The organism is Nocardia sp. NPDC046763 (genome assembly GCF_040645495.1).
Lineage (GTDB): Bacteria > Actinomycetota > Actinomycetes > Mycobacteriales > Mycobacteriaceae > Nocardia.
The window spans coordinates 340,610-396,189 of sequence record NZ_JBEYYI010000001.1 but is presented as its reverse complement, the minus strand read 5'-3'; the positions used below and the strand labels follow the sequence as shown (position 1 = coordinate 396,189).

The following is a 55,580-nucleotide window of genomic DNA, read 5'->3' as shown; positions in this document are numbered from 1 at the left end:
CCGGAACGCCACCCGAACCGGAACCAGCGGATGCCCGGTCGCCTCGCGGGCCCGCTGCAGCATCACCGCGAGCGTGAACTCCTCGACCAGCCCCAGGATCGGACCGGGTTCGACGGTCGCGGTATCCCGGACGATGAGCAACCCGCCGCTCTCCAGCACCTCGCCGCCACCGAGCGGATCCGCGACGACGGCGCGCAATTCGACCACGCTGCGCAGGCTTTCGGCCAGCGTCGGCCCGCTCGAGAAGAGGTAATCCCACACCGAAAGGCTCCCCCGCGTGGCCGTGGCCGCCGCACACAGACCTCCAGTCGGCCCCGCGGCCGCGTAGATCAGCTCCCAGACCCGCCACGCCGAGCCGGTCGGAACCCGCACCAGATCGTCGCCGAGCTGATCGGCCCCCAATTCCAGCGCGCTGAAGAGTTGCGGCGCCGCCGCTCCCGCCCGCAGCGCCGCCTCCAGGACCAGGGCCGCCAGCCGAGAGGAAATGGTATTGCCGATCATCGCCGCAGCCTAGCGACCACCGAATACTTCTGAACGGGACCTTCGGAACCAACCGATCTCCACTCGAGACGACCGTAGCTACCCGGCCGCTGACCGGCCCGGCCGCCACCGCATCCGGCGAATTGTCCCGTCCGGTTCCAGAATTGGCACCGGTGGCCCCCGCCGGGCCTGGCGGCTGAAGTCACCTACGTTGTCCGTCCTGTTTCAAAGACCGCACCGCACAGTCTATTTTGGATCCGCGTGTGTTGCACCGCGAGTGCAACACGATGCAACCCTTGCACTCCGACGTCACCCACGGTTGGCTCGAGAGGCCCGGCCCATGGGGACTCCGGGCCGCGGGCCGTCGATGACGCCTCACCCCCGGGATCCTCAATGACCATCCACCCCACCGGTATCCACGCCTCCACCGGTCTTCATCGCCTCTGCTATTTCGGCACGCGCTCGCTGCGGCACGCCCAGTACAGATGGCGGACCCGATGAACGGCGGGGCCGGGCTCGACCCCGACGCACAGGTGATGGACACCGTGCTGCTACCGGGGTATGTGCTGAGCACGATCGGAGTGTGCGAGAACACGCGGCATCGCCTGGCCCTCGCCGCGGACCTACCGGGCTGGCTGTTGACCTCGCCCGAATCCATGGTGCCCAGCGAGCGGTATCTGCGGCTGTGGGAACTCGTCGAACACGAAACCCGTGATCCCGCCATTGCCGTCCGCACCGCACTCGAGTACACGCCGGGACAGCTCGGCATCATCGACTACCTGCTGCTGACCGCGCCCACCCTGGGTGCGGGACTCGCGCTCACCGATCGGTTCATGGACGCGTGCTCGACCAACCGGGAGTTCCGGGCGGTCGCCGACGAGGATCCGGACGGTGTGACAACGGTGTACACCGGCCTGGCCCGGGGTGAGGGCCGCGGCAGCGAGCTGGCCATGCACACCGGTCTGTGCGGGATGATCGTGAAAATGCGCACGGCCACCGGGCGGCACGTGGTGCCGGTAGACGTGCGACTGCGGCAGCGGGCGCCTGCGTGCCAGGCGGAGCTGACGGCGCTCACCGAGCTGTTCGGCACGCCCCGAATCGATTTCGGGGCGGCCACCAACCGGGTCACCTTCCGGAACACCGATCTGGCCCTGCCGCTGCTCCGCGCCGACCCGGTCCTGAACCGAATCCTGGTGCAGCAGGCCGAGATGACGGCGCCGCCGCGCATCACCACCTGGTCCGACCGGCTGCAGCAGGAGCTGGTGTCGATGCTGATCGACGGACCGGTGACCATCGACGCGGTAGCCCGCCGGCTACTGACCGGCCGTCGCACGCTGCAGCGCCGCCTCGCCGAGGAGGGCACCTCGTGGCGGTGCGAACTCGAAAAGGCCCGCAGGCAGCAGGTTCTCGACCAGCCGCTCGGCCTCACCCAGGCCGAGCGCGCCCGCCGCCTCGGCTACTCCGATCCGAGGTCGCTGCGCCGAGCCCAGCAGCGCTGGACGGACGCGAGCTGAAACGGCTGCGGTGCGCCTCCGCGCCGGCGGTCACTCCGGCTGATCACGGCGGAAGCTCGCGGGTGACTGCCCGGTCCAGCGGCGGAAGGCTCGGGCCGGCTCCCGATGTCCTTCGCGCCAGGAGGGTGCCATTCCGCGTCTGCGGGGTGGTGAAGTGGCATCCTTCAGGGGTTCATGCCCCGCTCGCCGCACCCCGATCAGGAGGCACCATGGCCGGATTGGCCCGCATCCGCCACGTCAAACTGCCGGTCAGCGACCTTGCGCGCAGTGTCGCCTGGTACTGCGACCTGCTGGATCTGCGCCTGGCGGGCGAATTCCGGGAGGAGGGTGAGCTGCGCGGGGCACAGCTCATGCACCCGTCAGGCTTCGGCATCACGCTGTGGGAGCGCGAATACTGTGCGGGCACACCGGATTTCCGTGGCTTCGACGTCTTCGCACTGGAGGTGGAGTCGGTCGACGACCTGCACGCCTTCGCCGCCCGTGCCGACGAACTGGAGTACACCCGCGGCGAGGTGATCGATCGCGGCCCGTACGGCGCGGTCCTGGATCTCGCCGACCCCGACGACACCGTGGTGCGGCTGCTGGCCAACAACCCCTTCCGCGCGGATCGATTCCTCGGGGTGGACACCGACGGCAAGGGCGGGTTCAGCGTCTACGACACCCCGACCCTCGGCTGAGCACCGAACCCTCTCGAAGGCACATATTCCCAGGTAGATATCGCTAAGACATTTGTACTAGACAAGCGTGCCAGTCATTTAGTACATTTGTCTCAGACGTTAGAGCCAACCGGGAGGCCCGACACCATGAACACCACCGCCAACTCGCTGCACATCCTCGTTTCCGGCGGCGGCATCGCCGGCAATGCCGTTGCGCTGCAACTGCTCCGGGCCGGAGCCCGGGTCACCGTCGTGGAGCGCGCCACCGCGCCCCGCCCCGGCGGCCAGGCCGTCGACCTGCGCGCCGCCAGCAAGGAGGTCGCCGAGCGCATGGGCCTGATGCCGGGCATCCGCAAATACCAGCTCGAAGAGCTGGGCATGGCCTGGGTCGACCGCAAGGGCACCGAATTCGCCGCCCTGCCGGTGGAGGCCTTCGACGGCAAGGGCCCGGTCGCCGAAATCGAGATTACCCGCGGCGACCTCAACCAGGTGCTGCTGGACCTGCTGGCCGAAACTCCGGGCAAGCTCGACTACCGCTACGGCGAGTGGATCGAGGCCCTCGACCAGGACGACACCGGTGTGACCGTCGGCTTCGGCTCCGGCGCGACCGAGCGCTTCGACCTGGTGGTCGGCGCGGACGGCGTGCACTCGGCGGTCCGCCGCCTCGCCTTCGGGCCGGAGGAACAGTTCTCCACATACCTGGGCGGCTACACCGCCTTCTTCACCATGCCCACCCCCGCCGACACCAAGCCGGGCTGGTTCGCCATGCACTCGGTGCCCAGCGCCGCCGTCGGCATCCGCCCCGACCGCGACCCGCGCACCGCCAAGGCCATCCTGACCCTCCGCACCCCGGAGAACCCCGCGCTGCGCCGCGATGTCGCCGCCCAGCAGCGCCTCATCACCGACATGCTGGCCGAGGCCGGCTGGCATGCACCCACCGCGCTCGCGGCGATGGCCGGCGCACCCGACTTCTACTTCGACGTGCTGGCCCGCATCGACATGCCGACCCTGGCCGCCGGGCGGGTCACCCTGGCCGGCGACGCCGGCTACTGCGGCTCCCCCCTGACCGGCATGGGCACGGCGATGGCATTGGTGGGCGCGTACATCCTGACCGGCGAAATCGCCGCCACCCCGGACGATCTGCCCGGCGCGCTGGCCCGCTACGAGGTGCGGGTGACCCCGTTCCTGGACGCGGCCAAGGAACTTCCCGGCGGCGGCATCCAGATGATGCTCCCGAAGTCGAAGGTCCTGACCGCCCTGGGCCGGCTCAATATGCGGATCATGACCTCGGGCCCGCTGCTTCCGCTGACCCGGAAGCTGTTCGAACCCAAGGCCGAGGACTACCGGCTGCCCGCATACGAGACCGAGACGCTGGTCTGAATTCCCGGCCTCAGCCGAGATGCTTGCGCAGGAAGGCCGCGATCTCGTCGGTGGCGGCCGCCGCCTCCGGGGTGTTCCGCATGCCCGGGTAGACGTGCGGGAGACCCTCACCGAGCGACAGCGTCACATCGACGCCCGCGGCCCGCGCGGCGGCCGCGAAGCCCTCGGAGTCACTGAGCTGCAGTTCGGCCGTGCCGACCTGGATCAGCAGCGGCGGCAGGCCGGCCGGGTCACCGAAAAGCGGTGAGGCCGAAGGAATTCGGTGATCAGCGCCATTCAACAGCTCGATATGCTCCCGCATCTCCCGGCTCGGCATGGCGATTCCCCTTCCGCTCCAGTCGTTTCGATCTCGCAGCCGGCAACCCTGCCCGCCCGCGGTTTGTTCCGGCCGCTCCCGGATATGCCACGACCCCGGTCACCGGACCGGGGTCGTGGGATATGCGCGGAGATTCAGGCGGTGCCGTTGGTGGCTTCCGGCTTGGTCTCGCTGTGCGGCTCGGACTCGGTGTCCTCCGCCTGCGTGGCCTCATGATCCTCACGCGCCGCGATGCCGTGCTCGGTGCCCTCGTCGGCCTCCTGGTCGGCCTCCGGGTGTTCCGGGGAGAACTCGGCGGGCAGGTTCTTGATGTGCCTGTTCATGTTCCGGATGAGCAGGATGGTGCCGGCCAGCAGCACCAGCACGATGACCAGACCCAGCGGGGACGCCTTGCCGAACTCGGGTCCGGTGGGCGAATTGGTGCCCTGGGCGAGCAGCGTGAGCATCATCGGGCGGCGTCCTCGGTGTCGGCGGTGTCGAAGCCGGAATCGGCCTCGTCGATTCCCGCGAACAGGTCGGTCTCCGGGATCGCGGTCTTGACCCGGGTCTTGGCCAGTTCGAACTCCTCGGTGGGCCACAGCCGCTGCTGCATCTCCAGCGGAATCGCGAAGAAGGCGCCGTTCGGGTCGATCTGGGTGGCGTGGGCGCGCAGGGCGTCGTCACGCTGCGGGAAGTACTTGGCGCACTCGACCTGGGTGGTGACCCGCGCCATGATGTCGCCGCGCTCGGCGGCGTACTTGCGCATGCGGTCCATCCAGTCCTGCATGGGGAACGGCTCGCCGCGGCGCGCGTACTCGTCGGCGAAGACCTCCAGCCGGGTGAGGCTGAAACCGTGGTTGTAGTACAGCTTGAGCGGCTGCCAGGGCTCGCCCGCGTCGGGGAACCGCTCCGGATCGCCCGCCGCCTCGAAGGCCTCGACCGACACCTTGTGGCACATGATGTGATCCGGGTGCGGGTAGCCGCCCATCTCGTCATAGGTGGTCATGACGTGCGGCTTGAACTGGCGGACCACGCGGACCAGCGCCTCGGTGGCCTCCTCCAAGGGCACCAGCGCGAAGCTGCCCTCGGGCAGGGGCGGCAGCGGATCGCCTTCCGGCAGACCGGAATCCACGAAGCCGAGCCAGGTCTGGCGGACGCCGAGCGCCTCGGCGGCGGCGGCCATCTCCTCCCGGCGGACCTCGGTGATGCGGTCCTTGATGCCGGGGGTGTCCATGGCGGGATTCAGGATGTCGCCACGTTCCCCACCGGTGAGGGAGACGACCAGCACGTCATTGCCTTCGGCGGCGTAGCGCGCGGTGGCCGCCGCACCCTTGCTGGATTCGTCGTCGGGATGCGCGTGCACCGCCATGAGGCGAAGACCACTCACTTCTCGTTCACCTCACCGATCACGTTTTCCACCTCGTAGCGTCGAGCTGTATCAATTGGCACGTGCAGGGGTCCTACGTGGTTACGCAAGCTGCCTCCTCCGAACCCTGACCGCACGTGCCGAGTCCAGGCACAGGCATCAGATATGCATTCCCTATAGTTCCATCCGATCGTTGTTTGTTCCGACCTACCCCCCGGGAGCGTCCCCGATATGAGTGAAAGACCGGCTGACCGGTACGGGATTGCGCCTCGGAAGACCCGCCGCTGGCTCCCCTACGCCCTCGGAGCGGTCGTCATCCTCGCCGGGCTCGGCGTCTCCTATCTGGGCTACCGCACCTACGGACCGCAGGCCGTCGAACCGGATCGGATCGGTTACACGATCGTCGACGACTCCACGGTCAGCGTGGATTTCAAAGTGACACGCAAGGATCCGGGCCAGGCGGTCGTCTGCTTCGTGCGCGCCATGGACGGCGACACCGACGAGGTCGGCCGCCGCGAGATCCTGGTGCCCGGCTCCGACGCCGGCACCGTCCGGGTGGTTACCACGATCAAGACCACCCGACGGGCCGGCGCCGGCAATGTCTACGGGTGCAGCGACCATGTGCCGGCCTACCTGCGCGCCGGGTGAATCGTCCGTTAGGCGACCCGCTTTGACGCTTCTACCAGCGCCTTTCCGAATCGTGCTAAAATGACGCGATACACGGTTCCGACGTTCGGAGCCGTGTTTGCTGCATTGACGGCCGGCGCTGTCGGGACTCTCCCCAGGGATCGCTCTGGCTGTCCACTGCTGCTGTGCCCATCTCCGGATGGCCACGGTAGCGGGCATCAGGGAATCCCGGCTTGCCGGGGACAACTACTAGGGAGTGATCGAGATGACTGAGACCGTGACTTGGCTGACCCCGGAGTCGCACGAAAGGCTCACGAGCGAACTCGGCGCGCTCATCGCCAACCGTCCCGTCATCGCGGCCGAAATCAACGAGCGCCGTGAAGAAGGCGATCTCAAGGAGAACGGCGGGTACCACGCGGCCCGTGAAGAGCAGGGCCAGCAGGAGGCGCGCATTCGCCAGCTGCAGGAACTGCTGAACAACGCCAAGGTCGGCATCGCACCCACGAAGTCCGGCGTCGCCCTGCCCGGCTCGGTCGTCAAGGTCTACTACGACGGTGACGAGTCCGACACCGAAACCTTCCTCATCGCCACCCGCGAAGAGGGCCTCGGCAGCGCCGACCTCGAGACCTACTCCCCCAACTCCCCGTTGGGCGGCGCCCTCATCAACGCCAAGGTCGGCGAAACCCGCGAATACACCCTGCCCAATGGCAACACCATGAAGGTGACGCTGGTCTCCGCGGAGCCCTACCACAGCTAGGCCCCCGCCTCCCCGGGACTTCAGCGGGCGGCAGAGAGCCGTTGACCGTCCCGCACCCGTGCCGGAGGTTTGGAGGCGAACCGATTTCGGTCGTACCGGTGAGTTACCCGGAACCTTGCGAAATCAGTTGTCGCGTTCCGAGCAACGACGAAGCGCCGCACCAAATGTTGGTGCGGCGCTTCGCTTTTGTCATGGTCAGGCGAGCGCCTGCTCGATGTCGGAGAGCAGGTCGCTGATGTCCTCGATGCCGACGGAGAGGCGGACCAGGTCGGCGGGAACCTCGAGGGCCGAGCCGGCGGTGGAGGCGTGAGTCATGGCGCCGGGGTGCTCGATCAGGGATTCGACGCCGCCGAGGGATTCGGCGAGGGTGAAGACCTTGGTCTTGGCGCAGAAGGCGAGGGCCGCGTCCTTGCCGCCGTGGACGCGGACCGAGATCATGCCGCCGAAGCGGCGCATCTGCTTCTGGGCCACGGTGTGGCCGGGGTGCTCGGGCAGGCCGGGGTAGATGACCTGGGCGATCTTGGGGTGGTTGGAGAGGAATTCGGCGATGGTCTCGGCATTGTCGCAGTGCCGGTCCATGCGCAGGGCCAGCGTCTTGATGCCGCGCATGGTGAGGAAGGCGTCCATCGGGCCGGGGACCGCGCCCGCACCGTTCTGCAGGAACGCGAACTTGGCGTCCATCTCCTGATCGTCGGTGATCAGCGCGCCGCCCACCACGTCCGAGTGCCCGCCCAGGTACTTGGTGGTCGAATGCAGCACGATGTCGGCGCCCAGCAGCAGCGGCTGCTGCAGGTAGGGCGAGGCGAAGGTGTTGTCCACCACCAGCTTCGCGCCGCCCGTGTGCGCCACCTCGGCCAGGGCCGCGATATCGCCGACGTTCAGCAGCGGGTTGGTCGGTGTCTCGACCCACACCAGCTTGGTGTTGGGTCGCATGGCCGCTGCGACCGCGTCCACATCCGACACCGGCGCGACCGAGTACTCGATCCCCCACTGGGTGAACACCTTGTCGATGAGCCGGAAGGTCCCGCCGTACGCGTCGTTCGGGATCACCATGTGGTCACCGGGCCGCAGATTCGCGCGGATCGCGCAGTCGGTGGCCGCCATACCCGAGGCGAAAGCGCGCCCGTAGCTACCGGATTCGAGCGCCGCCAGGTTCGCCTCCAGCGCCGTGCGGGTCGGGTTCCCGGTGCGCGCGTACTCGTACCCGCCACGCATGCCGCCGACCCCGTCCTGGGCGAACGTCGAACTCGCATAGATCGGCACGTTCACCGCACCGGTCTGAGGGTCCGGATCGAACCCGGCGTGCACCGCTCGTGTGGAGAAACCCAGCTGATCGCTCATGCGGACAGCCTAAGGGCTCCCCCGCCTCGCTCCCCCGCCGCTCCCCCGCCGCTCTCCCGCCTCGCTCCTCCGCCTCCCCGAGTATTCAGCGGACGGCTGAGAGCCGTCTGCTGGTGGCAACCCGTGCCGGCGGTTGGGTGCCGAACCGATTTTGGTCGTACCCGGCGAGTTACCCTCGCCTCGCGAAATCAGTTGTTGCGTTCGCATGGCACCTGTGTAGTGCGGCTGCGGCCGAGTTCAGGTGGGGCGCGGCGTTGTCGGCAGGGTGGAGGCGGTCTTATCGTGGGGCGCATGGTCTCCGTGGACGAGCTGTTCGCTATAGATTCCCTGCTCGGTGACGAGGAGCGGGCGATCCGGGATACGGTGCGCGCGTTCGCGGCGGAGCGATTGCGGCCGCGGGTGGCGGAGTGGTTCGAGGCGGGGACGTTTCCGGTGCGGGAACTGGCGCCGGAGCTGGGGAAGCTCGGGCTGCTGGGGATGCATCTGGACGGGTACGGGTGCGCGGGGACGTCGGCCACGGCGTACGGGCTGGCCTGCCTGGAGCTGGAGGCCGTGGATTCGGGTGTGCGCAGCATGGTTTCGGTGCAGGGGTCGCTGGCCATGACGGCGATCCACAAGTACGGGTCCGAGGAGCAGAAGCTGCGGTGGCTGCCGGAGATGGCGGCGGGCCGGGTGATCGGATGCTTCGGGCTGACCGAGCCGGACTTCGGCTCGAATCCGGGCGGCATGCGGACGCGGGCGCGGCGAGACGGAGACGACTGGATCCTCGACGGGTCGAAGATGTGGATCACCAACGGGTCGGTCGCGGATGTGGCCATCGTGTGGGCGCAGTCGCGCGAGGGTGAGCGGGATGTGATCCGCGGATTCGTAGTACCCACGGACACAACGGGTTTCAGCGCTCGCGAGATGAAGCACAAGCTGTCGCTGCGCGCGTCGATCACCGCGGAACTCTCCCTCGACGGCGTCCGGCTGCCCGCCGACGCCCTGCTGCCCGAGGCCCGCGGACTCCGCGCACCGCTGGGCTGCCTGTCCGAGGCGCGGTTCGGCATCGTCTTCGGCGCGCTCGGCGCGGCCCGCGACTGCCTTTCCGCCACAATCGAATACGCGCAGACGCGCGAGGTGTTCGACAAGCCGCTTGCGGCCTACCAGCTCACCCAGGCCAAGCTCGCCGACATGGCGCTGGAACTCGGCAAGGGCGAACTGCTGGCGCTGCACCTCGGCCGGTTGAAGGACCGGCACGAGATCTCCAACGAGCAGATCAGCGCCGGCAAGCTGAACAGCACCCGCGAGGCCATCAAGATCGCGCGCGAGTGCCGGACCATCCTGGGCGCGAATGGCATCACCCTCGAGTACCCGGTGCTGCGGCACGCCAACAACCTGGAGTCCGTCCTCACCTACGAGGGCACCGCGGAAGTGCACCAGCTCGTCCTCGGCGAGGCCCTGACAGGCGCGAAAGCGTTCCGCTGAGCGGAAGTTCCGACCAATTGCGCGATATGTCACAGCCGGTCCCCGAGGTGCCGGTCGATTGCTAGCATCACCGGGTGTTTGTGCCCGGCTCCGCGTTGCTCGTCGTTTCGGCGCGTAAAACCCTGAACCGCCTGCAGCGCACCCACGGAGCCCCCGCCGCAGAGGCCGCGGCCGTATTCCCCGGTGTGTCCGCAGCGATCGATCAGCATGCCGCGGCCGTCCGCGACATCCTCGACCTCGGCGTCGAGAACTCCAACCTCGTCCCGGCAAGTGTCCTGCTGGCCGGCTACGCCCGCGGCATCCTCGAGGACCTGCGCGAAGCCGAGGCCATCCTCCCCCACTCCCTGCTCGACTGGCAGGATGCCGACTGGCTCCACCTGCGCCTGGCGGGCGTCTGCTCCCTGGCCCGCGCCTCCTGACATCACCATGAAGCAGCCCCGGGGTGGAATCCCCGGGGCTGCTCGGTTTCCGACGGCGTGGGATCAGCCCATATCGTCGCGATCGCCCTGGTCCTGGCTGCCGGGCCACGGCATCTGCCCGCTGGAATGCGGGGGCTGCTGTCCGGGCGGCATCGGCTGTCCGGGCGGCGGCATCTGGCCGGGTTGGGGCGGCATCTGCCCGGGTTGGGGCGGCGGCATCTGCCCGGGTTGTCCAGGCATCTGGCCGGATTGAGGCGGCATCTGCCCAGGCTGCTGCGGCGGCATCTGCCCGGGTTGTCCAGGCATCTGCCCGGACTGCTGCGGCATCTGCCCAGGCTGCGGCGGCGGCATCTGGCCACCGCCGCCCGGTCCGTGGCCGCCCTGTGGGCCGTATCCCGTTTGCCCGTAACCCGTCTGGCCGCCCTGCGGCTCTGCCCACTTGCCCGGAGGCATCTGGCCCATGCCCTGCCCCGCCATCATGGGCCGGGTGGCCGCGCGCTGCGCCCACATGGCCTCCTCGCGCGCCTGCCGCTGGCGGGCCGCATCCTCACGGCCCCGCTGATAGGCCTGCGCATGCCCCTTCACCTCGGGCATTTCGCCCTCGATGGCGTCGAGCCAGCCCGCCCACCGCTCCTGCATGGGCCGGATCAGGCCACCACCGAGACCGACGATTAGGACACCGGCGATCGTCGCCAGCACCGTGATGAGGATCGGCATGGTGACCGAGGTCCCCACCCCGATCTGATTGAGGGCCGCGATAATGCCGATACCCCAGATGAACACCGCCGCAATGCGTCCCAGCATGCGGCCATAGTCCAGACCGCTCAGCATGTTCGACACCATGTCCTGCACGACGCGCGCGATCGCGCCCGCGATACAGACGATGACGATGCCGACCGCCAGCCGCGGCAGCCAGGCCACGATGCCATTGAGCATGGTGCTCACCGGGTTCGGGCCGAAGATGCCGAAGCCGAGCTGCAGCGTGATCAACAGAATCGCGTAGTACGCCAGCTTGGCGATGATGCCGGTGGCGTCGTAACGACCGCGGGCCAGCATGTCCTTGATGCCGCCGCGTTCCACCAGCCGATCGAACCCGACTCGGTTCAGGATCCGGGTCACCAGCTTGGCCACGAGTTTGGCCACGAACCAGCCGATGAGCAGAATGACCAGGAACCCGACGAATTTGGGCACCCACGTGGCAATGGAACTCCACGCATTCGAGAGACCCTGTCCGAACTGGATATCGATAGCCGAACTCGAGGTGTGCATGACCCCGTCCCTTCGCTATCTGTTCCGGCCGTGTGCCGGAACTGCTCTTCGGGGTCGTTATACGCCTGGTCGGTCGTCGAGTTAGCTCGTTTGCGAAATAGTTGCCAAATCAGATGCCTGCAATTTGCCAAATGGCGCTACGACCGCCACTGAGACTCCAGCGACAGGCACCGCGGGCCGAGAAGACAGCGATGGCCCGCCCCTCATCGGGCAGGCCATCGCGGTGTCGTCCGGTACGTCGTCGGACCGGATCGGATCAGTAGGCGCTGAAGACGTTGTCCATCGAGCCGTAGCGGTGCGCCGCGTAGTTGCAGGCAGCCACGATGTTGGCGACCGGGTCCCAGACGTCGAAGGCGGTGCCGTCCACGTGGTACGCGTTGAATGTCGGGTCGATCACCTGGAGCAGACCCTTGGACGGGATGCCCATGGCCGCGTTGGAGTCGTACAGGTTGATCGCCTGCGGGTTGCCGCTGGATTCGCGAATGATGTTGCGGTAAATGCCGTCGTAGCTACCCGGGATGCCGTGCTGAGCCATGATGTCCAGCGCGTGGTGGATCCAGCCGTCCAGGTTGTCCTCGTAGACGGGGGCGGGCGGCGCGGGGGCCGGAGCCGGCTCGGGAGCGGGCAGCGGGGCCGGCATAGGCGCCGGGGCCGGAGCCGCGACGGCGGCCGCGGGTGCGGGTGCGGGGGCAGGGGCGGGCTGCTCCTTGGCCGGAGCGGCGGCGGGCGCTGCGACGGACAGGGAGGCCTTCAGCGCGGCCGGCTGGACATCTCCGCTGGCGGCGGCGCCGGCGGCGGTGATGATGGAGCCGAAGACACCCAGGGCGAGGGCGGCGGCGCCGGCAGTACGAGCAGCAGCAACTACCTTGCTACGTCTAGCAGGGTCACTCAGAGCAGTCATAACATTCGTGGGCATGGCGAATTTGGATTCCTGTTCGGTTTCGGGCTCGCGGGCCTGAAGAAGGCAGCGCAGGAACATATGGGCGTCTCACGACGCCCGTCTGCGTACCTCGGGCTGTTGTGTGCTGTTGTGAAACCCGGTATGGGTCAATGGAATTGGCACACTGCGCGGAGTGCAGTGGAGACCTTGCGACCTTCCGGCCGCGGTGCCTCATCGCACCGATGTTGTGATCACGTTCCGCATGTGTGTTCACATCTCCTTGCGCCATTCAGACTTGCGGTCTGTTTCCGACAAGGTCACAGCTTGATTGCGCATTGTGAACACAGCCTGAATCAAAAGTGAACAGAAGGTGAACTGGCCCATTGGGCAACGCCGGGACCTGCATCAATACATGCGCTGACCTGGTCATTCAATTCGAAACCCAAAGTGTTTCGGATCACAGAAAAATATCGCCCCAAGATCGCGATATACCGATATTTGCCTGATTTCTCGGCGTTCATCGGCGTTTCACATTCCGAAGGTAACAGGACAGCAAATTCACATTGGTTATCACAAATCACATTCGTCACAATCTTCACGCAATATAGCGGCATCACAACGGCGCGTGCCCGGAATCGGGACCCGGCCACCGCATTCAGCCGGGTCACCGAGGCGCTGACGGCCCACCGGACCCACCGTTCCGGTCACCGGAATGCCGTGCCGACGAGCCCCCGCCCGCACCGCGAAGGACACATCTGACCCGCTGTAACCCGTGGCGGTATCTCCAATGCCCCCTTCCGACAACACCATTCACAGAGGCGAGATGTCCTTGCTGACAGACGTTTTCACCGCGTCTCGGCGCAATCTGATCGCGGTGCCGGTGCTGCTGGCCGGCGCCGCGGTCGCGATCGCGCTCGGGATGGCCGGCACCTACTACTGGCCCGGCACCCAGCCCCTGCCCACCTGGGGCTTCTCCGCGCCGCAGGTCTTCAAGGCGTACCTGAGCAGCGTGGTGCTCCTGCTGATCGGCGGCCAATTGCTCACCGCCGTCTGGATCTACCGCTTCCACGCGCCGCGATCGGTGCACATCTACCACCGACTGTCCGGCGTGCTGGCCTTCCTGCTCAGCCTGCCGGTTGCCTTCTACTGCCTCTACAGTTTCGGCTTCCAGTTCGGCCCGGGCGTGACGGGCCGGGTCATGGCGCACTCCGTCGCAGGCGTGCTGTTCTACGGCGCCTTCGCCTCGAAAATGCTGACGCTGCGGCTGAAGCGGACGCCGGGCTGGCTGCTGCCGATCCTCGGCGGCCTGGTCTTCACCAGCTTCGTGCTGGCGTGGACGCTAGCGTCGCTCTGGTGGTTCCGCACCGTCGGATTCGCGAGATGAGGTGACAGCGCAGTTATCTCGCAATCCCGGCGCTGTGATCTCGAATGCGGAAGCGGATTCGCTTGTCCCAGGCCATGAATCGCGGCCGCGAAAAGCAGTCCGCCCGCCGGAACCAGCTGTGGTTCCGGCGGGCGGCAAATTCTCGGCTGCGACCTAGGACAGGGCGCCGGTGCTGAGGAAACCAAGCAGGTCGTGGCGGGTGATGACGCCGACCGGCTTGCCGTCCTCGACGACCATGAGAGCGTCGGTGGACTCCAGCAGCTTGGTGGCCGCCGCGACCGGCTCACCCGCGCCGATGAGCGGGAAGGCCGGACTCATGTGCTTGGCGACCGGGTCGGTGAGCTTGGCGCGGCCCTCGAAGACGGCCGACAGCAGATCGCGCTCGGTGACCGAACCCGCGACCTCGCCCGCCATCACCGGTGGCTCCGCACCGACCACCGGCATCTGCGAGACGCCGTACTCGCGCAGGATCTCGATGGCGTCGCGCAGCGTCTCCTGCGGGTGGGTGTGCACCAGGTCCGGCAGCTCACCGGACTTGCCGCGCAGCACATCCCCCACGTGCACCTCGGTGTCCGAACCGTCGAGGCGGGTGCGCAGGAAGCCGTAGGAGCTCATCCACTGGTCGTTGAAGATCTTGGACAGGTAGCCGCGGCCGCCGTCCGGCAGCAGCACGACCACCACGGCGTCCGGATCGCGCTCGGCGACCTTGAGCGCGGCCACCACGGCCATACCGCAGGAGCCGCCGACCAGCAGGCCCTCCTCGCGGGCCAGGCGACGGGTCATCTCGAAGGAGTCGGCGTCGGAGACCGCGATGATCTCGTCCGGGATGGCCGGGTCGTAGGCGGTGGGCCAGAAGTCCTCGCCGACGCCCTCGACCAGGTAGGGGCGGCCGGTGCCGCCGGAGTAGACCGAGCCCTCCGGGTCCGCGCCGACGATCTTGACCTTGCCGCCGGAGATCTCCTTCAGGTACCGGCCGGTGCCGGTGATGGTGCCGCCGGTGCCGACGCCCGCCACGAAGTGGGTGATCTTGCCCTCGGTGTCGCGCCAGATCTCCGGACCGGTGGTCTCGTAGTGCGATTCCGGGCCGCCCGGGTTGGAGTACTGGTCCGGCTTCCAGGCGCCCGGGATCTCCCGCACCAGGCGGTCGGAGACGTTGTAGTAGCTGTCCGGATCCTCCGGCGCGACCGCGGTCGGGCAGACCACGACCTCGGCGCCGTAGGCGCGCAGCACGTTCCGTTTGTCCTCGCTGACCTTGTCGGGGCAGACGAACACGCACTTGTAGCCGCGCTGCTGCGCGACCAGGGCGAGGCCCACACCGGTATTACCGGAGGTCGGTTCGACGATCGTGCCGCCGGGCTTCAGCAGCCCGGCCTTCTCGGCGGCGTCGATCATCTTGACGGCGATGCGGTCCTTCGAGCTGCCGCCCGGGTTCAGGTATTCCACCTTCGCCGCCACCAGTCCCGAGTTCGGACCCACCACGGAGTTCAACCGAACGAGCGGGGTGTTTCCGATCAGATCGACGACATGGTTAGCGATGCGCATACCCCTTATCGTTGCAGAAAGGAGATACGCGCCCACGCGCACGTCGGAGATATCACGGCGCGGCGAACTACGATCGGCCCCATGAGGATGCCGACGAGCGTTCCCGCCGCCTCCCTGCTCGCCGCCTCCGGCCTCGCGACCATGATCGTCGCGGCCACGCCCGCGGAGGCCGCAACCATCGAATTCCCGCAGGTCCCGAGCGTTTATCACGATGCGTTGATCTGTGGCGGCAATATCCGGTCCTGGGCCGACACCGGCCCGCAGTGGCCCGGCCGGGCGATCATCAACATCCAGGCGCTGCCGGTCGCCGGGTTCGATCCGGGCGAGTACAGCTTCGCCCCGCAGTGCATCACCGTGGCCACCGTCGCATGGCGGAACATGGACACCGGCGCCGCCGGCGAATATCGAGTTCCCGTGCTGGCCGGCTTCTACGGCAGCGAGCACTACGCCCTGTTCCAGAACACCGGGCCGGGGCACATCATCGTCACCGTCTACACCGACATGCCGAACATCCCGGCGCACAGCGCCTTCGACGTCCCCGGGTGACTCGCCTTCATCGCTGTTCCTGCCCACCTTCGAACCTGTCCGTGCCGCGGTGCGGCCGGCAGCGCGGCACGAGAGCTGCGAGAGTGAGCGATATCCCACAGTTCAGTAGTTGGGATACGGGCATACCGGATGTTTGAGCCGGAACACACCCGTCGTAAATTCGAAGAGGATCACCCCAGCAAAAAAGGAGTCCTCATGGCTGAGGCCGTCATCGTTTCGTACGCCCGCTCGCCCATCGGCCGCGCTGGCAAGGGTTCTCTGGTGAGCATGCGACCGGACGACCTCGCCGCGCAGATGGTGCGCGCCGCCCTCGACAAGGTGCCCTCGCTCGCTGTCTCCGACATCGACGACCTGCACCTGGGCTGCGGCCAGCCCGCCGGTGAGGCCGGTTTCAACATGGCGCGCGCCGTGGCCGTGCAGCTGGGCTACGACTCCCTGCCGGGCGTCACCGTCAACCGCTACTGCTCGTCCTCGCTGCAGACCACCCGTATGGCCTTCCACGCCATCAAGGCCGGCGAGGGCGACGTGTTCATCTCCGCCGGCGTCGAGACCGTCTCGCGCTTCCCGAAGGGCACCTCCGACGGCTGGCCGGACTCGCACAACCCGCTGTTCGCCGAGGCCGAGGCCCGCACCAAGGCGACCGCCGAGTCCAACGCCACCTGGACCGACCCGCGCAACGACGACATCCTCCCGGACGTCTACATCGCCATGGGCCAGACCGCGGAGAACGTCGCCTCCTACACCGGCATCTCCCGCGAGGACCAGGACCACTGGGGCGTGCGCTCGCAGAACCGCGCCGAGGAGGCCATCAAGTCCGGCTTCTTCGAGCGGGAGATCACCCCGGTCACCCTGCCCGACGGCACCATCGTCACCACCGACGACGGCCCGCGCGCCGGCACCACCTACGAGAAGATCTCGCAGCTGAAGCCGGTCTTCCGCGCCGACGGCACCATCACCGCCGGCAACGCCTGCCCGCTGAACGACGGCGCGGCCGCCCTGGTCGTCATGTCCGACACCAAGGCTCGCGAGCTGGGCCTGACCCCGCTGGCCCGCATCGTGGCCACCGGCGTCTCGGGCCTGTCCCCGGAGATCATGGGCCTCGGCCCGATCCAGGCGGTCTCCAACACCCTGAAGACCGCGGGCATGACCATCGACGACCTCGACCTGTACGAGATCAACGAGGCCTTCGCCGTGCAGGTTCTCGGCTCCGCCCGTGAGCTGAACATGGACCTGGACAAGCTGAACGTCTCCGGTGGCGCCATCGCCCTCGGCCACCCGTTCGGTATGACCGGTGCCCGCATCACCGCGACCCTCATCAACAACCTGCAGACCCACGACAAGCAGTTCGGTCTGGAGACCATGTGTGTCGGTGGCGGCCAGGGTATGGCGATGATCATCGAGCGCCTGAGCTGAGGCTGGAGACACCCGCAGCCGAGCTACGGAATTAGTTGGGCCGCCCGACCTTATGGTCGGGCGGCCCAAGTCGTTTGAGGGAAGGTGGGGGGCTGTGCCCCCACACCCTTCAGGAGTCGGCTTTACCAGGCGGGTAATCGACTTCGTTCCCGGCGGGCGGAAATATCAAGGGCAGCAAAGCAATCCGACCGAGGAGCCTGAAATGCCCGCCTACGCCATCGCCAACCTGTGGGACGTCGACATCAATGCCGAGATCGTGGAATACCTGGAGCGCATCGACGGCACACTGGCGCCCTACGGCGGGAAGTTCATCGTGCACGGCGGCACGCAGCGGGTGATCGAGGGCCCGGCCAGTGCGAGCGTCATCGTCATCGAGTTCCCCGATTATCAGGCCGTGACCGACTGGTACGAGTCGGCCGCCTACCAGGAGATCCTGCCGCTGCGCCTGCGCAACTGCTCCAGTGTCGGGGTCCTGGCCGCCGACTGCAGCGAGGATCACGTCGCCACCGACGTCCTGAAGGAGGTGGTGACCAACGACTGAACGCTCTCAGGCTGGCTACACAGCAGCGGGCGGGCACCGGATTCCGATGCCCGCCCGCTCATGTATTCAGCTGCGCGTCAGCCCTTCCCGGACTACCTGTCCTGGAAGTAGCTGAGCAGGCGCAGGATTTCGAGGTACAGCCAGATCAGGGTGACGGTCAGGCCGAACGCCACGCCCCAGGCCGCCTTCTCCGGAGCCTGGGCCCGGATGAGCTGGTCGGCGGCGTCGAAGTCGAGCAGGAAGCTGAAGGCCGCGACACCGATGACCACCAGGCTGAACACGATCGAGAGGGTGCCGCCCGAGCGCAGGCCGAAGCCGTCGGCGGTGAAGAAGCTGGCGACCAGGTTGCCGAGCATGAGCACCAGGATGCCGATCATGGCGCCGACGATCATGCGGGTGAAGCGTGGGGTGACGCGGATCGCGCCGGTCTTGTAGACCACGAGCATGCCGAAGAAGACGCCGAAGGTGCCCAGCACCGCCTGCGCGATCAGGCCGGATCCACCGACGCCACCGAACTGCACATTGGTGAACAGGAACGAGAACGCGCCCAGCAGTAGGCCTTCCAGCGCCGCGTAGCTGAGCACCAGGGCCGGGTTGTTCTGCTTGCGGCCGAAGATCATGATCATGGCGAGCGCGAAGCCGCCGAGGCCGCCGACCGCGAGGAACAGCCCGGCCAGGCCGTGGTTGGCCGAGGTGAGCGCGTAGGACAGGATCGCCGTCAGCGTGACCACGCCGAGGGTGATGCCGGTCTTCTGCACGACATCGTCGATGGTCATCGGGCGGGTGGTCGGCACGGCCGGCTGATAGGGCTGCTGGTAGCCCGGGTACTGCGACTGCTGGCCGTACGGGTTGTTCGGGAACTGTCCGGCTCCAGGCGCCGAGCCGAAGCCGGCGTAGCCGCCCTGCTGCGGCTGCAAGTTCCGGAAGACCGGGTTGGATGTGGAGCGCATTTCGGTGCGTCCCTTTCTGGAGTCGCGGCTCACGTCCGTCGTGGCCATTGAAGCTACTCGTCCAACGCGCTGTGGGGGTCCGGAGTTCCCGAACCCCCGCAGATCGGACGGATCGGACTTTACCTTAGCTTTACCGAATGCGCCGCCCGATGAGCCGTGGTCCGGCCGCTCCGGAAGCCGGTCTCAGCCCAGCTGGCTCATCACGCGAGAAGCGATGAGCTCCAGGTGATCCAGATCGGACAGATCCAGAATCTGCAGGTAAACCCGGCTGGTACCGGCGATCTCGGCATAGCGGCCGATCTTCTCGACCACCTCGTCCGGGCTGCCCGCCAGGCCGTTGGCCTTCAGCTCGTCCACCTCGCGCCCGATGGCGGCCGCGCGCCGAGCCACCTCGGCATCGCTGGCACCGACACAGGCGACCAGCGCGTTGGAGAAGGTGATGTCGTGCGGATCGCGGCCGGCGTTCTTGGCGGCCTTGCGGACTCGCTCGAACTGCTCGGCACTGTCCTGCGCCGACTGGAACGGCGCGTTGAACTCGGTCGCGTACTGCGCGGCCAGGCGCGGGGTCCGCGCGGGGCCCATGCCGCCGATGATGACCGGGATACGCGGCTGCGCAGGCTTGGGCAGCGCCGGGGAATCGGTGAGCGTGTAGTGCTCACCGGCGAAGGAGAAGGTCTCGCCGACCGGCGTCGACCACAGACCGGTGACGATGGCCAGCTGTTCCTCGAAGCGCGGGAACCGCTGGGCCGGGAACGGAATGCCGTAGGCGGCGTGCTCGGCCTCGAACCAGCCCGCGCCGAAACCGAATTCGACGCGGCCACCGGACATGGCGTCGACCTGGGCCACCTCGATGGCGAGCACGCCCGGGTGGCGGAAGGTGGCCGAGGTGACCAGGGTGCCCAGCCGGATGCGGCGGGTCTCGCAGGCCAGGCCCGCGAGGGTGATCCAGGCGTCGGTGGGGCCCGGGAGGCCGTCGGCGTCGCCCATCTTCAGGTAGTGGTCGGACCGGAAGAAGGCGTCGTAGCCGAGGTCCTCGGCGGTCTTGGCGACGGTGCGCAGGGTGTCGTAGGACGCGCCCTGCTGGGGTTCGGTGAAGATTCGAAGATCGATTCGTCCCATGCGCCCTATTGTTCGACGTCCTGCCAGCTGTGCATCCGGCGGGTCACAACGGACGGACCGAGCGGGTCACGGTGAACTTGCGATTGCGGCCCATCACATCTGTTCTGCCGACCATGCGCTCCATGACGCCTCGATAGTTGAGGTGGGTGTTGTAGACCGTCCACAGCTCGCCGCCGGGGCGCAGCACCCGGCCGGTCTGCTGGAACATCTTGATGGCCGAGCCGGTGTGCACGGCCGCGCCGACATGGAAGGGCGGGTTGCACAGCACCAGGTCGGCGCTGTTGTCGGGGGCGCTGGACATGGCGTCGTCCTGCAGCACGGTGACGCGGTCGGCGACGCCGTTGGCGGCTGCGGTGGCGCGGGTGGAGGCCACCGCGGCCGCGGACTGGTCGGTCGCCGTCACCCGGATACCGGGGCGGGCCTTGGCGAGTGCGACGGCGAGAATGCCGGTGCCGCAACCCAGATCGATGGCATCGCGGGCATCGGGCTTCATCCGCTTCAGGTGGTCGAGCAGGAAGCGGGTGCCGATGTCCAGGCGCGGGCCGGAGAAGGCCGCACCGTGCGCCACCACCTCCAGGCCCTGGTCGTCGAGCCGGTTGCGGATCGGAAAGCGGGGCTCGCCAACGATTTTGGGCTCGGCGGCGAGCAGGATGCGAGATTTCTGGCGGCCGCGGGTGGCGCGCACCGAGCCGAAGGATTCGGCCAGTACCTCGTTCATGGCGGGGGTCAGGTATTTGTCGCGGCCGCCGGCGAAGACCTCGACATCGGGGGCGGCCCAGCGCGCGATGGCCTCGGCGGTTTCGGCCAGGCCGGACAGGGCTCGCGGCAGCCGCCACAGCACCACGCGGACATCGGCGAGCAATCCCGCGCCCAATTCGCGGGTCGAAAAGCGATCGGCTAGACCGACAATTCGGGCATTGTTGGCAAGCGCCAATTCACCGGTGAGCAAATCCTGATGCACCCGGACCTCATGCAGGTCGTGCGCGGCGATCGCCCCCAGAGTCAATGCCCCGTAGCCGTCGTCGATCACGGCCACCCGCCCGTCCCCGGCGATGGCCAGCGAATCTGCGGCGACATCCAGCATGAGGCGGTCGGCGGCATCGACCGCATACAGGTTCACCGCTTCGACATCCGGATACCGCCGTAACCGGCCCAATACGTCCTCGACCTCAACCACACCTACAGTGTGCTAGATCATTGCCGAAGTATTCCATTCGGCACGGTCGGTGGCCCCTTTGCGGAATTGACCAAGCCCGGCACTATTCTGCGATTCCGCAAATCACATGTCGATCGTGTTCACGCCGAATGGATTTCCGAGTTGCCCGCGCTTCGCCGGGGCATGACGGCGGCCGCACCGATGAGGACCACCGCCATGGCCGCCACGCCGAGGAATACCAGGTGCACCGCCGGCGCGAGGTCCGACGCGGCTGGATGGCCGGCCTTCCCGAGCCGGGCATTGACCAGCGCGCCGAACACGGCCACACCGACCGCGCTGCCCAGCGAGCGGGCGAACATATTGGTGGCGGTGACCACGCCTCGCTCCGACCATTCGGCGCTCGCCTGGGCGGCGATGAGGGTCGGGCTGGCCACCAGGCCCATCCCCATGCCGACGATGAAACAGCCGATCGCCAACTGCCACAGGCTCGACCGCGCGTCCACCACCAGCAGCGACGCCGCACCCGCCACGGCGAACAGACTGCCGATCACCGCCGTCGCCCGGAAACCTATGCGCAGGTACACCTTTCCGGCCTGCGACGCCGACACCGGCCAGCCCAGCGTGAGAGCGCCGACGGTGAGACCCGCGATCAGTGCCCCGCTGCCCAGCACACCCTGCGCGAAGGTCGGCACGTACGAGGTGAGACCCAGCAGGATCGCGCCGACCAGCAGCGAGGCCAGGCTGCTGGCCACGACGATGCGGCGGGTGAAAACCCACAGTGGCAGAATCGGATTCGCGGCCCGCCGCTCCACCAGCCCGAACACCGCCAGCATCACCCCGCCGCCGACGAAGAGGGCCAGGCTCGAGGGTGAGCCCCAGGCCCACGCCTGGCCGCCCTCGAGCAGGGCCAGGATCAGCGCCCCGGCCCCGACGGTGAGCAGTCCGGCGCCGAGGTAGTCGATCCGATGGCTCTGCCGCGGAGCGCTTTCGGTGAAGTTCCGCAGGATCATCCAGGCCGCCAGCGCCGCCAGCGGCAGGTTGATCAGGAAGATCCACCGCCAGCTGATGTACTCGGAGAACACGCCGCCGAGCAGCGGCCCCAGCACCGACGAGGTCGCCCACACACTGGCCAGATACGCCTGCACCTTGGCCCGCTCCGGGACCGTGTAGATGTCGCCCGCGATGGTCATCGAGATGGGGCTGACCGCGCCCGCCCCGATGCCCTGCACCGCCCGGAACGCGATCAGCGCGACCATGCTGGTCGCCAGCCCGCACAACAGCGACCCCAGCGCGAACACCCCGATCCCGAACAGCATCACCGGTTTCCGCCCCACCATGTCGGCGAGCTTCCCGTAGATCGGCACCGTCACCGCCTGCGCCAGCAGGTAGATACTGAAAAGCCAAGGGAACTGGGCGAACCCACCGAGCTGATCGGTGATCGTCAGCACCGCGGTGGCAATGATGGTCGAGTCCAACGCCACCAGCGACGTCGACAACATGATCGCCGCGAGAATCGGCCCCCGCTCCGACCGCAACCCGATCGACGCCTTCACATCCGTAGCCGTCACCGGCGGCCCCTTCCCTCAACACAACTCACCACAGAGTCGAACACCCCACCTGGACCGCTATTCCCGGCCCGGTCGAGCCGGATCGTGCCGGACGCGAAATACGAAGGCTCGCAACGGCCAGCAGGCGGTCGCGCCGACAGCGTGCCGGCGTGCCCATGAAAGCGGGGGCGCAACGATTTGCGCGTGGGACTCGACGTGCTCGGTAGTACCGAGTGGGAGGGACTTTTCATGAAGAGAATCGTTGGCATCATCGCGGCGGTCGCCTCGGTGGCCCTGGCGGCGGCGTGCCAGGACGGCGGCTCGACACCGGCGACCGGCGGGTCGTCGATGCCGAGCTCCGCCACCGTGACCGCATCGGGAACTGTTCAGTCCCCCGCCCCTCAGCAGTCGCCGGGCGCCACGCAGCCCGCCGGTGACGGCGCACCCGCCACCGCCGGAAACGGCAAATGCGTCGATCTGAAGTCGGCGGTGGTCACCGCCGCGCTGGGCAGCCTCGGCCCCGGTGTCGGCGGTGACGGGTATTACGCGGACAGCGGCACCGATGCCTCAGTCGGCTCCTGCCCCGCCCTGCTGTGGGTGCTCGCCGGGACTCCGCACGGCACCGCCAGCTCGCCCTGGCACGTGATGCTGTTCAACCACGCGGGTTACCTGGGCACCGCGACCAAGAAGTCGATGTCCTACACCCAGGTGGTCGGCTCGTCCGATCGCAGTGTCCAGGTCCAGTACCGGTGGCTGGCCGGTCAGGACGCCAGCTGCTGCCCCTCGGGCGGGCCGGTCACCGTCACTCTCACTCTGGGCGCCGACGATCACACCGTCACTCCGGACCGTGACTTCCCGGCCGAGGTGACCGATCCGAGTTCCGCGGGCACCCCGCCGGTGTGCCCGGTCACCAAAACCGTTCTGCTCCAGGCGTTGCGCGGCACCGACATCGAGTCGCGATTGGCGCAGCCGGTCGAACTCGAGGATCGGATCGACTGCGCCGGCGAGTGGGCGATGGCCCACAGCGGCACCCACAACAACACGGTCAACCGGGCCCAGGTCCTGTTCCATTACGTGGCAGCCGACGGCGGCTGGAAGCCGGTGAACCTCGGCAGCGCCCTGCACTGCACCGAGATCGGTGTGCCGGCCGATGTCGCGAGCCAGATCTGCCGCTGATCGAGCCGTCACCGGGCTCGAGCTGTCACCGGGCGGGCGCCGGTGAGCCACGCCCACCGGCTGCCCGCCGCAGAGTGTCAGAGGGAGGCGGCCAGATCGCGCAGGACCGGGAGGCTGACCGAGCCGGAGCCGAGCACCTTGTCGTGGAAAGCCTTGATGTCGAAGGCGGATCCGAGACGATCGGTGACCAGGGCGCGCTGGCGGCGGATCTCGAGCTGGCCGACCTTGTAGGCCACCGCTTGGCCGGGCATGGCGATATAGCGGTCGATCTCCACCCGGATTTCCTCGAGCCCGACGGGGGCGTTGGCGGACATGAAGTCGACAGCCTGCTGACGGGTCCAGCCCTTGGCGTGCAGACCAGTGTCCACGACCAGGCGGCAGGAGCGCCAGGAATCGGCGGCGAGCATGCCGATGCGGGTGAGATCGTCGGGGTACAGGCCCATTTCGTCGGCGAGGCGCTCGGTGTAGAGCGCCCAGCCTTCGACGAAGGCCGTATTGGAGAAGGACATGCGCTGGAAGCGCGGGAGATGGTCCAGCTCGTTGGCGATGGTGAGCTGGAGGTGATGGCCGGGGATGGCCTCGTGGTAGGCGACCGCGGCGGTCTCATAGCGGTTGCGGCTCTTGGGTTCCCGCAGGTTCACGTAGTATGCGCCAGGGCGGGAGCCGTCGGCCGCAGGCGGGAAGTAGTAGGCGGCGGGTGCGTCCGCGGCCAGGAAGTCGGGGACAGGCTGGATGTCGCAGGACTGGCGTGGGAGCCGGCCGAACCAGTTGCCCATCTCCGCCTGGGCGGCGGCCAGATACGCCCGGGCGTCGGACATGATCTCCGCACCGTCGCCGTAGCGCAGCGCCGAATCCTCGCGCAGGCGGGCGAAAATGGCGGTCTGGCCGGCGAGGCCGAACAGGCGGCCGCCCACCTCCTCGTATTCGGCGCGCAGGCGGGCCAATTCGTCCAGGCCGAGCTGGTGGATCTCGTCCGCGCCCAGGTCGGGCAGCGTGGTGTGGTGGCGCAGCAGGCGGCGGTAGATGTCCGCACCGTCGTCGCCGAGCCAGCAGAGGCCGGGCTTGTCATCGGGGCGCGATGCGGGTTCGAGCTCGGTGGCGAGCACCGCCCGGTAGGCGGCGAAGGCCGGCCGGATGACCTCCCGCGCGACCTCGGCCAGCTCTGCGCGCCAAGCGGTTTCGCCATCCCAGCCCGCCGGGCCGGCCAGGGTGACGAACGGGTCGTCGGCGAGATCGGAGGCCAGATAGCCGTCCAACTGATTGAGCGCGCGCACGATGGTGATGTGTGCCGGCATGCGCCCGGCCGCGAGTCCCGCCCGGAAGCGCTCCACGGCCTGGTTCATCAGGGTGCCGAACTGCCGGTAGCGCTGCACCAGCCGCCGCGCGTTCTCCGGTTCGGGCGCGTTCACCTGGGGAGCCATGGTCAGCATCCCGGCGTGCACGCCCGTCATCTGATCCGAGGCCATTTCGACGGGCCGCCACTCCAGATGCGAGACGGCCGAAGCCAATTCGGTGCGCAGCAGGCTCCGCGTGGTCCGGTCCTCGTCACCCAGCCGCGCGGGGTCCAGCGCATCCACCTCGGCCAGTAACCCCCTCCAGGTACCCAGCAGCCGTTCCTCCGCAGCGACCGACAGATCCTCGATGCGATCGTCGAATCTCCTGTCCCCCAACAGGGTCGCCTCGCTCGGCGCAGACTCCAGCATGGCGTCCCAGTACCGGTCGGCGAGTCCGATGAGTTCCTCGTGCACTGTGTTCAATCTGCCCTCCGCTTCGCTCCGACCGGGTTCGCGGCCCCGGAGGTCTCGTTCTTCCCTCCCTGCGCTCCCCGCTTCGCTCCTCCGCTCCGAGGCGGAGGTCTATCGAGCCGCAGTCCAGAACGAGCGCTCCATCGACCTGCGCTTGGGCCGCGAACCATTATGGCCTTCTTCTCCGATGTCAGCGGCGCGGCGGAACCGGAATTCGCATCAGATCCTCGGCCACCACGATCTCCCCGTCGAAATGGGCACGGGCATCGGCCAAATGCTGGTCCAGGGCGCGGTAGCGCTGCGAGTAGTGGGTCAGCACCAGGGTGCGAACCCCCGCCCGCGCCGCCACCTGTGCCGCCTGCCCCGCCGTGAGATGACCGTATTCGACAGCCAGGTGCTCATCGGCATCGATGAAGGTGGACTCGATGACGAGCATGTCCACGCCCCGGGCCAGGTCGTGGACGCCGTCGCAGAGCCGCGTGTCCATGACGAAGGCGAAACTCTGTCCCGGCCGCGCCTCGCTCACCTCGTCGAGAGTGACCATGCGCCCGCCGATCTCGACTTCGCCGCGCCGCTGCAGTTCACCCACGACCGGCCCGGACAATCCCAGTTCGCGCAGTCGCTCGGGAATGAAGCGCAGGCTGTCCGGCTCGTCGAGCCGGTAGCCGAACGATTCGACCGGGTGGGACAGCCGCGCCGCGCGCAGGGTGAAATCGGCTCCCGGCGGCGGCAGTTCACCGGCATCGGTGATCGGGTGCGGGCGCAGGTCCACCTGGCGGTTGTGCGCCGAGGAATCGATGAGCCGTTCGTAGTAGACCTCGCCGGACGCCGGGAAGTAGACGTCCACTGGATGCAGCGCCCCGTCGAGGCTGATGCGGCCCAGCACACCCGGCAGGCCGAAGCAGTGGTCCCCGTGGAAGTGGGTGATGCAGATGCGCGTGATCCCGCTGGCGGCCACACCCGCGAAGCTCATCTGCCGCTGGGTGCCCTCCCCCGGGTCGAACAGCAACCCCTCGCGATCCCACCGCAGCAGGTAGCCATTGTGATTGCGCTGTTTGGTCGGTACTTGGCTGGCCGTCCCCAGAATGACCAGTTCGCGCTGTGACACGGCCGTCAGGCTACCGTCCACTCCGCCGATCCTCGCGGTGGCGAGGCGGGCGCGTCCCGTGACGATACCGACAGGGGGTATCCGGCCGGGCGGTGGCAGGTCCGTAGAATGGCCGCCGTGATCGAACAGCAGCCCCGAGGCACCCGGTTCATCCGGGCCGTCGGGCTGCTCGCCCTGCTGGCCGGGCTGGTGGCCATGCACGCGCTCGTCCTGGGCATGAGCCATGACCGCATGACCGGCGACCACGCCGGGAGCCCGGCGACCGTTATGACCGAGCGCACGCACGACGCCGCACTGCCCATGGCGGGTATCGCCCCCATCGCCATGGCCTCGGCCCTCGGCGAGAACCACATGTCCATGCCCGGCTGTGGCGGCGATTGCGGCAACGGCCACGCGGGAATGCACGGCTGCCTGTTCGTGCTCGCCGCGCTGCTGCTCGGACTGGGTCTGGTCTTGCTGGCCTGGGTCGGCATCGGCCGCCGCGACGCCGTCACCTCGACACCGCGCCGCCCGCGCGCGCATCACGCCCGTCCACCACCCTGGACGGTGCTCTCCCTGGCCGAACTGGCGATCCTGCGGATCTGATGGGCCGCCGCGGCCGCGTATCCCTCACGCGGACGCGGGTTTTCGCCTGCTCATTTCCCGATTCACCAGTACCCACCAAGGAGTTCGACCATGTTCAGCACCCGGATCAAGCTCGCCCTGATCGCCGGCACCGCGGCCACCGCCCTGATCGCCGCCGGCTGTAGCGGCAATGACAGCGACACCTCGAAGGCCGCGCCGTCCTCGACCACCACGGCCATGGATCACGGCAGCATGCCCGGCATGGATCACGGCGCGACCGGCACCTCGGCGCCGGCGGCCACCCGCAGCGACTTCAATGCCGCCGATGTCACGTTCCTGCAGATGATGTACCCGCATCACGCGCAGGCCGTGGAGATGGCGAAGCTGGTGCCCACCCGCTCACAGAACCAGCAGCTGATCACCCTGGCCAAGGCCGTGGAGCAGGCGCAGTCGCCGGAGATGCAGCAGATCACCACGCTGCTGCAGAGTTTCGGCAAGCCGGCGCCGAGCGGCGACATGGGTCACGATATGCCCGGCATCATGTCGAAGGACCAGATGACCAAGCTGGAGGGCCTGTCCGGCCCGGACTTCGACAAGCTGTGGATGCAGATGATGATCGAGCACCATCAGGGCGCGATCACCATGGCGAATACCGAACTGGCACAGGGCACGAACGCCGAATCGAAGGTCCTGGCGCAGTCCATCGTGACCGCACAGCAGCAGGAAATCACCCAGATGAACAGCATGCTGGGCCAGAGCTGACCGCGAGAAGCCAACGGGTGCGCCGGTATCCGGCGCACCCGTTACGAGCGTTTCTCAATTGCCGATTACGGCGTTCATGATGGTGCCGGCGCTGGTGGCGGTGACGCCGCCGATCATCGCTCCGGCCACCATCTTCGGTGATTCGAGGCCGCCGCCGCTCCACTTCTCCCAGGCAAACCGGCCACCGCCGTAGGTGATGGCGGTGACGCCGGACAGCATGGTGAACCAGGTGAAGTAGCGGACCAGCTTCATCAGCTTGTCGGCTACGGGCGGGGTCTCCGGGGTCGGGTTGCCGATCTGCGCGACAACCGTGGTGTAGGCGTCATGCACGGCGAGGAGCATGCTCACGACCGGTTCCTCTCGGGATGCTGAGACGGTGCTGATGGGTCGAACTTGTGGCACAACTCTCACTATTCAGAGCAATTGAACCGCATTCCGCAAGGTCGCGTATGGAAGACACACCACCAGCACCGAACTCGAGCACCCGATCAGCTACCAGATTTCGTCTCCGCGCGGGCCATCACCGAGTGCCGTCGGCCGTAGGCGAAGTACACGACCAGGCCCAGCGCCATCCAGATGACGAACCGCAGCCAGGTCTCCACCGACAGGTTGAACATGAGCCAGGCGCAGGCGATGACCGACAGGATCGGGATGAACGGCACCAGCGGCACCCGGAAGCCACGCTTCAGATCCGGCCGGCTGCGGCGCAGCACGACCACGCCGATGGACACCAGCACGAACGCGAACAGCGTGCCGATATTGACCATTTCCTCCAGGGTGCCGAAGTCCACGAACCCGGCCAGCACCGCGCAGATGACGCCGACGATGGCGGTGATCCGCACCGGGGTGCCCTTGGGGCCGGTGTGGGCGAGCCGGCGCGGCATCAGGCCGTCGCGGGACATGGCGAACAGCACGCGGGTCTGGCCCAGGAACAGCACCATCACGACCGTGGTCAGACCGGCCAGCGCGCCGACGGAGATGATGTTCTTGGCCCAGGTGACACCGTGCAGGGCGAAAGCCGTTGCGAGGGTGGCATCGTTGCCCTGCAGGTCCTTGTAGGACACCATGCCGGTGAGCACCAGCGAGACCGCCACGTACAGCACGGTCACGATGGCCAGCGAGCCCAGGATGCCGCGCGGCACATTGCGCTGCGGATCCTTGGTCTCCTCGGCGGCGGTGGCGACCACGTCGAAGCCGATGAAGGCGAAGAACACGATGGAGGCCGCGGCCAGCAGGCCGTACCAGCCGTAGTGGCTGTTGCCGCCGCCGGTGACCAGCTGGAACAGGGTCTGCTGCAGCTTGCTCGCGCTGCCGGAATCCGCGTTGGGGACCGATGCGGGGATGAAGGGCTTCAGGTTCGAGACCTTGAAGTAGGTGGCGCCGACCACGACCACCAGCGCGATGACGGCCAGCTTGATGGCGACCGCGACCGCGGACACCCGCGAGGACAGCTTGGTGCCGAGGGCGAGCAGCACGCCGAGTAGGGCGATCAGAACGACCGCACCCCAGTCGAACTTGACCGACCCGAAGTGCCAGATGGGCTGATGCCCGCCCATGACCGTGCCCAGATACTGAGACCAGCCCTTGGCGACCACCGAGGTGCCGAGCGCGAATTCCAGGATGAGGTCCCAGCCGATGATCCAGGCCACCAGCTCACCGAAGGTGGCGTAGGAGAAGGTGTACGCGCTGCCCGCGACGGGGACGGTCGAGGCGAATTCGGCGTAGCAGAGTGCGGCCAGGCCGCAGGCGACGGCCGCGAAGACGAAGGCCAGCGAGACCGCGGGTCCGGCCATGTTGCCCGCGGTACGCGCGGTGAGGGTGAAGATACCGGCGCCGACCACGACCGCGACGCCGAAGACCGTGAGGTCCCACGAGGTCAGGTCCTTGCGGAGTTTGGCATCGGGATCGTCGGTGTCCCGGATCGACTGCTCGACGCTCTTGGTGCGGAACAGTCCGGTGGTGCGCTGGGCAGCGGGACCGGCAGCGTCTCGCGGGGAGTCCGATATCGCCACTGTCTCTCCTAAATCTGGCTTCTCGGCAACAATGCAGTTCTCACCGTTCGGTCGCCGTCAGGCGAGTTATCGGCGTCACACGGCACCGTATCACCAGCTGGTACGTACCAGTTCAGCAACAGGCTGGTCACCGAGAATGCACCCGCGTGCGGCCGCAACACCACGCCGGGGACCGGTGGGTCGGATTAGTGTTTCGGTATGGCTTTCGGGGGAGCGTCCGCGGGCGGCGATCCGGTCGCGCTGGATCGGGTGCTGGCGCATGCGCACGGCGTCCGGGTCAGGGAGATGCCCGGGGAGGCGCCGACCCTGCTGGAGGAGCGGGACCCGATTGCCGTGCGGGCGCTGCGGGACGCCCTGCGCATTGCCGACCTGCCCGGCTTCGCGTGCATGTGCTGGGGCGATGTGGTGCTGGACTTCTTCGATACCGCCGAGCGTCCGCTCGCCACGGTGACCCTGCATCACGGCTATTCGATCCGCTGGGACGGCTGGCCCCGGGACGCCCTGCTGGCCGACGGCGTCCGCCCACTGGAATGGCTTGCCGTGCGCGGCGTGGCCGGTCCCCTGCGCGAATACCGCGTGGCCGAGCAGCGCCAGGCCGAAACCGACCGTGCCGCCCGCCTCTGGGCGGCCGAGATCCCTGCACCGCTCATGTCCTACGCCAGCCTCTTTCTCGATACGTCCGCCTCCGGCGGCAGCCTGACCGGACGCCAGGTGGCGGAGGTCCACGGCCTGCTGTCGGCGGCGTACCCGGATGCGGTGGATCGAATCCTGCGCCTGTGCGCCTGGTACGCCGCGGGCACCGGCGCCTACTCCGGCTACCCGCCGCACGAACGCATTCCGGCCCAGTGCCTGGATCTGGAGAACCACACCGATTTCGCCCGCGCGGTCGACCTCGCCGACGACGCCGCCGTCACCGGCGCGGTCCGTTACCTGCTCGGCTGGGATACCCGAAAACGCCTGGCCCGCCTACTATCCGCGCTCTCCCCCACCGCGCGCCGCAAGGTCCTCCTCCGCGCCCCCGACGCCGAATCCCGCCATTGGCTGGAACGCCGCATCGCCGGGTTGCAGTGAGGTCGATGCACCGGCTCGGCCGGAGATTAGCCTGGAAACATGGTCGAGTTTCCCGAGAGCAACGTGGGGCCGAAGTTCAAGGGCAAGCGGGTCGGGTACTTCCGCGAGACGGCGGGGTATCGGCGGTATGCGAAGGCGTATCGGGACGGGTTCGGGCTGTTGCCGCCCGTACGGGAAACCATCGATGTGCCAACGAGTTTCGGGACGGTGCGGGCATATCGATTCCGGGCGGGGGAGGCGACGCCGCTGGTGCTGCTGCCCGGCAGGCAGGCCGCCACGCCGATGTGGGCGGCGAATCTGCCGGGGCTGCTGGCGGTGCGGCCGGTGATCACACTGGATCTGCTGGGTGAGCCGGGGTTGAGTGTGCAGTCCCGGCCGCTGACCGACGGAGTCGATCACGCGGCGTGGCTGTCGGAGGCGCTGGCGGCGTTGGAGTCTCGGCCGGTGCATGTGCTGGGCGTGTCGATCGGCGGGTGGTCGGCGGTGAATCTGGCCGTGCACCATCCGGATCGGGTGGCCTCGCTCATCACCCTGGATGCGCCGTTCGTGTTCGGCGGGGTGACCTGGAAGATGATTCTGGTGTCGCTGGGTTCGGTGCTGCCGGGGATGCCGGAGACGTGGCGCAACAGGCTGTTGAGCTGGATTTCCGGCGGGGTGTCCGCGCCGCAGGACCTGCCCGAGGGCAGGCTGATCGCCTCGGGCATGAAGGACTTCGTCTCCTATCTGCCGATGACCAATCAGCCTGCCAAGGACCAGCTTTCGGCCCTGACCATGCCGTTCCTCGGGATCTTCGCCGGGCGCAGCATCGTGCACAATGCCCGCAAGCTGGCGGACAAGGCGCGAAAGCTGGTGCCCGGCGGTGAATTCGAGGTGTGGCCGGACGCCTCACACGCCATCAACGGCGAGTTCCCGGACGAGATCGCGGCGCGCGTCGCGAAGTTCCTCGGCGAGATAGAACCCGCCGCAGGCTGATTCATCCAGCCTGTCTCGGGCGCGAATCGGTCACGGCACCAGGACCGCGCGCCCCCGGATCTGGCCCGCGTCCAGGCGGCGGAAGGCTTCCGGCCCTTCGGCGAGGTCGAAGCGCTCGACCTCCATGTGCAGCTTGCCCGCCTGGGCGAGGGCCACACACGCGTGCAGGTCGCTGCGGGTGCCGCCCAGCGATTTCCGCACGGTCGCGCCCCACGGCCAGCCGGGGCCGCCGGCCGGTCCGGCGGTGATTTCCGGTGCGCCGCCGCCGATTCCGACCATGCGGTAGGCACCGTTGGGGGCGACGGTCTCGCAGGCCAGCTTGGCGGTGGCGTCCACACCGACGAAGTCGAAGACGGCGTCCGCGCCGCGCCCGTCGGTGAGGTCGAGGATCTGCTTGGCGGTGTCGCCGCCGGAGAGGATGCCGAGCTCCGCACCGCAGTCGGCGGCCAGGTCCAGCTTCTCCTGTGTCTGGTCCACGCCGATGACCCGCACGCCGGAGATGGCGTGCAGGATCTGCACGGCCACGTGCCCGAGCCCGCCGATGCCGATGGCGACCGCGGTGCCGCCGGGCCGGAGCGCTTCGCGCGCACCGCGAATGGCGTGGTAGGCGGTGAGGGCGGCGTCGGCGACCGGCGCGGCCTGCAGGAAGTCCAGGTCGCCGATGGGCACGAACGAGCTCGCCGGAATCCGCACGTACTCCGACATGCCGCCCTCGATGGTGAGTCCGGGGCAGGGCGGCATGGCGACGCGACCAGCCGCGAGACAGACGTTCTCGTTGCCGCTCACACACTCCCGGCAGACGCCGCAGGTCCAGAACAGGTAGACGACACCGCGTTCGCCGATCTCACGCCCGTTCACATCCGAGCCGATGGCCTCGATGGTGCCGGCGATCTCGTGGCCGAGGGTGAGCGGATCCTCGCGCAGCTGGATCGGGAAGTTGACCAGGGTCAGGTCGGAGTGGCAGACGCCCGCCGCGCCGACCTTCAGCAGCAGATCGGTGGGGCCGATGTCCGGGACCGGGATGTCGTTGATCTGCACCTTTTCCGGGCCGGTCCACTGGAGTGCGCGCATCGTGCTTCCTTGCCTCGAGCTTGTGATCTGGCGCACACGGTAGCACTGGCTATACACTGCGTCTAGCGAATGACGGAATGTCTACTGATTTACTCGAAAGCCTTCCCACCATGTCGGACAGCTGTCTAGGCTCGCGTCCCATGAACACACCGCGGATCGCCATCGTGGGCGCCGGAATCTCCGGGATCTGCATGGCCGTGGCTCTGCAGCGGGCCGGATTCACCGACTTCACCCTCTACGAGAAGGCCGACGAGTACGGCGGCACGTGGCGTGACAACAGCTATCCGGGCCTGGTGTGCGATGTGCCCTCGCGGTACTACCAATTCCGATTCGCCATGAATCCCGAATGGTCACACCTGTATTCGGCCGGGCCGGAGATCAAGGACTACCTGGTCGGGGTGGCGCGCGAGCACGGACTCCACCGGCGCACCCGCTTCGGGACCGAGGTGACCGGCGCGGTGTTCGACGGCGACGGCTGGCAGCTCACCACCTCCGACGGCGCGACCCGGCGTGTCGACTTCGTCCTGTGCGCAACGGGTTTCCTGCACCACCCCAACCGGCCCGACATCCCCGGCCTCGACGAATTCGGCGGCCCAGTCATGCATTCCGCGCGCTGGCGGCACGATGTCGAGCTGACCGGCAAGCGGGTGGGTGTGATCGGCACCGGCTCCACCGGCACCCAGCTGGTGAGCGCGCTCGCGGGCACGGTGCCGGAAGTCGTGCTGTTCCAACGCACTCCGCAGTGGATCCTGCCGACGGTGAACCGGTCGTACACGCGGGTGTCGAAGCGGCTCTACTCGCTGATACCCGCGCTGGGCGCACTCCCCTACTGGTTCAATCGCGTCGCCTTCGCGGTGTTCTCGCAGGGCCTGGTGCATCCCGGCCGGGTGCGCCGGTTCATCCAGTGGGTGGTGGAGCGAAACCTGCGGTCGGTCAAGGATCCTGAACTGCGGCGCAAGCTGACGCCCGACTATCAGGCCATGTGCAAGCGGCTGGTGGTGTCCGACCGCTTCTACCGAGCGGTGCAGCGCCCCGATGTCGCGCTGGTGACCGAGGGCATCGACCACGTCGAGAAGCGCGGCGTGGTGACCACCGACGGCCGCCTGCACGAGCTCGACATCCTGGTCCTGGCAACGGGATTCGACTCGCACGCCTTCATGCGCCCGATGGCGATCACCGGATCGGACGGCCGCACCCTGGATCAGGCGTGGGAGCAGGGCCCGCGCGCCTTCGAGGGCGTCATGATGCCGGACTTCCCGAATCTGTTCATGCTGGTCGGCCCGCACAGTCCCTTCGCCAATCATCCGCTGACCGCGGTCGCCGAGGCGCAGTCCGCGCGTATCGTCGGCTGGCTGCGGCGGTGGCAGGCAGGTGAATTCGCGACCGTCGCCCCCACCCGCGCCGCCACCGACCGCTACAACGCGCGGATGCGGGCCGCCGCCCCGAGCACGGTGTGGACCACCGGCTGCACCAGCTGGTACCTCGGCGAGGACGGGCTGCCCGAGCTGTGGCCGTGGACCCCGGGGCGCTACGAGAAGCTGATCCGCAGCGCACCGGATCCGGTCGACTACGACCTGAATCAGCGCGTCGAGAGCCGGAAGTGACATCGTGGAAACAGCGTTCTGGCGCTCGATCTCCCGCCTGGTGGGCCGCTGGTGGTTCGGCCCCGCCCCGGACTGGTCCCGGGTCCGCGCCCGGGTCGGTGCGGGCACCACCTTCGCCCGGGCGCCGCGCGGTATCGCCGTCGAGACCAGTCGACTCGGCGGCATACCGGTCGAAACCCTCACCCCCCGTTCGGCACCCACCGATGCCGCGGTGCTGTACCTGCACGGCAGCGGCTATGTGATCGGCATGCCACGCATGGTGCGCACCCTCACCGGTGCGCTGGCGGCGGCCATGGGGACCACCGTGCACGCCCTGGATTACCGGCTGGCCCCCGAGCACCCGTACCCGGCCGCCATCGACGACACCCTCGCGGCCTATCGCGCCCTGCTCGCCGCGGGCATCCCGGCCGAACGCATTGCGGTGGTGGGTGATTCGGCCGGTGGTGGCCTGGCGCTGGACCTGGCCCTGCGGCTGCGCGAGAAGAACTGGCCGCAACCCGCGATTCTCGGGCTCATCTGCCCCGTGCTGGACCTGACCGTGAATTCCTCGGCCTTCCAGTGCGATCCGAGCCGCGAGCCGCTGCTGAACCCGCCGCTCATGACGCAGTTCATGGACGCGTACCTGCCGGGTGTCCCCGAGGACGAACGCCGCGCCCGGTCCCCGCTCTACCGCGACATCACCGGCCTGCCGCCCATCGTCATGCATTCGGCGGGCGACGACCTGCTGGCCGGGGATGCCCGCCGCTTCGCCGCCGTGGCGGCGAAATCGGCTGCGCCCCTGCGGCACCGTGAGTACCGCAGGCTCTGGCACGTCTTCCACGCCCTGCCCATGCGCGTGGCGCGGGAAGCCGTGGCCGATCTCGCATCCGCGCTGTCCGAACGCCTCTACGGCCGCCACGTCGGCCACCGGGCGAGCCGCTGATCGGATCGATCCCACACCGCTGCCCGGTCCGGCACATTCAGCGCCTGGCGGCGTGCTCGTCCAGCTCGAGGTCGATGAAGGCCCCGATCATGGCCCGCCACACCGCTTCCGCGACGGCGGGCGCCAGCCCGGCCGCGTCGGCCCGCTCGCGGGCGAGGGTCACGATCCGCTCCACGCGATCGGGCGCGCGCACGGCCTGCTCGTCGGCCTTGAAAGTGGCGGCCGCGCGCACCAGCTCCTGCCGCTCGGCCAGCAGCCGGATCAGGTCACCGTCGAGAACGTCGATGCGCGTGCGGACTTCGGCCAGCGAACGTGGAGCGGACATGAGCAGGCAGCCTATCGAACGCCGGGCGCCCGACCATTCGGGCCGACAGCCCCGCGGATCACACGAAAGCCCGGCTGACGACCGGCACCACGAACTCCTCCAGCATGGCGCGCTCCTCCGCGTCGTCGCGGCCGGGGGCGGCGAGGAAGGAGACGATGATGCGGGTCAGCCAGCGGGCCAAGCGGCTGCGCTCGGGATCGGTGAGGGCGGTGGGCGTGAACAGGCCCGCCGCAATGGATTCGATAACGTCGGAGTCCTGGCTGATGCGCCCGGCCGCGCCGGACTCGCCGGGGCGGAACCAGGCGATGAGCATGGGGTCGGCCCGGACCGCATGGATCGCGCCGAGCATGGCGGTGACCACCTTCTCGCCCGGATCCGCGATCGCGGCGACCTGCTCGAACACGCCCCCGGCAATGCGGCGGGTGGCGCGGTGCACGAAGGCCAGCCGGACGGCCTGCCGGTTCTCGAAGTATCGGTAGAGCGTCGCGCGGGAGCATCCGGCTGCCTTGGCGATATCGCCCATGCCGACCGCGGTGACGCCGCGCTCGGCGAACAGGCGCGCGGCGGCATCGAGGATGCGCTCGGCGGCCAGGTCGGCACGGTCGTCGGCCAGCCAGTCTCGGCTCATGGATGTCCCTTCGGTGCTCGCGGGCCCGGCTGCGGGGCAACCGCCACCGGACCCACTCGTTCACACTCTGCCCGCGCGGTGCGCGGACGGTGCGACCGGGCCGACCTTGCGGTGGCCGCCCCGGGGTCGGTCAGGCCGTCGCCCGGAAGGGGACGGAGATCGGCCAGCGCACGTAGTTGCCATGTGCCCACTGCACGGTATCGAGATCGACGGCAAAGTCCGGGCAGCGGGCCAGCAGTTCCTCCAGGGCGACCCGCGCCACCATGCGGGCGGCGGCCGCGCCCAGGCAGTGGTGGTGGCCGTGGCTGAAGGTCATGATGCGCTTGGGGTTGCGGCGCACGTCGAGTTCGGCGGCGGTGGGCCCGAATTCGCGTTCGTCGCGGTTGGCCGACCCGTAGAGCAGCAGCACGCGGCGGCCCGCGGGGATGGTGACGCCGTGCAGTTCCACATCGCGGGTGGCGGTGCGGGCCAGGCCCTGGACCGGGGAGGTCATGCGGAGGAATTCCTCGACGGCGTCGGGGATGAGCGCCGGATTCTCCACCAGCAGGCGGCGCTGGTCGGGGAAGGCGGTGAGCAATTGCACAGCGCCGCCGAGGTTTCCGGTGGTGGTGTCATTGCCGCCGGTGATCATGGTGAAGGCGAAGCCGAGCATGGCCAGCAGGCCCTCGTTGTCGCCGTCCGCACCGAGCCCGGAGGCCAGCAGGTGCGAGATGGTGTCGTCGCCGGGTTCCTGGCGCCGCTGGTCGATGAGCTCGCTGAAGTAGCCGACCATTTCACCGACCGCGGTGAAGGCGTTCTGGTCGCCCGCGGCCAGCCCCGCGCCCTCGACCGCGCCACCGACGATGTTCTCGGTCCATACGTCGAACTTGCCCCGATCCCGTTCCGGCACACCGAGATAGTGCGCCACCACCATGGTGGGCAGGGGCTTGAACAGGTCCTTGACGATATCGCCCGAGCCGGCGGCCAGCAGCCCCTCGATGCGCTCGATGACGAAGGCGCGTACCTCGGGTTCGACCGAATTGACCTGCCGGGGTGTGAATCCCGGTGATACCCGGCGGCGGAAGTCGGTGTGGTCGGGCGGGTCCATGAAGACGAACGGCTTGGCGGCGCCGAATCCGGCGGCCAGCAGGTCGACGTAGTCGACGGTCAGGCCGGAGGCCGAGGAGAAGGTCTCGGGGTCGCGCGCGGCCGCGTATACGTCCGCGTGCCGGGACAGGACGTAGAAGTCGTCGGATTCGCGACCCTCCGGGACCGCCCGGTGGACCGGATCATGGTCGCGCAGTTGGGAATACATGGGATACGGGTTGCGCCAGGTTTCGCCGGAGCGCAGTTCGAATCGCACCGCATGAGACGCCGTTGAACTCATGAACCGACCGTAAGACAAAACCCACAATATGTCTAGAACCTGTGGCATAGCCGCCACGGTGTACCAGGCAGTCGGAGTCAGAGCACCCGGAAGCGAACGGGATGGGCCAGCGGCCGGCCCGCATCATCCAGGTGATGCAGCAGGTAGGAGCCGGTCGGCAGCGGACCGGGCCGCAGGGCCGCGTCGGCCGGGACCGCGGCCGCGCCGACCTGCCGCAGGCCCGCCACCGGAGCGACCGCGGCATCGGCCGCGCCCGGCTGAGCGATGACCGGCAGGACCACCTGATCCCGCGTCACCCCGTTCCCCAACGCGAGGGTGCGCAGCGCGGGCGTCGCGGGCACCGTGGCGGCCAGGCCACCGGGATCGGCGTAGACCGCGAGGCGATGCCCGGCCACCGCGCCCGCGAGGCCGTAGCTGACGACCAGGTCCCGGCCGGGCTCGTAGAGGGACCGATCCAGCAGCAGCCGGTCGAAGGGCGCGGCGTCGTCGGCGGTCCGCCCGGCCGCGCCGGTTTCCACGAATCCGCGTGCCCGGCACCAGAATCCGGCATCGGCGGCGGCGGTCACCGAGAAGTCGTACCAGCCCGCGCCCTCGGAATCGGCGTCACAGGCCATATCGCGCCGCTCGGTCCCGCCCGCCGCGACATCGATGATCCAGGGCCCGTCGTGACGGTAGGCATTGGAGAGCACCGCAACCGAAACCGGTTGCTTCCCACCATTTTCGAATACCCAGGAGAGCTTGCGCCTGCCGGATGCGGCGGCGGTGGCGGTGACCCGCAGCGCGCCGCACGGACCGCTGAGGTCGCCGGCGAAGCGACGCTGAAAGCCGTCGGGGCCGTATACCGAATAGTCGTAGCGGCCGTTCACCGCCGGAAAGTCGTGTGCGACAGCGCCGCCGCCGGGGATGTCGAAGCGGGTCGGGGTGAAGTCCGCGGCGAAGGCGTTCGGATGCACCCGGCAGTGCACGGTGCCGGTGCCGCCGTTATCGATGGTGAGGGTGATCCCGCCCTGCCCGTTGGGCGCGCAGCGGGCCTGCATCCGGTACGGCAGCGGCACCCGCGCCTTGCTGCCGGTCTGCTGCTTCGGCATGCGCTGCACGAACGGAAGCGGTTGCGCGACACCGGACATCGGCTGCTCGGTGCGCGGGGCGGCGGTGGGCAGGATGAGGGTGCGGCGCGCGCCGAAGTCGAACAGCGAGGACAGGTCACCGCACACCTCCCGCCGCCACGGGCTGATATTCGGTTCGGCGACACCGGTGACCCGCTCCAGGAACTTCAGCACCGAAGTGTGGTCGAACAATTCGGAGCATACGGCCTGTTTGCTCCACGGCGACACGATGATCGCGGGTGTCCGCGCGCCCAGGCCGACGTTGTAGCGGCCGAAGTATTCACCGGCCGTGCCCTCCGGCGGCGCCGGCGCCGGGACATGGTCGAAATAACCGTCGTTCTCGTCGTAGTTGAGGATGAATACCGTCTTGTTCCAGACGTCGGGGTATTCGGCGAGCGCCTCCAGCACCTCGCGCACCATGGCCTGCCCATTGCGCGGGCCCATGACCGGATGCTCGCAGTCGACGTAGGGTGCGACGATCCAGGACACCGTGGGCAGCCGTCCGGTCGCCACATCGGTGCGGAAGGATTCCACGAGCGTGCCGGTGCGCGCCCGCAGCAGTCCCTGCTCCACCAGCGCCCGCTGCCCCTCCGACAGCTCGTCCAGGCCCCGCTTCAGGTCGGCGGCGTAGGCGGGTTCGAGGCTCGGATCCCGTTGCAGGTCCAGGTAATAGCGGAAGAAGTTCTCGAAGGCGACCCCGCGGCCGCCGTTGGTGTACTTCAGCGCGGCCCGGGCGGCCTCACGGAAGGGCAGGAAGAACTCGAGCGCGTTGTCGGTGTAGTTGTCCCACTCCTGGTAGACGCGCCAGCCGATGCCGCGCTCCTGGAGTCGTTCGGCGTAGGTGGTCCAGGGCAGGCCGAAGATGATGTCGTTGACGTAGCGCCCGGCGTCGGGGCCGAGCAGCGCGTCGTAGAGGAACAGATTGCCGGTCCGCGGCGCGACCAGCCCGGCCAGCGACTCGGCGACCGAGTGGGGGAGGGCACTGGTCAAACCGTGCACCATCCCCAGCACGGCGTCCACGATCCCGGCGACCGGCAGGCTGCGCATCCAGCGCAGTTTCAGGTCGTCGGCGAACAGCGAGACCTGCAGGGATTCCGCGAAATTGTCCAGGGCCAGCGGGTTTTCCACGGTGCCGGTGAACAGGTACATGCGATTGGGGTCGGTGGGCCCGTTCACCGAGCAGTGGTAGCCGTCGCACAGGGTGAACGCCTCGGCGAGCTGGTAATAGAAGCCCAGGCTGTCGCGGTCGTAGCCGACCATGGTGCCCTCGCCCTTGGCGGGGATCCAGCCGTCGTGCCGGCCGAAGGCGAAAGCATCATGGCCGGTGCGAGTTCCGTGATCGGTGCCGTCGATGTTCTCCAGCGTGGTGGGGTATGGCAGCACCACCCGGCCGCCGTCGGGCTGGTGGAGAACCGAGCGCCCGGTGGACAGTTGCAGCGCATTGAGGTCGGCGTAGCCGCGCACGCCGGCCATGGAGCCGTAGTAATGGTCGAAGGAGCGGTTCTCCTGCATGAGGATGACCACATGCTCGATTCGGTCCCAGCCGCCGGGCGGGGCCGGTTCGGCCCAGGCCTGCACCAGGCTCGGCGGGAGCATCGACATGGCTCCGGCCGCACCACCCAGCTGCGCGGCGTGCTTCAGAAAACGCCTCCGATCCATGGCAACCCCTGTGAGCATAGGAACGGCTACCGTCGAGGATCGCCGACCGAGCTTGGGGGTTCGTGGCGGTGAGGGGGATCAGTAATGAAGGGTCAGTTAATCATTGGCGCCGGACTTCGCGGATCTGTCACGTGGCATTCACTGCTGTTCAGCCGGCGTTGTCCTCGTCGCGAACCAGCAGGAAGACCAGTTCGGTATCGCCGATGCGCAGCACCGCTCCATCGGACAATAATCCGCTGTCGGCAACCCGTGCGCCATCGACATAGACGCCGTTGGAGGAGTGCAGGTCCTTGATCACCCAGGTGTGCCCGTTGTCGATGAGCAGCGCGTGGTGGCGGCTGACCCGGCCGTCGGTGAGCGCGATGTCATTGTCGGACAGGCGGCCGATGCGGGTCGTGGAGCCGGTCACCGGGAAGACGTTCCCGGAGCGGTCGCGCAGCAGCGCCTGCGGCTCGTGCCAGCTGCGGTCCACGATGGTGGTCGCGCGGGTGGCCGAGGCCGCCGCGACCGCCGGCACACTGAGCGGGTCCTGGCGCAGGATGCGCGATTCCAGCTCCCGGATGCGGTGGCCCGGATCGATGCCGAGTTCCTCGGCGAGGATGCCGCGCAGCCGGCGGGCCGCCTCGAGCGCGTCGGACTGCCTGCCGGTCAGGTACAGCGCGGTGATCAACTGCTCCCAGAGCGATTCCCGCAGTGGATGATCGCGCACCAGCAGGGCCAGCTCGGAGACCACCCCCTCGGCGCGGCCCTGGGCGATATCGGCCTCGGCGCGGGCCTCGATGACGCCGATGCGCTCGTCGTCGAGGGCGACGGCGTAGGCGTCGGCGAAGCCGAGTCCGCGCAGATCGGACAGGACGGGTCCGCGCCACTGGGCGAGCGCGTCGGAGAGGGCGGCGGTGGCGGCGGCGAACCGCCCCGCGGCGAGGGCGCGCAGGCCGTTCTCGCGGCAGGCCCGGAAGCGGAAGACATCGCAGGCGGGGTCCGCGAGCACGATGCGATAGCCGGTGCCCATGTGCTGCAGCATGTTCCGGGCGTCGATGCCGCCGTCGCGCAGCGGCTTGCGCAGATTGGAGACGATGGCGTGCAGGCTGACGCGCACGTCGGGCGGCGGATTGTCCTCCCAGACCGCGCTGGCGAGGGCCTCGACGGATACCGGACGGTTGGCATTGATCGCGAGGTAGGCAAGCACGGCGCGCTGCTTGGGCCCGCCCAGCTGCCGGGCCACCCCGTCGATGGTCAACTGCACCGGGCCGAGCACCCCCACCTGCGCGCGCACGTCGCCCATCGCCGACCTCCCGCCCGGCCCCAGCTGTCGTCCGTCACTGTAGTTATCCACGGCCGCCCCTCGTATCCGCCGAATTCCTCTCACCGAACTGGTCGGTCCCCGGCTCGAATTCGTTCCATCCGGGCGCGGATACAACGAGCATGCACCGATGCGGGCGTGTCCCGGGAGGGTGCCCGCACCGGTGCATGCTCGTGGATGCTGTCACCGGTCAGGGGTTGAGGTTGTAGACCTCCACGTTGCCCATCATGGTGACCGGGTAGTTCGCTTTCACCCAGGCGGTGATCTGGGCGGAGGTGGACTGATCCGACTCCGAGTTGCCCTGGCCGGACTGCGGTGCATTGCCGCCCTGGCCCGGCTGGGGGGCGGCACCGCCCGGCTGGGTGTCGCGGCTCGCACCGGAGCGGTCGTGGCCGGACTGGGGGTTGCTCGGCTGACCGGCGTTCGACTGGCGACCCTGAGAGTTGTTGTCCTGTCCGGATTCCTCGCGCTGACGGACCAGCAGGTAGCCGATCTGGTGGTCGGCGACGTACTGCTGGAACTGGGCCAGGGTCGGTGAGTCGTCGCGGCCGCTGAAACCGCCGACGGCGAGCAGCGCCTTGCCCGTGGTCAATTCGAGCGAGCTGACGTCCTGAGCGCCGATAGCGGCTGCGGCCCAACGGGTTTCGCTGCCCTGGATGAGGCCGGCGATCTGCGGGTCGGGCACGCCGCCGCGCTGGCCGGGGCCGCCACCGTGTTCGCTGCGGGGCGGACCGGCGATCGGGCTGCCGCCATTGTGCACCTGGGCAACGGTCTCGAGGGTGTAGACAGTGGGGCCGAGCAGTCCGGCGAGCAGGGCGAAGACGCCGATGGCGAGCGCGAAGCGCGGCAGCTTCGGGGCGATCAGCAGCGCGGCCGCGGCGACCACCGACAGCGCCACCAGCGTCCAGCGCAGCCACGGCAGCCATTCGGGGGTGCGGTGCAACAGCACGAACGACCATCCGCCGGTGGCGAGCGACATGACCGCGAGGGTGCTGCGGGCCGCGAGATGCGCACGGCGTTGCCACAATTGGGTCGCGCCGATGCCGATCAGCGCGGCCATCGCCGGCACCAGCTCCATGGCGTAGTACGAGTGGAAGCTGCGGCTCATGTAGCTGAGCACGGCCGCGGTGATCAGCAGCCAGCCACCCCACAGCAGCAGTCCGGCGCGCACGCGATCGGTGCGCGGCAGCCGGCGGGTCAGCCAGAGTCCGGCGATCAGGGCGATCAGCGCGGCGAGCAGCAGCCACGAGAATTCGGTGGCGAGCTCACCGCTGAACAGGCGGGTGAGGCCGGGCTGCGAGCCGAAACCGCCGTGCATCTGGGACGGGTCGGCATGCTGGGCCGCGTCCGGCGTGGGCATCGGGGGCGGGGTGGGCCGGTGGGCGCCGCCGCCGTTCTTGTTGCCCAGCACCCGGCCGAGGCCGTTGTAGTCGACGGCCAGTTCCCAGAGGCTGTTGCTGGTGGAACCGCCGATGTAGGGCCGGGATCCGGCGGGCCACAGTTCGACCAGCGCCACATACCAGCCCGCGGACAGCACCAGGGCCACGCCCGCGGACGCCAATTGCATGATGCGCGTGCGCCATCCGCCCGCGCCGGCCACCAGCACGACCAGCGCGAGGCCGGGCAGCACCAGGAAGGCCTGCATCATCTTGGCGAGGAAGCCGAAGCCCATGAGCACACCCGCGCCGACCAGCCAGCCGGTGCTGCCGGACCAGAGCCGTTCGCCGCGGGCGTCGATGGCCCGCACCGTGCAGTACGCGGCGGCCACCAGCAGCAGGAGCATGAGGGCGTCGGGGTTGTTGAAGCGGAACATCATGGCCGCCACCGGGGTCACCGCGAGCGCCGCGCCGGCGATGAGACCGGCGGCCGGTCCGGCCCAGCGACGCACCGCGGCGATGAGCAGCGCCACCGCGGCCACACCCATGAGGGCCTGCGGCGCGAACATGGACCAGGAGTTGAAGCCGAAGATGCGGCCGGACAGGCCCATCACCCACATGGCGGCGGGCGGCTTGTCGACGGTGATGGAGTTCTGCGGGTCCAGCGATGCGAACAGCAGGGCCTTCCAGCTCTGGGTGCCGGACTGCACGGCGGCGGCGTAGTAGCCGTTGCCCCAGCCCGCACCGCCGAGACCCCACAGGTAGACGACGGCCGTGGCGATCAGCAGCGCCAGGGTGGCCGGTCGCTCCCAGCGCGGCTGCCCGGGCGGGGCGAGCATCGCCCATCGGGACGCGCGTCTACCCTCCGACAAGGCTGCGTTGTCCTCCCCGGTGGAGGCGTCGCCGCCTCCGGAGGAGGCCGCATCGCCCGCGACGCTGGTGATGGTCGACATGCCACCCGCCTTCCTGTGTTCCCAGATTCCGATTGACCTCGCGGAGCCTAGGCAGCGGATTTTGAACCGAGCTTCAGGTCGACTGGGAGTTCTCTGTGAGGGGACAAGAGGATGGCCTTACCTGGGCAAACAGCAGGAAGGGCAGCCATTCGGATGTCCTTCCGCGTGTCGTCCGGCGCAGCGGACCGCATTGTTCGGTAGTCATGCTCCGGGGACTTCGGCAGTCGCACACGACTTCTCCGATCCGGACGGGTGGGGTCAGACGGTGGGCAGGGTGAAGGCGGCGGTGCGGACCTTGTCGGCATGCTTGAAGTCGAGGAACAGCCGGTAGGTGCCGCGGCCGGGAACGGCGGTGTGGAAGGTGATGTCGGGACCGGGCGCGGTGACGCCGTCGCCGGGCTCGCCGTTCGGGTGCACGTGGACGTAGGCCAGATCGCCCGCGCGCAGGATCACCAGATGGCCGTAGGCCGCCAGGTAGGGCTGCAGATCGGCGACGGGCGCGCCGTCCTTGCGCACCGTGAGGGTGAGCAGGCGGCCCTCGCCGGGAACAAGATCGCCGTCCAGGGTGACCTGGTAGCCGTCGACGGTGATGGTGCGCTGCGGTTCCGGCGCGGTACCGGGCCGGTAGTCGCCCGCGATGGCGAAATCGGCTCCGAGCGTGATGGTCTTGCCGAGGGCGCGCGGCGCGATATCGGTGAAGGCGCGGTAGGCGCCCGCCTCGGGCAGGTTCAGCCGGATGGTCCAGGTGCCGTCGGCCTGCCGCTCCGGGTGCACGTGCCAGAAGCCGGTCAGCTCGCGCTGCACGACGATCAGGTGCAATTCCTTGTCGTGGATGGCGTCGAAGTCGTTGACGGGCAGGCCATCCGGGCCGAGGATGCGGAATCGGAACTCGATTTCGCCTGCGGCTACGACCTTTTCGGCGAGGTCGAGGGTGTAACCGTCCTGGGTGATCTGGAGTCCGCCCGGCAGGCCGCCGTGGGCGTGGCCACCGTGAGCGGTGTGCGCCTCGTGGGCCGCGTGATCGCCGTGCCCGGCGTGGGCCGCGTGATCGCCGTGGTTGGCGTGAGCAGTGTGGTCGACCGGGGCCGCGTGGTGAGCATGCGCGGCGTGATCGCCGTGAGCCGCATGGTCGTGGTGTCCGGTGTGCGCCTGGGTGGTCATTTCTCGTCCCTCTCAACTGCTTCGGTGCCTTACGAAAGATCAAGTTAATACCCCCTAGGGGTATACGCAATATGTCGGTTCGTGAACTGGATCACCGCGGAATCGGCGCGGGTTCGGATCACCGTGACGGCAACCGTGGCCGGACGGACACGGTTCGACAATCGTCCAACCCATGGCGAGCGAGAGCGAGTATCGAACGGGCCTGTTCGCGTTGGGAATCGAACTCGACGGGGAGGGTCACCACCCCGCCGCGTGGCATCGAGCCGGACACGAACCAGACCGTCCATTGCATCCACAGACCGTGCGCACCCGGGTTCAAGCGGCGGAGAACGCGGGCTTCACGTTCGCGACCTTCGACGATGCCCTGAACCCCGGCCCCGGTCCGGGCGGGCGGCTCGATGCCACCACCCGCGCGGCCTTCGTCGCGGCCACCACCAGCACCCTCGGCCTGGTCCCGGTGTCGGCGGCGACCTACGCGGAGCCGTTCCACCTGTCGTCGCAGCTGGCCTCGCTGGACTATGCCTCGCGTGGCCGGGCCGGCTGGCTGGTCGTCGACGAGCCGGGCGCGGCCCGGGCCTGGGGAGCCACCGCACGAGAGACGCCGGACGCGATCCGGCGCGAGCGCATCGACGCCGTCGAAGTCGCACGGCGACTGTGGGATTCGTGGGAGGACGACGCCGTCATCCGCGACTACGCGGCCGGGAAGTTCCTGGACCGCGACAAGCTGCACTACATCGATTTCATCGGCGAGACCTTCTCGGTGAAGGGCCCGGCCATCGTGCCCCGCCCGCCGCAGGGACAGGTCGTCGTATTCGGTTACGGCGCAGCGGGAACCGAGGGCATCGACGTGGCACTGGTGAGCGGAACCACGCTGCCCGAGGTCCACGAGGCGATCGAAAACGCACGGGTGGGAGGGGTTTCACGCGTACTCGTGGATATCAACGTCACCCTGGACACCCCGGCCGCGACGGCTGCGGAACGCCGCACCTGCCTGGACGGCCACGCTGACCCCGGATCCGCTGGGCGACTGGTCTTTTCGGGCACGCACGCCGCGCTGACCGCCCTGCTCACCGAACTGGACCCGATCGCCGACGGTGTCCGCCTGCACCCGGCCGTCATCGACGAGGACCTTCCCGTCCTCGCCCGCTACGTCATCCCCGCCCTGCTGCGCGCGGGTCTCGCTCATCGCCCGGTCCCAGGTTCGACGCTGCGCGCGAATCTGGGCCTGGCCCGCCCCGCCAACCGCTACGTCAAGGAGCTCGCCCGATGATCGAGGTCCCCTTTCCCGACGCCCAGGTGCATTTCGGGGTCTTCTTCCAGGGCGTCAATCACCACACCATCTGGGCGGATCCGAGCAGCGGATCGCAGATCGACTTCGAGACCTTCCGCCGGGTCGCCACCGCCGCCGAGCGCGGCCTGTTCGATGCCTTCTTCCTGGGTGAGGGCCTGCGCCTGCGCGAACAGGACGGGCAGCTGCTGGACACCGATATCGCGGGACGGCCCGACGCCATCACGCAATTGGCGGCGCTGGCGGGAATCACCACGCGAATCGGCCTGGTGGCCACGCAGAATGCCACCTACAACGAGCCCGCCGATCTGGCGCGCCGGCTGGCGAGCCTGGATGTGCTGTCGGGCGGGCGCGGGGGGTGGAATGTGGTGACCACCGACAATGCCTGGACCGGTGAGAATTTCCGACGCGGCGGATTCCTGGATCACACGCAGCGCTACGAGCGCGCCGCCGAATTCCTGAGCCTGGCACGGGAGATCTGGGATGCCTGGTCCGGCGATCCCATTGCCTCGACCCGCCACGACGAGAGCTGGTCGCACCCCGGTGCGGTCCGCGTGGTCGAACGCGACAGCGCGCAATTCAAGGTCGCGATCGCCCCGACGGTGCCGCGTAGTCCGCAAGGTCATCCGGTGATCTTCCAGGCGGGCGCCTCCCTCGCCGGACGCGATTTCGCGGCCGCGCAGGCGGAGGTCATCTTCTCCCCCTTCGGAACCGAGTTCGATCCGGCCCTGGAGTTCGCGAACGATATTCGTGCCCGGCTCGTCGCGGCGGGGCGGCCCGCCGACGATATCCGGATTCTGCCCGGCACCCAGATCGTGCTGGCCGAGACCGCCGCCGAGGTCGAGGAGAAGCGGCGCTGGGTGCTGGAGCAGCAGATCACCGGTGCGACGGCGCTCTCGCTGGCGGGGCAGGTGTGGGGACGGGATCTGTCGCACCTGGATCCGGATGGCCCGCTGCCCGCGGAAGATCCGGCGCCGTCGGTGATTTCGTCCACCCGCGGCGCGCAGCGGGACGGGCAGGACCGCGGAACGATCGTGGCGCAGTGGCGGGCGCTGGCCGAGTCGAAGGGGCTGACGCTGCGGCAGGTGGCCGTCGAGACCACGGCCCGTTTCGGCTTCGCGGGGACGCCGGGGCAGGTCGCCGATGAGCTGACCCGCTGGGTGCGGCACGGCGCGAGCCACGGCTTCAACATCACTCCGTGGCGGGTTCCGGCCGGGCTGGACGAGATCGTGGACCTGCTGATTCCCGAACTCCAGGAACGCGGTTCGTATCGGACCGCCTACACCGGCGTCACCTTGCGCGAACACCTCGGTCTCCGGCCGCCGTTGACCCGCCGCTGACCCGCCCGAAATGTCAGCTACGGGCGAAAACCCAGCCGGAAACGGTGTCATACCGCTCGGTTCGGGACACCAGCGCGTTCAATGAGGGCCGTGGTGGAGACACTGGACAGCACGAGCCCGCAACCCCCGGTCGCCGATCGGCGGGTCCGGCGGGACCAGCGCGGTGACGCTTACCGGCTGACGGCACTGGGGGGCCTGGCGGCGCTGTCGCTGGACGCCCTGTCGAGCGTGGCCTACGGCCCCGAAGCCATTGTGCTCGCGCTCATTCCGGCCGGCATCGGGGCAGTGTCGTGGACGCTGCCCGTCTCACTGGCCATCACGGCGCTGCTGCTGGTGCTGGTCCTGTCGTATGGTCAGGTCATCGCGGTCCATCCGGACGGCGGCGGGGCCTATGCGGTCGCGAAGAAGGACCTCGGGCGCGGGGCCAGCCTGCTGGCGGCGGCCAGCCTGGTGGTGGACTACGTACTGACCGTCGCGGTGAGCCTGGCCGCCGGTGCGGCCAGCCTGGCCAGCGCCTTCCCAGCGCTCGCGGGTCACCTGCTGGCCATCACCCTGACCGGGCTCGCGGTGCTGACGGTGCTCAACCTGATCGGCATCGCGGAATCGGCCAAAGTGCTGATGGGGCCGACCCTGGTTTTCATCCTCGCCATCTTCGCGGTGATCGCGGGGGGATTCCTGCACCATGATCCGATCGCGGTCATCGGCAACGACCTGGGCCCCGTGGAGCCGGTCGAGGCGGTCGGAATCGTGTTGATACTCAAGGCGTTCTCGGCCGGTTGCTCGTCGCTGACCGGTGTCGAGGCCATCGCGAACGCGGTGCCGTCCTTCCGCACCCCCGCGGTGAAACGCGCCCAGCACACCGAGATCGCGCTCGGTATGCTGCTGGGCGTCATGCTGGTCGGGCTGGCGCTGCTCATCCGGCAGTACCACATGGTGCCGCGTGGGGACGTGACCATCCTGGCGCAGCTCTCGGCCGCGGCGTTCGGCACCGGCTGGATGTTCTACCTCACCAATATCGCGGTGACCCTGGTCCTGGTGCTGGCCGCCAACACCAGCTTCGGCGGACTGCCGGTGCTGCTGTCGCTGCTGGCCAAGGATCACCGGGTGGCGCACGCCTTCGCCATGCGGTCGGAGCGGCCGGTATTCCGGTACGGCGTGGCCGCGCTGGCGATGCTGGCCGCCCTGGTGCTGATCATCGTCTCGGCGGACACGAACCGCCTGCTGCCGGTATTCGCCATCGGCGTGTTCATCGGATTCACCATCAGCCAGCTCGGTTTGGTGCGGCACTGGCGTGCCGTCCGCGGCCCGGGCTGGTTGCCGCGGGCCCTGCTCAACGGTTTCGGCGCGGTGCTGACCGCGATCGCCGGAGTGGTGCTGCTGGTCGAGAAGTTCACCGAAGGCGCATGGCTGCTGCTGATCATCATTCCGTCGCTGCTGATCCTGTTCGCGCGCACCGAGAAGTACTACGCCCAGGTGGCGAAACTCCTGGGGCTGGGCAAGATTCCGCCCTGCCCGGCGCCGGATACCGAGACCAGCCTGATCGTGGTGCCGGTGGTGACGGTCAGCGCACTCACCGAGCAGGCTCTGACTACAGCCATGCGACTGAGCGGCGAGGTCGTGGCGGTAGCCGTCGCCATCGAACCCGCGAGCGCGAAAAAGCTGGGCGCGCAATGGAAGGAATGGAATCCCGGCGTGCCGCTCATGGTGCTGCCCAGCCCGAACCGCAGCCTGGTGGCCACGCTGGTCGGCTACGTCCGCAAGCAGTCGGCGAAGGGCCGTCAGGTGACGGTGCTGCTCACCCAGATCGAGACGCGCCGCTGGTGGCATCGGCTGCTGCACAATCCGCGCGGGCCGGTGCTGACCGCCGCGCTGCGCGCCCGCACCGACGCCGTGGTGGCGACGCTCGCCGTGCGGCTCGACTGATTCTGGCCCGGGCGGCCTGACCAAATCCCGGCCCCGGGCTGATTGATTCGCTGCCCGCACCCCTCGCGGCGGGACGCGAATCGCCCGCTATGCCCGAACTCGCTACGCCTCGTAGCGTTCCGGGACCTGCCCCGTGGCATAGCGGGCGTAGGTGTTCTCCGGGTTCACCGTGATGATGTCGGCGACGGCCACCAGATCGGCGGGTACGCAACCTCCTTCGAAATGATCGACGCTGGGCACGATGACGGCCTCCAGGTCGAGCCGTGAGACCAGCATGCGGAGCCGTTGCACCGGCCGGTCGGTTCGCGGGCCGAACACCACCGTTCTGCGCAGGTCGTAGCCGAGCCGGTGGGCCAATCCGCGTATCCGGGCCTCATCCCATTGCAGACGTGCGCCGGATATGTCGCTCCGCAACCATCCGATCGCACTGGGTTCCGACGTCATGGCTATCTCTCAGGGGTTTTCGCTGCCGGCGACTGTGCCGACTTCAACGTTGATCCGCCGCAGGCGATTGATCGATGGCGTGAGATGGGGAAAGTACGGGGCAAATGAGGGTCATGGCGGCACGGCAAATCTGTGGAAAGCCTATTCTCGGGACAGGTCCAGCAGAGAGGCCGCATGCCGTGACCGGACGGAACGAGCTGCTCATCGAGGCTCGGCTGCGCATGGAATCACCCGGAGCGCCGGGACAATCGATGACTCGCCGGGAGTTGGCGGACGCCGTCAACGACCACGTCTTCCGGGCCACCAGCAAGCGCGGGGCCGTCGATGAACGACACGTCGGCAAGTGGGAGCGAGGCGAAACGACGTGGCCCAGAAGACATTACCGATCCGCACTGCGTGCGGTCCTGAATGTGGCGACCGATGCCGAACTCGGCTTCAGCAAGCCGCATATCGCGGCGGATGACAAGACCGTGAACCGCAAGCAATTCCTGTCCAGCGCGCTCGTGGTGACCACGAACGTGGTGCTGTCGAACTCCGCGCCGACCGAATCGGAGCTCATCGACACCATGGCCGGACCGACCGCCAACTACCGGCGGATGGAGTCCTCGGTGCCCTCGGATCGGCTGGCGCCGGTGGTGGACGCGCACCTGAATCTCGTTGCGGGCGTGGTGCGGGATCGGCTGCGCACCTCGGGCGGCTTCCGGGCGCTGTCCGAAATCGCCGGGCTGGCAGCGTGGTTGGCGGCCGACCGCGGTGACGACGCGGCGGCGCGGCGGCGCTACGTGGAGGCGATCCGCCATGCCGAGCGCACGCATCATCCGCTGCTGGTCTCGTACATGACCGCCAGCCTCGGGCACTACGCCGTCGAAATGGGCGATGCCCGAGCGGGTTTGACCCTGTTGCGCACAGCCGCCGCGCAGCTGGGGCGCGAGGCGCCCGACAGCGCCGGGGCGTGGATGTCGTCGCTGCTGGCCGTCGCCTACGCCGCGACCGGAGATCGCGTCGGCGCGCTGGGGGCGTTGCGGCGGGCAGAGCGGCTGGTGGACAGGCAGCGCGGTGAACCGCAGTGGCCGTGGGTGTTCGTCTTCGACGGGCCCAAGGCGGCGCGGTATCAGGCCAGCGCGCTGACCCGGCTGGGCGACAATCGCGCGGCACACCTCGCCTTCGAGAACGCGGACTCCGCGTTGACCGCCGAGAAGCCGCGTGCGCTGGCCAAGGTCGAGCACGCCCAGGTGCTGGCGCGCTGCGGCGACATCGAGGCCGGCTGCGCACTGGCGGCCGAGGCGCTGCTGGTCGGGCTTACCTATCACAGTGAGCGAATCACCCGCCTGGCCAGGGCATTCCGCGCCGATCTGCCCGCGCGTACCGTCGAGGCGAGGGCGCTCGACGACGCCCTCGCGACCCTCTACGGACGAGACGATCAATGACTAGCGTCGCCATCACCGGGCACCGCGGACTGCCCGCGGCCACGCTCGCCCTGGTCGATCGGGCGCTGCGGCTGGAGGTCGCGCTGCGCATCCGGCCCGGCGGCCCGCCGCCGGTCGGGGTGAGCTGCCTCGCGGATGGGCCGGATTCGCTGTTCGCGCAGGCGATCCTGGATGCGGGCGGGGTATTGATCGCGGTCGTCCCGGCCCGGCGGTATCGCGCGAGCCTGCCCGCCTTCCATCACCCGGTGTTCGACCGTCTCCTCGCCGCCGCCCACCGGGTCATCGAACTGGACCGGGAGGAATCCAATCCCGAGGCGCACCAGGCGGGGAGCCTGCGCATGCTCGACGAGGCCGGGGAGCTGCTGGCGGTGTGGGACGGATTGCCCGCACGCGGTTTCGGCGGCACCGCCGATGTGGTGGCGACCGCACGCGCGCGCAACATGCCCGTGACGGTGGTGTGGCCGGAGGGGGCCGAGCGGCCGTGAGCCGCCCGCCCGGTCACCAGGCGGCGGTGGAGACCAGCCAATCGACCATGATCCGGGTCGCCTCCGGCAGTTTGGTGATCGCGCAGTGCCCGGTATCCGGGAGCAGATGCACCTGGGTGTCGCGGCGACCCTCGAAGACCAGGGTGTCGGCGACCGGGATGTGCACGTCGTCCGCGCCGTTGAGCACCAGCATGGACGCGTTCCAGTCCCGGTCCAGCCACTGCCGGAGCGTGAACAGGGACATGCGCTGCGCGAGCTCGACATCGGTGGGCTCGGCGTCGAAACCCAGGGCATTGCCGATGATTCCGCGCATGCCGTAGGCCCAGGTGCGGTCGGGGTCGAAGGCGCGCTCGATCGGGCCGCCCAGCACAATGGCGGCGTCCACCTCGGCGGCCAGGCCGGAGCGGGCGGAGAACCAGCCGCCCATGGAGACGCCCAGATGCGCGACCCGGCCGTTGCCGAGGGTGCGGGCGCGGTCGATGATCGCGCGGACCACGCCATAGCCGCTGTCGGCGGACATGGGCACGGGCGTCTCGCCGGTACCCGGAATGTCGAAGGCCAGCACGCGCATTCCGGTACGCAGGGCCATCTCGGCGAACAGCGAGTGCAGGTCGATCTTCCAGGAGTCGACGCCGCCGGACGCCAGCAGGACGGGGTCGGCGACCGACCAGCCGGGCGGGGTCAGCAGGTGCGCCGGGACGTCGATCCGCATACCGCGATAGGGAGCCTCAACTGTCAACCGGGTGAATTCGAGCCCGAAATCCGGTGCGGCGAGCAGGTATTGATCAACCTGATCGGACAGGGCCGCACGCTTCGACTCGTCCGCCAGAGTGGGGAATTTGGCCCAGCCGTAGGCCAGCGCCGCGAGACGGTGCCGACCGTCGGCCGCGTATCCCCTTGCCAGCGTGGACCATTCGTGCACCCAGCCACCCGGGGCGTCGGGCCACATGTCCGTGATGGCCGCCCGCGTGGTGTCGACGTCGGCCTGCGGTAGGCCGGTACCCACCATCTGCGGGTATCGCTCGACGAAAAGGTCCTGCGGGTCGATCTGCCATTGGAACGCCATTCGATCCTCCTACGACTAACGCAAGAATACTTGCGTTAGAAACCTAGACCCCCGAAGAGTGCTAATGCAAGATCCTTGCGTTAATCTTGCTGAGTGACCGATTCGGAAGTTCGCCGCCGGACAGGCGGCCGCTCCGCACGCGTCCGGCAGGCCGTGCTGGACGCGACCTTGGAAATGCTGGCCGACAATGGATTCGACCAGCTGAGCATCGGCGCGGTCGCCACCCGGGCGGGCGTGCACGAGAGCTCGATCTACCGGCGCTGGAAGACCCGCGAGCGGCTGATCTTCGACGCGATGCTGGAGCACAGCGCGGAGAACCTGCCCGTCCCGGACACCGGATCACTGCGCACGGACCTGATCGCGTTCAACCGATCCATGGTGGCGATCGTCGATTCGCCGCTCGGCACGATGCTCGGGCGGGCCATGGCGAGTGCGAGCGACAACCCGGAACTCGCGGAATCCCGCGCGGAGTTCTGGCGGGTTCGCCTGGACGGCGCCCGCGTGATGCTCGATCGCGCCGTCGAGCGAGGCGAGCTGGAGACGGCTCCGGACCCCTGGCTGGTGCTCGAAATACTGACGGCGCCAATTCATTTCCGCAAACTGCTCACCCGGGAGCCGCTGTCCGACGACTACGCCGAGCGGATCGTCGACCTCGTGCTGAACGGGCTGCTTTCGACAGGCGAAAGGACATCGGAATGATCGCGGTGATGGGAGCGTCCGGAGAGACCGGCGGCGCTGCGCTGCAAGGGCTTCGAGAACTCGGGGTGCCGTGCCGGGCCTTGAGCCGGGACCCCGGGCGCTTGCGAGACCGGCTCGGCGAGGTGGACGGCGTGAAGTTCGGGGCCGCCGATGCCGCCGACGCGGAATCGCTGCGCGCGGGGTTCGACGGAGCGTCGCAACTGTTCCTCACCATGGTGAACGGCCCGCGGCAGGTCGAGTTCGAGACGCGTGCCATCGATGTGGCGGCGAGCTGCGGTGTGGAGCACATCGTGAAGCTGTCCGCACCCGCCGCCGAACCGGATTCCCCGGTCGCGATCTCGCGCTGGCACTGGGCCATCGAGGAGCATCTGCGCGGGTCCGGTATCGCGCATACGATTCTGCGGCCGTACGCATTCATGCAGAAGCTGCTGACGCTGGCTCCCGGGTTGGCGGAAGGCGTCATCGTCGGAGCGATGGGCGACACCGCCTGCAACTGGGTCGACTGCCGTGACATCGGGGATGTCGCGGCCGCGGTGCTGACCCGGCCCGAACTCCAGGGGCAGGTACACACGCTCACGGGCGCGGAGGTCTTCGGCTATCCGGAGATCGCGGCGCGGCTGTCCCGCTTGCTCGGCCGTCCGATCCGCTATGTCGATGTACCGCCGGAGGCACTGCGCGACAACCTGATTCGGCAGGCGCATCTGCCCGATTGGCTGGCCGCCCACGTGACCGAGATCCAGCTCCTGGCCCGGACCCGCCCTGAGCGGCCCACCGGCGGGGTGGCCCGGATACTGGGGCGTGCGCCGCGCACCCTGGATGACTTCCTCACCGAAAAACTCGTGCACTTCCGCTGAGCCCCGGCGGTCCGCGCGCGCCCCTTGACCTCAACGTGAGTTGAGGTACCAGGATGCCTGCATGGGCTGCTCACAGCCCGGCCCCGCGGCCCCGCCGAGTCCCGTACACCCCTCGGCGGGGCCGCGGGTGTGTTCCGCCGCCGGTTCGGGGCCCGGCCGGAATTCCCGTGACCCGGATCGCGATGCCGCTCGGCCGTGGCGGGCCCGGATCGGCGTAGGGTCGATAGCGACCGCTCAGCTATCCCGCAGCCGCACCGCGTGATTCACGATGGGAGAGGACTCAGCATGTCGACAGGGGAAGCCGTCATCGTCGCCGTGGACGAATCGGCCGGATCGGCCGTCGCCTGGGCCGCCCACACCGCCGCCCTGCACCACGCGCCCCTGCACCTGCTGCGCGTCCTCGAGATCACCCCCGATCAGGGTCTGGGCCTAGGCACCGCGATCACCACCGAGGACTACTCCCGGCTCGAGGAACACGGCAACTGGCTGCTGGAAACCGCTGCCGGAGAAGCCGCCGAGAT

General features: G+C 68.6%; 53 protein-coding genes (2 of these 53 running past the window's edge). 26 read left to right on the top strand and 27 right to left on the bottom strand.

Translation table 11 applies throughout. The features are described from left to right. Positions 1 to 501, bottom strand: partial view of a helix-turn-helix domain-containing protein gene (locus ABZ909_RS01875; protein ID WP_356995712.1) — the beginning only. Its footprint begins 522 nt before the window's first position; only the first 501 of its 1,023 coding nucleotides appear in the window; it begins with the start codon at positions 499 to 501; its stop codon lies beyond the left edge, outside the window. Positions 502 to 965: 464 nt separating this feature from the next. Here ABZ909_RS01875 and ABZ909_RS01870 point away from each other — a divergent pair, with 464 nt between their 5' ends. The 3 genes from ABZ909_RS01870 (at position 966) to ABZ909_RS01860 (ending at position 4,030) form a co-directional block, all read left to right on the top strand. Then, positions 966 to 1,994 (top strand): AraC family transcriptional regulator ligand-binding domain-containing protein, encoded by a 1,029-nt coding sequence (locus ABZ909_RS01870; RefSeq protein ID WP_356995711.1) that lies wholly within the window; start codon positions 966 to 968, stop codon positions 1,992 to 1,994. A gap of 209 nt (positions 1,995 to 2,203) precedes the next feature. After that, positions 2,204 to 2,671, top strand: a complete 468-nt coding sequence (locus ABZ909_RS01865) for a VOC family protein (protein WP_356995710.1) — start codon at positions 2,204 to 2,206, stop codon at positions 2,669 to 2,671. 126 nt (positions 2,672 to 2,797) lie between these two features. Continuing rightward, positions 2,798 to 4,030 (top strand): FAD-dependent monooxygenase, encoded by a 1,233-nt coding sequence (locus tag ABZ909_RS01860; RefSeq protein WP_356995709.1) that lies wholly within the window; start codon positions 2,798 to 2,800, stop codon positions 4,028 to 4,030. A 10-nt stretch (positions 4,031 to 4,040) separates the two neighbouring features. On the opposite strand, the gene ABZ909_RS01855 is transcribed toward ABZ909_RS01860, so the two are convergent. From ABZ909_RS01855 to mca, 3 genes are all read right to left on the bottom strand, one after another. Continuing rightward, positions 4,041 to 4,346 (bottom strand): alpha/beta hydrolase fold domain-containing protein, encoded by a 306-nt coding sequence (locus ABZ909_RS01855; protein WP_356995708.1) that lies wholly within the window; start codon positions 4,344 to 4,346, stop codon positions 4,041 to 4,043. Between the two features lie 134 nt (positions 4,347 to 4,480). Next, positions 4,481 to 4,792 carry a hypothetical protein gene (locus tag ABZ909_RS01850; RefSeq protein WP_356995907.1) on the bottom strand — a complete coding sequence of 104 codons (312 nt, stop codon included), beginning with the start codon at positions 4,790 to 4,792 and terminating at the stop codon, positions 4,481 to 4,483. After that, positions 4,792 to 5,694 (bottom strand): mycothiol conjugate amidase Mca, encoded by a 903-nt coding sequence (mca, locus tag ABZ909_RS01845; RefSeq protein ID WP_356995906.1) that lies wholly within the window; start codon positions 5,692 to 5,694, stop codon positions 4,792 to 4,794. Before mca ends, ABZ909_RS01850 begins: the two co-directional genes overlap by 1 nt. Positions 5,695 to 5,922: 228 nt before the next feature. On the opposite strand from mca, the gene ABZ909_RS01840 reads away from it, so the two are divergent. Both ABZ909_RS01840 and greA read left to right on the top strand, forming a co-directional pair. Further along, complete coding sequence (locus ABZ909_RS01840) at positions 5,923 to 6,339, top strand: DUF4307 domain-containing protein (RefSeq protein ID WP_356995707.1); 417 nt, start codon at positions 5,923 to 5,925, stop codon at positions 6,337 to 6,339. Between the two features lie 244 nt (positions 6,340 to 6,583). Next, a complete protein-coding gene (greA, locus tag ABZ909_RS01835; protein ID WP_154789804.1) occupies positions 6,584 to 7,075 on the top strand; it encodes a transcription elongation factor GreA in 492 nt (163 codons plus the stop codon). A gap of 195 nt (positions 7,076 to 7,270) precedes the next feature. Here greA and ABZ909_RS01830 read toward each other — a convergent pair whose 3' ends face one another. After that, positions 7,271 to 8,416: a cystathionine gamma-synthase gene (locus ABZ909_RS01830; protein WP_356995706.1), complete on the bottom strand. Its 1,146-nt coding sequence runs from the start codon at positions 8,414 to 8,416 to the stop codon at positions 7,271 to 7,273. A gap of 291 nt (positions 8,417 to 8,707) precedes the next feature. Here ABZ909_RS01830 and ABZ909_RS01825 point away from each other — a divergent pair, with 291 nt between their 5' ends. Both ABZ909_RS01825 and ABZ909_RS01820 read left to right on the top strand, forming a co-directional pair. Further along, positions 8,708 to 9,883, top strand: coding sequence for an acyl-CoA dehydrogenase family protein (locus ABZ909_RS01825; protein WP_356995705.1), 1,176 nt, complete (start codon positions 8,708 to 8,710; stop codon positions 9,881 to 9,883). Positions 9,884 to 9,957: 74 nt separating this feature from the next. Beyond that, positions 9,958 to 10,302: a DUF6401 family natural product biosynthesis protein gene (locus tag ABZ909_RS01820; protein ID WP_356995704.1), complete on the top strand. Its 345-nt coding sequence runs from the start codon at positions 9,958 to 9,960 to the stop codon at positions 10,300 to 10,302. A 63-nt stretch (positions 10,303 to 10,365) separates the two neighbouring features. Here the strand turns inward: ABZ909_RS01820 and ABZ909_RS01815 are convergent, their stop codons facing one another. The 3 genes from ABZ909_RS01815 to ABZ909_RS01805 all read right to left on the bottom strand — a co-directional run bounded on the left by ABZ909_RS01815 (position 10,366) and on the right by ABZ909_RS01805 (position 13,050). Next, positions 10,366 to 11,571 carry a hypothetical protein gene (locus tag ABZ909_RS01815; RefSeq protein ID WP_356995703.1) on the bottom strand — a complete coding sequence of 402 codons (1,206 nt, stop codon included), beginning with the start codon at positions 11,569 to 11,571 and terminating at the stop codon, positions 10,366 to 10,368. A 256-nt stretch (positions 11,572 to 11,827) separates the two neighbouring features. Beyond that, positions 11,828 to 12,472: a transglycosylase SLT domain-containing protein gene (locus tag ABZ909_RS01810; RefSeq protein ID WP_356995702.1), complete on the bottom strand. Its 645-nt coding sequence runs from the start codon at positions 12,470 to 12,472 to the stop codon at positions 11,828 to 11,830. 332 nt (positions 12,473 to 12,804) lie between these two features. Further along, positions 12,805 to 13,050, bottom strand: coding sequence for a hypothetical protein (locus ABZ909_RS01805; RefSeq protein WP_356995701.1), 246 nt, complete (start codon positions 13,048 to 13,050; stop codon positions 12,805 to 12,807). 224 nt (positions 13,051 to 13,274) lie between these two features. Between ABZ909_RS01805 and ABZ909_RS01800 the strand changes: the two genes are divergently transcribed. Then, positions 13,275 to 13,835, top strand: a complete 561-nt coding sequence (locus tag ABZ909_RS01800; protein ID WP_356995700.1) for a DUF6529 family protein — start codon at positions 13,275 to 13,277, stop codon at positions 13,833 to 13,835. 153 nt (positions 13,836 to 13,988) lie between these two features. Here the strand turns inward: ABZ909_RS01800 and ABZ909_RS01795 are convergent, their stop codons facing one another. Then, positions 13,989 to 15,377: a cystathionine beta-synthase gene (locus tag ABZ909_RS01795; protein WP_356995699.1), complete on the bottom strand. Its 1,389-nt coding sequence runs from the start codon at positions 15,375 to 15,377 to the stop codon at positions 13,989 to 13,991. 81 nt (positions 15,378 to 15,458) lie between these two features. Here ABZ909_RS01795 and ABZ909_RS01790 point away from each other — a divergent pair, with 81 nt between their 5' ends. The 3 genes from ABZ909_RS01790 to ABZ909_RS01780 all read left to right on the top strand — a co-directional run bounded on the left by ABZ909_RS01790 (position 15,459) and on the right by ABZ909_RS01780 (position 17,877). Next, complete coding sequence (locus ABZ909_RS01790; protein WP_356995698.1) at positions 15,459 to 15,923, top strand: hypothetical protein; 465 nt, start codon at positions 15,459 to 15,461, stop codon at positions 15,921 to 15,923. Between the two features lie 195 nt (positions 15,924 to 16,118). Beyond that, on the top strand, positions 16,119 to 17,336 hold the full coding sequence (locus tag ABZ909_RS01785) for an acetyl-CoA C-acetyltransferase (RefSeq protein WP_356995697.1): 1,218 nt from the start codon (positions 16,119 to 16,121) through the stop codon (positions 17,334 to 17,336). 202 nt (positions 17,337 to 17,538) lie between these two features. Continuing rightward, positions 17,539 to 17,877, top strand: coding sequence for a DUF1330 domain-containing protein (locus ABZ909_RS01780; RefSeq protein ID WP_356995696.1), 339 nt, complete (start codon positions 17,539 to 17,541; stop codon positions 17,875 to 17,877). A gap of 92 nt (positions 17,878 to 17,969) precedes the next feature. Here ABZ909_RS01780 and ABZ909_RS01775 read toward each other — a convergent pair whose 3' ends face one another. From ABZ909_RS01775 to ABZ909_RS01760, 4 genes are all read right to left on the bottom strand, one after another. Next, positions 17,970 to 18,827: a Bax inhibitor-1/YccA family protein gene (locus ABZ909_RS01775; RefSeq protein ID WP_356995695.1), complete on the bottom strand. Its 858-nt coding sequence runs from the start codon at positions 18,825 to 18,827 to the stop codon at positions 17,970 to 17,972. 183 nt (positions 18,828 to 19,010) lie between these two features. Next, a complete protein-coding gene (locus ABZ909_RS01770) occupies positions 19,011 to 19,937 on the bottom strand; it encodes an LLM class F420-dependent oxidoreductase (RefSeq protein WP_356995905.1) in 927 nt (308 codons plus the stop codon). 52 nt (positions 19,938 to 19,989) lie between these two features. Continuing rightward, the gene (locus ABZ909_RS01765) at positions 19,990 to 21,123 is read right to left on the bottom strand and encodes a methyltransferase (protein WP_356995694.1); all 1,134 of its coding nucleotides are present in this window, start codon (positions 21,121 to 21,123) and stop codon (positions 19,990 to 19,992) included. A 119-nt stretch (positions 21,124 to 21,242) separates the two neighbouring features. After that, on the bottom strand, positions 21,243 to 22,670 hold the full coding sequence (locus ABZ909_RS01760; RefSeq protein WP_356995693.1) for an MDR family MFS transporter: 1,428 nt from the start codon (positions 22,668 to 22,670) through the stop codon (positions 21,243 to 21,245). Positions 22,671 to 22,898: 228 nt separating this feature from the next. Here ABZ909_RS01760 and ABZ909_RS01755 point away from each other — a divergent pair, with 228 nt between their 5' ends. Then, on the top strand, positions 22,899 to 23,825 hold the full coding sequence (locus tag ABZ909_RS01755; protein ID WP_356995692.1) for an LppP/LprE family lipoprotein: 927 nt from the start codon (positions 22,899 to 22,901) through the stop codon (positions 23,823 to 23,825). 77 nt (positions 23,826 to 23,902) lie between these two features. Here the strand turns inward: ABZ909_RS01755 and ABZ909_RS01750 are convergent, their stop codons facing one another. Beyond that, a complete protein-coding gene (locus ABZ909_RS01750; RefSeq protein ID WP_356995904.1) occupies positions 23,903 to 25,573 on the bottom strand; it encodes a DUF885 domain-containing protein in 1,671 nt (556 codons plus the stop codon). A gap of 187 nt (positions 25,574 to 25,760) precedes the next feature. Beyond that, on the bottom strand, positions 25,761 to 26,678 hold the full coding sequence (locus ABZ909_RS01745) for a ribonuclease Z (protein WP_356995691.1): 918 nt from the start codon (positions 26,676 to 26,678) through the stop codon (positions 25,761 to 25,763). A gap of 117 nt (positions 26,679 to 26,795) precedes the next feature. On the opposite strand from ABZ909_RS01745, the gene ABZ909_RS01740 reads away from it, so the two are divergent. After that, the gene (locus ABZ909_RS01740) at positions 26,796 to 27,263 is read left to right on the top strand and encodes a DUF6153 family protein (RefSeq protein ID WP_356995690.1); all 468 of its coding nucleotides are present in this window, start codon (positions 26,796 to 26,798) and stop codon (positions 27,261 to 27,263) included. A gap of 90 nt (positions 27,264 to 27,353) precedes the next feature. After that, positions 27,354 to 28,004 carry a DUF305 domain-containing protein gene (locus ABZ909_RS01735; protein ID WP_356995689.1) on the top strand — a complete coding sequence of 217 codons (651 nt, stop codon included), beginning with the start codon at positions 27,354 to 27,356 and terminating at the stop codon, positions 28,002 to 28,004. A 54-nt stretch (positions 28,005 to 28,058) separates the two neighbouring features. Here ABZ909_RS01735 and ABZ909_RS01730 read toward each other — a convergent pair whose 3' ends face one another. Together ABZ909_RS01730 and ABZ909_RS01725 are read right to left on the bottom strand one after the other, a co-directional pair. Continuing rightward, on the bottom strand, positions 28,059 to 28,346 hold the full coding sequence (locus ABZ909_RS01730) for a hypothetical protein (protein WP_356995903.1): 288 nt from the start codon (positions 28,344 to 28,346) through the stop codon (positions 28,059 to 28,061). Positions 28,347 to 28,492: 146 nt separating this feature from the next. Beyond that, a complete protein-coding gene (locus ABZ909_RS01725; protein WP_356995902.1) occupies positions 28,493 to 30,010 on the bottom strand; it encodes an amino acid permease in 1,518 nt (505 codons plus the stop codon). 204 nt (positions 30,011 to 30,214) lie between these two features. Between ABZ909_RS01725 and ABZ909_RS01720 the strand changes: the two genes are divergently transcribed. Together ABZ909_RS01720 and ABZ909_RS01715 are read left to right on the top strand one after the other, a co-directional pair. Further along, positions 30,215 to 31,087: a hypothetical protein gene (locus ABZ909_RS01720; RefSeq protein WP_356995688.1), complete on the top strand. Its 873-nt coding sequence runs from the start codon at positions 30,215 to 30,217 to the stop codon at positions 31,085 to 31,087. A 39-nt stretch (positions 31,088 to 31,126) separates the two neighbouring features. Further along, the gene (locus ABZ909_RS01715) at positions 31,127 to 32,059 is read left to right on the top strand and encodes an alpha/beta hydrolase (protein WP_356995687.1); all 933 of its coding nucleotides are present in this window, start codon (positions 31,127 to 31,129) and stop codon (positions 32,057 to 32,059) included. Between the two features lie 30 nt (positions 32,060 to 32,089). Here the strand turns inward: ABZ909_RS01715 and ABZ909_RS01710 are convergent, their stop codons facing one another. Further along, positions 32,090 to 33,130, bottom strand: coding sequence for an NAD(P)-dependent alcohol dehydrogenase (locus tag ABZ909_RS01710; protein ID WP_356995686.1), 1,041 nt, complete (start codon positions 33,128 to 33,130; stop codon positions 32,090 to 32,092). 140 nt (positions 33,131 to 33,270) lie between these two features. Here ABZ909_RS01710 and ABZ909_RS01705 point away from each other — a divergent pair, with 140 nt between their 5' ends. Then, entirely contained in the window at positions 33,271 to 34,734 is a 1,464-nt protein-coding gene (locus tag ABZ909_RS01705) for an NAD(P)/FAD-dependent oxidoreductase (protein WP_356995685.1), read from the top strand. Between the two features lie 4 nt (positions 34,735 to 34,738). After that, the gene (locus tag ABZ909_RS01700; RefSeq protein ID WP_356995684.1) at positions 34,739 to 35,656 is read left to right on the top strand and encodes an alpha/beta hydrolase fold domain-containing protein; all 918 of its coding nucleotides are present in this window, start codon (positions 34,739 to 34,741) and stop codon (positions 35,654 to 35,656) included. Between the two features lie 37 nt (positions 35,657 to 35,693). Here the strand turns inward: ABZ909_RS01700 and ABZ909_RS01695 are convergent, their stop codons facing one another. The 7 genes from ABZ909_RS01695 to ABZ909_RS01665 form a co-directional block, all read right to left on the bottom strand. Beyond that, positions 35,694 to 35,981 carry a chorismate mutase gene (locus ABZ909_RS01695; RefSeq protein WP_356995683.1) on the bottom strand — a complete coding sequence of 96 codons (288 nt, stop codon included), beginning with the start codon at positions 35,979 to 35,981 and terminating at the stop codon, positions 35,694 to 35,696. A 58-nt stretch (positions 35,982 to 36,039) separates the two neighbouring features. Beyond that, positions 36,040 to 36,609 (bottom strand): helix-turn-helix domain-containing protein, encoded by a 570-nt coding sequence (locus tag ABZ909_RS01690; protein ID WP_356995682.1) that lies wholly within the window; start codon positions 36,607 to 36,609, stop codon positions 36,040 to 36,042. A 130-nt stretch (positions 36,610 to 36,739) separates the two neighbouring features. Further along, positions 36,740 to 37,975 (bottom strand): cytochrome P450, encoded by a 1,236-nt coding sequence (locus ABZ909_RS01685; RefSeq protein WP_356995681.1) that lies wholly within the window; start codon positions 37,973 to 37,975, stop codon positions 36,740 to 36,742. Between the two features lie 77 nt (positions 37,976 to 38,052). Further along, on the bottom strand, positions 38,053 to 40,740 hold the full coding sequence (locus ABZ909_RS01680; RefSeq protein WP_356995680.1) for an alkaline phosphatase family protein: 2,688 nt from the start codon (positions 40,738 to 40,740) through the stop codon (positions 38,053 to 38,055). A 148-nt stretch (positions 40,741 to 40,888) separates the two neighbouring features. Then, positions 40,889 to 42,025 carry a BTAD domain-containing putative transcriptional regulator gene (locus ABZ909_RS01675; protein WP_356995679.1) on the bottom strand — a complete coding sequence of 379 codons (1,137 nt, stop codon included), beginning with the start codon at positions 42,023 to 42,025 and terminating at the stop codon, positions 40,889 to 40,891. A 208-nt stretch (positions 42,026 to 42,233) separates the two neighbouring features. After that, positions 42,234 to 44,372 carry a glycosyltransferase family 39 protein gene (locus tag ABZ909_RS01670; protein WP_356995678.1) on the bottom strand — a complete coding sequence of 713 codons (2,139 nt, stop codon included), beginning with the start codon at positions 44,370 to 44,372 and terminating at the stop codon, positions 42,234 to 42,236. 258 nt (positions 44,373 to 44,630) lie between these two features. Continuing rightward, positions 44,631 to 45,533, bottom strand: coding sequence for a hypothetical protein (locus ABZ909_RS01665; RefSeq protein ID WP_356995677.1), 903 nt, complete (start codon positions 45,531 to 45,533; stop codon positions 44,631 to 44,633). Between the two features lie 172 nt (positions 45,534 to 45,705). On the opposite strand from ABZ909_RS01665, the gene ABZ909_RS01660 reads away from it, so the two are divergent. The 3 genes from ABZ909_RS01660 (at position 45,706) to ABZ909_RS01650 (ending at position 50,084) form a co-directional block, all read left to right on the top strand. Next, positions 45,706 to 46,803 (top strand): LLM class flavin-dependent oxidoreductase, encoded by a 1,098-nt coding sequence (locus ABZ909_RS01660; RefSeq protein ID WP_356995676.1) that lies wholly within the window; start codon positions 45,706 to 45,708, stop codon positions 46,801 to 46,803. Continuing rightward, positions 46,800 to 48,161: an NtaA/DmoA family FMN-dependent monooxygenase gene (locus ABZ909_RS01655; protein WP_356995675.1), complete on the top strand. Its 1,362-nt coding sequence runs from the start codon at positions 46,800 to 46,802 to the stop codon at positions 48,159 to 48,161. The genes ABZ909_RS01660 and ABZ909_RS01655 overlap by 4 nt, the downstream gene beginning before the upstream one ends. Before the next feature lie 93 nt (positions 48,162 to 48,254). Further along, complete coding sequence (locus ABZ909_RS01650) at positions 48,255 to 50,084, top strand: APC family permease (protein ID WP_356995901.1); 1,830 nt, start codon at positions 48,255 to 48,257, stop codon at positions 50,082 to 50,084. Positions 50,085 to 50,186: 102 nt separating this feature from the next. Here ABZ909_RS01650 and ABZ909_RS01645 read toward each other — a convergent pair whose 3' ends face one another. Then, a complete protein-coding gene (locus ABZ909_RS01645; RefSeq protein WP_356995674.1) occupies positions 50,187 to 50,498 on the bottom strand; it encodes a hypothetical protein in 312 nt (103 codons plus the stop codon). Positions 50,499 to 50,707: 209 nt separating this feature from the next. On the opposite strand from ABZ909_RS01645, the gene ABZ909_RS01640 reads away from it, so the two are divergent. After that, positions 50,708 to 51,955 carry a hypothetical protein gene (locus ABZ909_RS01640; protein ID WP_356995673.1) on the top strand — a complete coding sequence of 416 codons (1,248 nt, stop codon included), beginning with the start codon at positions 50,708 to 50,710 and terminating at the stop codon, positions 51,953 to 51,955. Continuing rightward, on the top strand, positions 51,952 to 52,440 hold the full coding sequence (locus ABZ909_RS01635; RefSeq protein WP_356995672.1) for a hypothetical protein: 489 nt from the start codon (positions 51,952 to 51,954) through the stop codon (positions 52,438 to 52,440). Before ABZ909_RS01640 ends, ABZ909_RS01635 begins: the two co-directional genes overlap by 4 nt. A 13-nt stretch (positions 52,441 to 52,453) precedes the next feature. Here the strand turns inward: ABZ909_RS01635 and ABZ909_RS01630 are convergent, their stop codons facing one another. Then, positions 52,454 to 53,506 carry an alpha/beta fold hydrolase gene (locus tag ABZ909_RS01630; protein ID WP_356995671.1) on the bottom strand — a complete coding sequence of 351 codons (1,053 nt, stop codon included), beginning with the start codon at positions 53,504 to 53,506 and terminating at the stop codon, positions 52,454 to 52,456. A 93-nt stretch (positions 53,507 to 53,599) separates the two neighbouring features. Between ABZ909_RS01630 and ABZ909_RS01625 the strand changes: the two genes are divergently transcribed. The 3 genes from ABZ909_RS01625 to ABZ909_RS01615 all read left to right on the top strand — a co-directional run. After that, positions 53,600 to 54,205, top strand: a complete 606-nt coding sequence (locus tag ABZ909_RS01625; protein ID WP_356995670.1) for a TetR/AcrR family transcriptional regulator — start codon at positions 53,600 to 53,602, stop codon at positions 54,203 to 54,205. Then, the gene (locus ABZ909_RS01620; protein ID WP_356995669.1) at positions 54,202 to 55,059 is read left to right on the top strand and encodes an SDR family oxidoreductase; all 858 of its coding nucleotides are present in this window, start codon (positions 54,202 to 54,204) and stop codon (positions 55,057 to 55,059) included. The genes ABZ909_RS01625 and ABZ909_RS01620 overlap by 4 nt, the downstream gene beginning before the upstream one ends. A 285-nt stretch (positions 55,060 to 55,344) precedes the next feature. Beyond that, positions 55,345 to 55,580: the start of a universal stress protein gene (locus ABZ909_RS01615; RefSeq protein WP_356995668.1), read on the top strand. The gene runs 610 nt beyond the window's last position; the window shows 236 of its 846 coding nt (coding positions 1-236); it begins with the start codon at positions 55,345 to 55,347; its stop codon lies off the right edge, out of view.

What these genes read in the sequence shown, in the direction of transcription:
- ABZ909_RS01830 (WP_356995706.1), bottom strand. Translation starts at nt 8,416, where the DNA reads ATGAGCGATCAGCTGGGTTTCTCCACACGAGCGGTGCACGCCGGGTTC.
- ABZ909_RS01680 (WP_356995680.1), bottom strand. Translation starts at nt 40,740, where the DNA reads ATGGATCGGAGGCGTTTTCTGAAGCACGCCGCGCAGCTGGGTGGTGCG.
- ABZ909_RS01685 (WP_356995681.1), bottom strand. Translation starts at nt 37,975, where the DNA reads ATGAGTTCAACGGCGTCTCATGCGGTGCGATTCGAACTGCGCTCCGGC.
- ABZ909_RS01620 (WP_356995669.1), top strand. Translation starts at nt 54,202, where the DNA reads ATGATCGCGGTGATGGGAGCGTCCGGAGAGACCGGCGGCGCTGCGCTG.
- ABZ909_RS01715 (WP_356995687.1), top strand. Translation starts at nt 31,127, where the DNA reads ATGGTCGAGTTTCCCGAGAGCAACGTGGGGCCGAAGTTCAAGGGCAAG.
- mca (WP_356995906.1), bottom strand. Translation starts at nt 5,694, where the DNA reads ATGGCGGTGCACGCGCATCCCGACGACGAATCCAGCAAGGGTGCGGCG.
- ABZ909_RS01825 (WP_356995705.1), top strand. Translation starts at nt 8,708, where the DNA reads ATGGTCTCCGTGGACGAGCTGTTCGCTATAGATTCCCTGCTCGGTGAC.
- ABZ909_RS01730 (WP_356995903.1), bottom strand. Translation starts at nt 28,346, where the DNA reads ATGCTCCTCGCCGTGCATGACGCCTACACCACGGTTGTCGCGCAGATC.
- greA (WP_154789804.1), top strand. Translation starts at nt 6,584, where the DNA reads ATGACTGAGACCGTGACTTGGCTGACCCCGGAGTCGCACGAAAGGCTC.
- ABZ909_RS01790 (WP_356995698.1), top strand. Translation starts at nt 15,459, where the DNA reads ATGAGGATGCCGACGAGCGTTCCCGCCGCCTCCCTGCTCGCCGCCTCC.
- ABZ909_RS01705 (WP_356995685.1), top strand. Translation starts at nt 33,271, where the DNA reads ATGAACACACCGCGGATCGCCATCGTGGGCGCCGGAATCTCCGGGATC.
- ABZ909_RS01720 (WP_356995688.1), top strand. Translation starts at nt 30,215, where the DNA reads ATGGCTTTCGGGGGAGCGTCCGCGGGCGGCGATCCGGTCGCGCTGGAT.
- ABZ909_RS01780 (WP_356995696.1), top strand. Translation starts at nt 17,539, where the DNA reads ATGCCCGCCTACGCCATCGCCAACCTGTGGGACGTCGACATCAATGCC.
- ABZ909_RS01850 (WP_356995907.1), bottom strand. Translation starts at nt 4,792, where the DNA reads ATGCTCACGCTGCTCGCCCAGGGCACCAATTCGCCCACCGGACCCGAG.
- ABZ909_RS01865 (WP_356995710.1), top strand. Translation starts at nt 2,204, where the DNA reads ATGGCCGGATTGGCCCGCATCCGCCACGTCAAACTGCCGGTCAGCGAC.
- ABZ909_RS01775 (WP_356995695.1), bottom strand. Translation starts at nt 18,827, where the DNA reads ATGCGCTCCACATCCAACCCGGTCTTCCGGAACTTGCAGCCGCAGCAG.
- ABZ909_RS01690 (WP_356995682.1), bottom strand. Translation starts at nt 36,609, where the DNA reads ATGAGCCGAGACTGGCTGGCCGACGACCGTGCCGACCTGGCCGCCGAG.
- ABZ909_RS01635 (WP_356995672.1), top strand. Translation starts at nt 51,952, where the DNA reads ATGACTAGCGTCGCCATCACCGGGCACCGCGGACTGCCCGCGGCCACG.
- ABZ909_RS01630 (WP_356995671.1), bottom strand. Translation starts at nt 53,506, where the DNA reads ATGGCGTTCCAATGGCAGATCGACCCGCAGGACCTTTTCGTCGAGCGA.
- ABZ909_RS01860 (WP_356995709.1), top strand. Translation starts at nt 2,798, where the DNA reads ATGAACACCACCGCCAACTCGCTGCACATCCTCGTTTCCGGCGGCGGC.
- ABZ909_RS01840 (WP_356995707.1), top strand. Translation starts at nt 5,923, where the DNA reads ATGAGTGAAAGACCGGCTGACCGGTACGGGATTGCGCCTCGGAAGACC.
- ABZ909_RS01785 (WP_356995697.1), top strand. Translation starts at nt 16,119, where the DNA reads ATGGCTGAGGCCGTCATCGTTTCGTACGCCCGCTCGCCCATCGGCCGC.
- ABZ909_RS01695 (WP_356995683.1), bottom strand. Translation starts at nt 35,981, where the DNA reads ATGTCCGCTCCACGTTCGCTGGCCGAAGTCCGCACGCGCATCGACGTT.
- ABZ909_RS01870 (WP_356995711.1), top strand. Translation starts at nt 966, where the DNA reads ATGGCGGACCCGATGAACGGCGGGGCCGGGCTCGACCCCGACGCACAG.
- ABZ909_RS01665 (WP_356995677.1), bottom strand. Translation starts at nt 45,533, where the DNA reads ATGACCACCCAGGCGCACACCGGACACCACGACCATGCGGCTCACGGC.
- ABZ909_RS01675 (WP_356995679.1), bottom strand. Translation starts at nt 42,025, where the DNA reads ATGGGCGACGTGCGCGCGCAGGTGGGGGTGCTCGGCCCGGTGCAGTTG.
- ABZ909_RS01655 (WP_356995675.1), top strand. Translation starts at nt 46,800, where the DNA reads ATGATCGAGGTCCCCTTTCCCGACGCCCAGGTGCATTTCGGGGTCTTC.
- ABZ909_RS01670 (WP_356995678.1), bottom strand. Translation starts at nt 44,372, where the DNA reads ATGTCGACCATCACCAGCGTCGCGGGCGATGCGGCCTCCTCCGGAGGC.
- ABZ909_RS01815 (WP_356995703.1), bottom strand. Translation starts at nt 11,571, where the DNA reads ATGCACACCTCGAGTTCGGCTATCGATATCCAGTTCGGACAGGGTCTC.
- ABZ909_RS01855 (WP_356995708.1), bottom strand. Translation starts at nt 4,346, where the DNA reads ATGCCGAGCCGGGAGATGCGGGAGCATATCGAGCTGTTGAATGGCGCT.
- ABZ909_RS01710 (WP_356995686.1), bottom strand. Translation starts at nt 33,130, where the DNA reads ATGCGCGCACTCCAGTGGACCGGCCCGGAAAAGGTGCAGATCAACGAC.
- ABZ909_RS01800 (WP_356995700.1), top strand. Translation starts at nt 13,275, where the DNA reads ATGTCCTTGCTGACAGACGTTTTCACCGCGTCTCGGCGCAATCTGATC.
- ABZ909_RS01810 (WP_356995702.1), bottom strand. Translation starts at nt 12,472, where the DNA reads ATGACTGCTCTGAGTGACCCTGCTAGACGTAGCAAGGTAGTTGCTGCT.
- ABZ909_RS01660 (WP_356995676.1), top strand. Translation starts at nt 45,706, where the DNA reads ATGGCGAGCGAGAGCGAGTATCGAACGGGCCTGTTCGCGTTGGGAATC.
- ABZ909_RS01795 (WP_356995699.1), bottom strand. Translation starts at nt 15,377, where the DNA reads ATGCGCATCGCTAACCATGTCGTCGATCTGATCGGAAACACCCCGCTC.
- ABZ909_RS01755 (WP_356995692.1), top strand. Translation starts at nt 22,899, where the DNA reads ATGAAGAGAATCGTTGGCATCATCGCGGCGGTCGCCTCGGTGGCCCTG.
- ABZ909_RS01735 (WP_356995689.1), top strand. Translation starts at nt 27,354, where the DNA reads ATGTTCAGCACCCGGATCAAGCTCGCCCTGATCGCCGGCACCGCGGCC.